The organism is Phenylobacterium ferrooxidans (assembly GCF_042714595.1).
GTDB lineage: Bacteria > Pseudomonadota > Alphaproteobacteria > Caulobacterales > Caulobacteraceae > Phenylobacterium > Phenylobacterium ferrooxidans.
The window spans coordinates 1-53,939 of sequence record NZ_JAOTJD010000029.1 but is presented as its reverse complement, the minus strand read 5'-3'; the positions used below and the strand labels follow the sequence as shown (position 1 = coordinate 53,939).

56 protein-coding genes and 1 pseudogene (1 of these 57 running past the window's edge) are annotated in these 53,939 nt (G+C 69.0%); 23 read left to right on the top strand and 34 right to left on the bottom strand.

What is annotated here, in order from left to right; translation table 11 throughout:
* The 3 genes in view from OCL97_RS15020 to OCL97_RS15010 are tightly spaced (at most 12 nt apart) and all read left to right on the top strand, a layout consistent with a single transcriptional unit that may run on beyond the window.
* Window positions 1–900 carry the 3' portion of a divergent polysaccharide deacetylase family protein gene (locus tag OCL97_RS15020; protein WP_377370716.1) on the top strand. The gene continues 264 nt to the left of window position 1, outside the view, so 900 of the gene's 1,164 nt are visible here — the last part of the coding sequence; its start codon lies off the left edge, out of view; it ends in the stop codon at window positions 898–900.
* Window positions 901–912: 12 nt separating this feature from the next.
* A complete protein-coding gene (locus OCL97_RS15015; RefSeq protein WP_305338673.1) occupies window positions 913–1,404 on the top strand; it encodes an RNA pyrophosphohydrolase in 492 nt (163 codons plus the stop codon).
* A complete protein-coding gene (locus OCL97_RS15010; protein ID WP_304776097.1) occupies window positions 1,404–2,177 on the top strand; it encodes an alpha/beta fold hydrolase in 774 nt (257 codons plus the stop codon). Before OCL97_RS15015 ends, OCL97_RS15010 begins: the two co-directional genes overlap by 1 nt.
* 52 nt (window positions 2,178–2,229) lie before the next feature.
* Here OCL97_RS15010 and sugE read toward each other — a convergent pair whose 3' ends face one another.
* From sugE to OCL97_RS14960, 10 genes are all read right to left on the bottom strand, one after another.
* Window positions 2,230–2,556 (bottom strand): quaternary ammonium compound efflux SMR transporter SugE, encoded by a 327-nt coding sequence (gene sugE / locus OCL97_RS15005; protein WP_377370715.1) that lies wholly within the window; start codon window positions 2,554–2,556, stop codon window positions 2,230–2,232.
* Between the two features lie 94 nt (window positions 2,557–2,650).
* Window positions 2,651–3,307, bottom strand: coding sequence for a hypothetical protein (locus OCL97_RS15000; RefSeq protein ID WP_377370714.1), 657 nt, complete (start codon window positions 3,305–3,307; stop codon window positions 2,651–2,653).
* Window positions 3,308–3,400: 93 nt separating this feature from the next.
* Window positions 3,401–3,667 carry an ATP synthase F1 subunit epsilon gene (locus tag OCL97_RS14995; RefSeq protein ID WP_304776103.1) on the bottom strand — a complete coding sequence of 89 codons (267 nt, stop codon included), beginning with the start codon at window positions 3,665–3,667 and terminating at the stop codon, window positions 3,401–3,403.
* A 5-nt stretch (window positions 3,668–3,672) separates the two neighbouring features.
* On the bottom strand, window positions 3,673–5,232 hold the full coding sequence (gene atpD / locus OCL97_RS14990) for a F0F1 ATP synthase subunit beta (RefSeq protein ID WP_304776106.1): 1,560 nt from the start codon (window positions 5,230–5,232) through the stop codon (window positions 3,673–3,675).
* Between the two features lie 19 nt (window positions 5,233–5,251).
* Window positions 5,252–6,121 carry a F0F1 ATP synthase subunit gamma gene (locus tag OCL97_RS14985; RefSeq protein WP_304776108.1) on the bottom strand — a complete coding sequence of 290 codons (870 nt, stop codon included), beginning with the start codon at window positions 6,119–6,121 and terminating at the stop codon, window positions 5,252–5,254.
* Window positions 6,122–6,129: 8 nt separating this feature from the next.
* Complete coding sequence (locus OCL97_RS14980) at window positions 6,130–6,759, bottom strand: pseudaminic acid biosynthesis-associated methylase (protein WP_304776110.1); 630 nt, start codon at window positions 6,757–6,759, stop codon at window positions 6,130–6,132.
* Window positions 6,760–6,770: 11 nt separating this feature from the next.
* The gene (gene atpA, locus OCL97_RS14975) at window positions 6,771–8,306 is read right to left on the bottom strand and encodes a F0F1 ATP synthase subunit alpha (RefSeq protein ID WP_304776112.1); all 1,536 of its coding nucleotides are present in this window, start codon (window positions 8,304–8,306) and stop codon (window positions 6,771–6,773) included.
* 6 nt (window positions 8,307–8,312) lie between these two features.
* On the bottom strand, window positions 8,313–8,867 hold the full coding sequence (locus OCL97_RS14970) for a F0F1 ATP synthase subunit delta (protein ID WP_305761058.1): 555 nt from the start codon (window positions 8,865–8,867) through the stop codon (window positions 8,313–8,315).
* A gap of 194 nt (window positions 8,868–9,061) precedes the next feature.
* The gene (locus tag OCL97_RS14965) at window positions 9,062–9,358 is read right to left on the bottom strand and encodes a PaaI family thioesterase (protein ID WP_304776116.1); all 297 of its coding nucleotides are present in this window, start codon (window positions 9,356–9,358) and stop codon (window positions 9,062–9,064) included.
* A gap of 164 nt (window positions 9,359–9,522) precedes the next feature.
* On the bottom strand, window positions 9,523–9,861 hold the full coding sequence (locus OCL97_RS14960; protein WP_377370713.1) for a CC_3452 family protein: 339 nt from the start codon (window positions 9,859–9,861) through the stop codon (window positions 9,523–9,525).
* A 298-nt stretch (window positions 9,862–10,159) separates the two neighbouring features.
* Between OCL97_RS14960 and OCL97_RS14955 the strand changes: the two genes are divergently transcribed.
* Entirely contained in the window at window positions 10,160–12,109 is a 1,950-nt protein-coding gene (locus tag OCL97_RS14955) for a transglycosylase domain-containing protein (protein ID WP_377370711.1), read from the top strand.
* Between the two features lie 383 nt (window positions 12,110–12,492).
* Here the strand turns inward: OCL97_RS14955 and OCL97_RS14950 are convergent, their stop codons facing one another.
* The 3 genes from OCL97_RS14950 to OCL97_RS14940 all read right to left on the bottom strand — a co-directional run bounded on the left by OCL97_RS14950 (window position 12,493) and on the right by OCL97_RS14940 (window position 15,282).
* A complete protein-coding gene (locus OCL97_RS14950; protein WP_377370710.1) occupies window positions 12,493–13,230 on the bottom strand; it encodes a M48 family metallopeptidase in 738 nt (245 codons plus the stop codon).
* Between the two features lie 57 nt (window positions 13,231–13,287).
* Window positions 13,288–14,568 (bottom strand): polyhydroxyalkanoate depolymerase, encoded by a 1,281-nt coding sequence (locus tag OCL97_RS14945; protein WP_377370709.1) that lies wholly within the window; start codon window positions 14,566–14,568, stop codon window positions 13,288–13,290.
* Window positions 14,569–14,694: 126 nt separating this feature from the next.
* Window positions 14,695–15,282, bottom strand: coding sequence for an SCO family protein (locus OCL97_RS14940; RefSeq protein ID WP_377370708.1), 588 nt, complete (start codon window positions 15,280–15,282; stop codon window positions 14,695–14,697).
* Window positions 15,283–15,336: 54 nt separating this feature from the next.
* Here OCL97_RS14940 and OCL97_RS14935 point away from each other — a divergent pair, with 54 nt between their 5' ends.
* Complete coding sequence (locus tag OCL97_RS14935; RefSeq protein WP_377370707.1) at window positions 15,337–16,719, top strand: ActS/PrrB/RegB family redox-sensitive histidine kinase; 1,383 nt, start codon at window positions 15,337–15,339, stop codon at window positions 16,717–16,719.
* Between the two features lie 92 nt (window positions 16,720–16,811).
* Window positions 16,812–17,369, top strand: a complete 558-nt coding sequence (locus OCL97_RS14930; RefSeq protein WP_304776132.1) for an ActR/PrrA/RegA family redox response regulator transcription factor — start codon at window positions 16,812–16,814, stop codon at window positions 17,367–17,369.
* A 30-nt stretch (window positions 17,370–17,399) separates the two neighbouring features.
* Here OCL97_RS14930 and OCL97_RS14925 read toward each other — a convergent pair whose 3' ends face one another.
* The 4 genes from OCL97_RS14925 to OCL97_RS14910 all read right to left on the bottom strand — a co-directional run bounded on the left by OCL97_RS14925 (window position 17,400) and on the right by OCL97_RS14910 (window position 20,864).
* The gene (locus tag OCL97_RS14925) at window positions 17,400–17,693 is read right to left on the bottom strand and encodes a GIY-YIG nuclease family protein (RefSeq protein ID WP_305761064.1); all 294 of its coding nucleotides are present in this window, start codon (window positions 17,691–17,693) and stop codon (window positions 17,400–17,402) included.
* Window positions 17,694–17,819: 126 nt separating this feature from the next.
* Window positions 17,820–18,272 (bottom strand): DNA repair putative endonuclease MmcB, encoded by a 453-nt coding sequence (gene mmcB, locus OCL97_RS14920; protein WP_304776150.1) that lies wholly within the window; start codon window positions 18,270–18,272, stop codon window positions 17,820–17,822.
* Between the two features lie 46 nt (window positions 18,273–18,318).
* Window positions 18,319–18,843 carry a lipocalin family protein gene (locus tag OCL97_RS14915; RefSeq protein ID WP_377370706.1) on the bottom strand — a complete coding sequence of 175 codons (525 nt, stop codon included), beginning with the start codon at window positions 18,841–18,843 and terminating at the stop codon, window positions 18,319–18,321.
* A 200-nt stretch (window positions 18,844–19,043) separates the two neighbouring features.
* Complete coding sequence (locus OCL97_RS14910; RefSeq protein ID WP_377370705.1) at window positions 19,044–20,864, bottom strand: DUF885 domain-containing protein; 1,821 nt, start codon at window positions 20,862–20,864, stop codon at window positions 19,044–19,046.
* Between the two features lie 295 nt (window positions 20,865–21,159).
* On the opposite strand from OCL97_RS14910, the gene rnk reads away from it, so the two are divergent.
* Window positions 21,160–21,540, top strand: a complete 381-nt coding sequence (gene rnk / locus OCL97_RS14905; RefSeq protein ID WP_377370704.1) for a nucleoside diphosphate kinase regulator — start codon at window positions 21,160–21,162, stop codon at window positions 21,538–21,540.
* A gap of 292 nt (window positions 21,541–21,832) precedes the next feature.
* On the opposite strand, the gene OCL97_RS14900 is transcribed toward rnk, so the two are convergent.
* A complete protein-coding gene (locus OCL97_RS14900; protein ID WP_305338220.1) occupies window positions 21,833–22,045 on the bottom strand; it encodes a DUF4287 domain-containing protein in 213 nt (70 codons plus the stop codon).
* A 129-nt stretch (window positions 22,046–22,174) separates the two neighbouring features.
* Between OCL97_RS14900 and OCL97_RS14895 the strand changes: the two genes are divergently transcribed.
* Both OCL97_RS14895 and OCL97_RS14890 read left to right on the top strand, forming a co-directional pair.
* The gene (locus OCL97_RS14895; protein WP_377370703.1) at window positions 22,175–22,486 is read left to right on the top strand and encodes a BrnT family toxin; all 312 of its coding nucleotides are present in this window, start codon (window positions 22,175–22,177) and stop codon (window positions 22,484–22,486) included.
* Window positions 22,467–22,784, top strand: a complete 318-nt coding sequence (locus tag OCL97_RS14890) for a BrnA antitoxin family protein (protein WP_377370702.1) — start codon at window positions 22,467–22,469, stop codon at window positions 22,782–22,784. Before OCL97_RS14895 ends, OCL97_RS14890 begins: the two co-directional genes overlap by 20 nt.
* Before the next feature lie 62 nt (window positions 22,785–22,846).
* Here OCL97_RS14890 and OCL97_RS14885 read toward each other — a convergent pair whose 3' ends face one another.
* From OCL97_RS14885 to OCL97_RS14870, 4 genes are all read right to left on the bottom strand, one after another.
* The gene (locus tag OCL97_RS14885) at window positions 22,847–23,326 is read right to left on the bottom strand and encodes a VOC family protein (protein WP_377370701.1); all 480 of its coding nucleotides are present in this window, start codon (window positions 23,324–23,326) and stop codon (window positions 22,847–22,849) included.
* 362 nt (window positions 23,327–23,688) lie between these two features.
* Window positions 23,689–24,819, bottom strand: a complete 1,131-nt coding sequence (locus OCL97_RS14880; protein WP_304775568.1) for a ferritin-like domain-containing protein — start codon at window positions 24,817–24,819, stop codon at window positions 23,689–23,691.
* A 221-nt stretch (window positions 24,820–25,040) separates the two neighbouring features.
* Complete coding sequence (locus OCL97_RS14875; protein ID WP_377370700.1) at window positions 25,041–25,448, bottom strand: metallopeptidase family protein; 408 nt, start codon at window positions 25,446–25,448, stop codon at window positions 25,041–25,043.
* The gene (locus OCL97_RS14870; protein WP_377370699.1) at window positions 25,441–26,010 is read right to left on the bottom strand and encodes a hypothetical protein; all 570 of its coding nucleotides are present in this window, start codon (window positions 26,008–26,010) and stop codon (window positions 25,441–25,443) included. Before OCL97_RS14870 ends, OCL97_RS14875 begins: the two co-directional genes overlap by 8 nt.
* An 87-nt stretch (window positions 26,011–26,097) precedes the next feature.
* Here OCL97_RS14870 and divL point away from each other — a divergent pair, with 87 nt between their 5' ends.
* Window positions 26,098–28,416 (top strand): cell cycle protein kinase DivL, encoded by a 2,319-nt coding sequence (gene divL / locus OCL97_RS14865; RefSeq protein ID WP_377370698.1) that lies wholly within the window; start codon window positions 26,098–26,100, stop codon window positions 28,414–28,416.
* Between the two features lie 25 nt (window positions 28,417–28,441).
* Here the strand turns inward: divL and OCL97_RS14860 are convergent.
* Window positions 28,442–28,534 (bottom strand): annotated as a pseudogene (locus OCL97_RS14860) (hypothetical protein); the annotation flags it as partial.
* 143 nt (window positions 28,535–28,677) lie between these two features.
* On the opposite strand from OCL97_RS14860, the gene OCL97_RS14855 reads away from it, so the two are divergent.
* The 3 genes from OCL97_RS14855 (at window position 28,678) to OCL97_RS14845 (ending at window position 32,007) form a co-directional block, all read left to right on the top strand.
* The gene (locus OCL97_RS14855) at window positions 28,678–29,664 is read left to right on the top strand and encodes an NAD(P)H-dependent flavin oxidoreductase (RefSeq protein WP_305762730.1); all 987 of its coding nucleotides are present in this window, start codon (window positions 28,678–28,680) and stop codon (window positions 29,662–29,664) included.
* 277 nt (window positions 29,665–29,941) lie between these two features.
* Window positions 29,942–30,667: a carbon-nitrogen hydrolase family protein gene (locus OCL97_RS14850; protein ID WP_377370697.1), complete on the top strand. Its 726-nt coding sequence runs from the start codon at window positions 29,942–29,944 to the stop codon at window positions 30,665–30,667.
* A gap of 494 nt (window positions 30,668–31,161) precedes the next feature.
* Complete coding sequence (locus tag OCL97_RS14845) at window positions 31,162–32,007, top strand: class I SAM-dependent methyltransferase (protein WP_377370696.1); 846 nt, start codon at window positions 31,162–31,164, stop codon at window positions 32,005–32,007.
* Between the two features lie 10 nt (window positions 32,008–32,017).
* Here OCL97_RS14845 and OCL97_RS14840 read toward each other — a convergent pair whose 3' ends face one another.
* Both OCL97_RS14840 and OCL97_RS14835 read right to left on the bottom strand, forming a co-directional pair.
* Window positions 32,018–32,221 carry a hypothetical protein gene (locus OCL97_RS14840; RefSeq protein ID WP_377370695.1) on the bottom strand — a complete coding sequence of 68 codons (204 nt, stop codon included), beginning with the start codon at window positions 32,219–32,221 and terminating at the stop codon, window positions 32,018–32,020.
* A gap of 17 nt (window positions 32,222–32,238) precedes the next feature.
* A complete protein-coding gene (locus OCL97_RS14835) occupies window positions 32,239–33,093 on the bottom strand; it encodes a terminase small subunit-like protein (protein WP_377370694.1) in 855 nt (284 codons plus the stop codon).
* Between the two features lie 430 nt (window positions 33,094–33,523).
* Here OCL97_RS14835 and OCL97_RS14830 point away from each other — a divergent pair, with 430 nt between their 5' ends.
* Window positions 33,524–34,117, top strand: a complete 594-nt coding sequence (locus OCL97_RS14830) for a sigma-70 family RNA polymerase sigma factor (protein WP_304776338.1) — start codon at window positions 33,524–33,526, stop codon at window positions 34,115–34,117.
* A gap of 177 nt (window positions 34,118–34,294) precedes the next feature.
* Entirely contained in the window at window positions 34,295–34,714 is a 420-nt protein-coding gene (locus OCL97_RS14825) for a VOC family protein (RefSeq protein WP_377370693.1), read from the top strand.
* 176 nt (window positions 34,715–34,890) lie between these two features.
* Here OCL97_RS14825 and OCL97_RS14820 read toward each other — a convergent pair whose 3' ends face one another.
* Genes OCL97_RS14820 through sdhC form a run of 6 tightly spaced genes read right to left on the bottom strand, consistent with a single transcriptional unit; the run spans window position 34,891 to window position 39,937 of the window.
* Complete coding sequence (locus OCL97_RS14820; protein ID WP_304776342.1) at window positions 34,891–35,211, bottom strand: 2Fe-2S iron-sulfur cluster-binding protein; 321 nt, start codon at window positions 35,209–35,211, stop codon at window positions 34,891–34,893.
* Between the two features lie 19 nt (window positions 35,212–35,230).
* Complete coding sequence (locus tag OCL97_RS14815; protein ID WP_377370692.1) at window positions 35,231–36,460, bottom strand: NAD(P)/FAD-dependent oxidoreductase; 1,230 nt, start codon at window positions 36,458–36,460, stop codon at window positions 35,231–35,233.
* Between the two features lie 58 nt (window positions 36,461–36,518).
* Complete coding sequence (locus tag OCL97_RS14810; RefSeq protein ID WP_377370691.1) at window positions 36,519–37,301, bottom strand: succinate dehydrogenase iron-sulfur subunit; 783 nt, start codon at window positions 37,299–37,301, stop codon at window positions 36,519–36,521.
* A gap of 46 nt (window positions 37,302–37,347) precedes the next feature.
* Entirely contained in the window at window positions 37,348–39,135 is a 1,788-nt protein-coding gene (sdhA, locus tag OCL97_RS14805; RefSeq protein ID WP_377370690.1) for a succinate dehydrogenase flavoprotein subunit, read from the bottom strand.
* 8 nt (window positions 39,136–39,143) lie between these two features.
* A complete protein-coding gene (gene sdhD, locus OCL97_RS14800; RefSeq protein ID WP_377370689.1) occupies window positions 39,144–39,530 on the bottom strand; it encodes a succinate dehydrogenase, hydrophobic membrane anchor protein in 387 nt (128 codons plus the stop codon).
* A complete protein-coding gene (gene sdhC / locus OCL97_RS14795) occupies window positions 39,530–39,937 on the bottom strand; it encodes a succinate dehydrogenase, cytochrome b556 subunit (RefSeq protein ID WP_377370688.1) in 408 nt (135 codons plus the stop codon). The genes sdhD and sdhC overlap by 1 nt, the downstream gene beginning before the upstream one ends.
* A gap of 204 nt (window positions 39,938–40,141) precedes the next feature.
* On the opposite strand from sdhC, the gene OCL97_RS14790 reads away from it, so the two are divergent.
* Window positions 40,142–41,023, top strand: coding sequence for a LysR substrate-binding domain-containing protein (locus tag OCL97_RS14790; RefSeq protein ID WP_377370687.1), 882 nt, complete (start codon window positions 40,142–40,144; stop codon window positions 41,021–41,023).
* On the opposite strand, the gene zapE is transcribed toward OCL97_RS14790, so the two are convergent.
* Window positions 41,020–42,141 (bottom strand): cell division protein ZapE, encoded by a 1,122-nt coding sequence (zapE, locus tag OCL97_RS14785; protein ID WP_377370686.1) that lies wholly within the window; start codon window positions 42,139–42,141, stop codon window positions 41,020–41,022. The two genes, OCL97_RS14790 and zapE, sit on opposite strands and share 4 nt — an antisense overlap.
* 95 nt (window positions 42,142–42,236) lie before the next feature.
* Here zapE and OCL97_RS14780 point away from each other — a divergent pair, with 95 nt between their 5' ends.
* Window positions 42,237–42,440: a hypothetical protein gene (locus OCL97_RS14780; protein WP_377370685.1), complete on the top strand. Its 204-nt coding sequence runs from the start codon at window positions 42,237–42,239 to the stop codon at window positions 42,438–42,440.
* Here the strand turns inward: OCL97_RS14780 and OCL97_RS14775 are convergent.
* Together OCL97_RS14775 and OCL97_RS14770 are read right to left on the bottom strand one after the other, a co-directional pair.
* A complete protein-coding gene (locus OCL97_RS14775; RefSeq protein WP_377370684.1) occupies window positions 42,424–43,128 on the bottom strand; it encodes a hypothetical protein in 705 nt (234 codons plus the stop codon). The two genes, OCL97_RS14780 and OCL97_RS14775, sit on opposite strands and share 17 nt — an antisense overlap.
* Before the next feature lie 49 nt (window positions 43,129–43,177).
* Entirely contained in the window at window positions 43,178–44,689 is a 1,512-nt protein-coding gene (locus OCL97_RS14770; RefSeq protein WP_377370683.1) for a CoA-acylating methylmalonate-semialdehyde dehydrogenase, read from the bottom strand.
* Between the two features lie 153 nt (window positions 44,690–44,842).
* Between OCL97_RS14770 and OCL97_RS14765 the strand changes: the two genes are divergently transcribed.
* From OCL97_RS14765 to addA, 6 genes are all read left to right on the top strand, one after another.
* Complete coding sequence (locus OCL97_RS14765) at window positions 44,843–45,715, top strand: 1-acyl-sn-glycerol-3-phosphate acyltransferase (RefSeq protein WP_304776370.1); 873 nt, start codon at window positions 44,843–44,845, stop codon at window positions 45,713–45,715.
* Window positions 45,712–46,179, top strand: coding sequence for a tRNA (adenosine(37)-N6)-threonylcarbamoyltransferase complex ATPase subunit type 1 TsaE (tsaE, locus tag OCL97_RS14760; RefSeq protein WP_377370682.1), 468 nt, complete (start codon window positions 45,712–45,714; stop codon window positions 46,177–46,179). The genes OCL97_RS14765 and tsaE overlap by 4 nt, the downstream gene beginning before the upstream one ends.
* Window positions 46,157–47,254: an N-acetylmuramate/N-acetylglucosamine kinase AmgK gene (gene amgK, locus OCL97_RS14755; RefSeq protein ID WP_377370681.1), complete on the top strand. Its 1,098-nt coding sequence runs from the start codon at window positions 46,157–46,159 to the stop codon at window positions 47,252–47,254. Before tsaE ends, amgK begins: the two co-directional genes overlap by 23 nt.
* The gene (locus OCL97_RS14750) at window positions 47,251–47,967 is read left to right on the top strand and encodes a nucleotidyltransferase family protein (protein WP_377370680.1); all 717 of its coding nucleotides are present in this window, start codon (window positions 47,251–47,253) and stop codon (window positions 47,965–47,967) included. Before amgK ends, OCL97_RS14750 begins: the two co-directional genes overlap by 4 nt.
* Window positions 47,964–50,999: a double-strand break repair protein AddB gene (gene addB / locus OCL97_RS14745; protein ID WP_377370678.1), complete on the top strand. Its 3,036-nt coding sequence runs from the start codon at window positions 47,964–47,966 to the stop codon at window positions 50,997–50,999. Before OCL97_RS14750 ends, addB begins: the two co-directional genes overlap by 4 nt.
* Window positions 50,996–53,939, top strand: a 2,944-nt coding sequence (gene addA / locus OCL97_RS14740; RefSeq protein WP_377370677.1) for a double-strand break repair helicase AddA, incomplete at its 3' end; no start/stop codon positions are given. The genes addB and addA, both read left to right, overlap by 4 nt.

Below are 53,939 nucleotides of genomic sequence, written 5' to 3'. Positions count from 1 at the left end.
AACCCCGGTGGAACCACTCTCTCAACGGACACTTTCCGGCTCTCGGAGAACCCGCTTGGACCCGGCGCCGCCTTCGGCCAGGCGGTGATCACCGTTCCCGGCGCCCAGGCCTTCCACGCCGCCGACCCCCTGCCGCCGGCCCCCATCGCGGGCCTCACCGCCCAGGGCTCCGGCGGCCTGCTGCCCATCATCGGCCCGGGGGGCAAGACGCCCGCCCAGGCCTATGCCCGGCCCTTCGCCAGCAATGGTCGGCCCAAGGTCGCCCTGGTGATCGGCGGCCTCGGCCTGAACGCGACGGCGACCCGCCAGGCCATCGAGAACCTGCCCCCCGAGATCACCCTGTCCTTCGTGCCCTATTCCGACGGCCTGCAGGGCTGGATCGACCTGGCCCGCCAGAACGGCCACGAGGTGCTGCTGGAGGCCCCCATGGAGCCGGTGGACTATCCCGACAACGATCCTGGCCCTTACACCCTGATGGCCCAGGCCCAGGGCCAGGAGACGGTCAAGAAGCTGGAATGGCTGCTCAGCCGCGCCACCGGCTATTTCGGGGTGACCAACTATCTCGGCTCGCGCTTCGTCGGCTCCGACAGCGCCATGACCGCCTTCACCGGCGCCCTGCGCGGCCGCGGCCTGGCCTTCATCGACGACGGTTCGGCGGCGCGGCGCGGCGGCGGCCTGCCACGGGCCTCAGCCGACCGCATCGTCGACGACCAGCTCTCCGTGGAGGCCATCGATCAGCAGTTGCTGTCCCTCGAAGCCGGCGCCCTGCAGCATGGCCAGGCTCTGGGATCGGGTTTCGCATACCCTGTGACGCTGACTCAGGTGGCGCAGTGGGCACAATCAGTGGAGTCTAGGGGTTACCAACTTGCGCCCGCTTCGGCGCTGACCACTCGCAGATAAGACCTCGCGCCCATGGACGACCTCGCCGCCTATCGCCCCAACGTGGGGGTGGTGCTTTTTCACCCCGACGGCCGCGTCTGGCTGGGGCGCCGGGTCAACACGCCCGAGCCCTACAACTGGCAATTCCCGCAAGGCGGCGTCGACGCCGGCGAGGATCTCTATGTCGCCGCCCGGCGCGAGCTGGCCGAGGAAACCGGGGTCGTCTCCACCACCCTGCTGGGCCGCACCGACGGCTGGATGGCCTATGATTTTCCCCCCGGCCACAGCGGCAGCAAGATCGCCAAGGGCTGGAAGGGGCAGCGCCAGGTCTGGTTCGCCCTGCGGTTCGACGGCGAGGAGACCGAGATCGACCTCGGGGGCCAGGGACATCCGGAGTTTGACGCCTGGCGTTGGGGCCGGCTCGCCGAGGCGCCGGGCCTGGTGGCGCCCTTCAAGAAGGCCACCTATGAAGCGGTGATCACCGCCTTCCACGATTTCGCGGGCCTGCCGGGTCGCGCCGCCTGATGGCCGCGCCCATCGTCATGGTCCACGGCGCCTTCTGTGGCGGCTGGGCCTTCGAGGCCTTCCGCGGGCCCTTCGAGGCCGCCGGCCACACCGTCCTGACGCCGGACCTGCGCGGCCATGGCGACGATGACCGTCCAGGCGCCGTCGCCGGCGTCTCGATGACCGACTACGCCAGGGACATCGCCGAGCTGTGCGCCGGCCTGCCCGAGCCCCCGATCCTCATCGGTCACTCGCTCGGAGGCCTGGTGGCCCAGCTCGCGGCCAAGCGGACGCCGCCCAAGGCCCTGATCCTCCTGGCTCCCTCGCCGCCCTGGGGCGTCGCCGGATCCTCCATGGAAGAAGCGGTCACCGCCTTTGGCCTGATGATGGGAGCGGCCTTCACCCACAGCATCAGCCCCGACCGCACCCTGATGCGCACCTACAGCCTTGACCGCATGCCGTCGGCCGCGCGCGAGGCCACGGTCCAGCGCCTGCGCCCCGAGAGCGGCCGGGCGCTGTGGGAGGCCCTGAACTGGTGGCTCGACCCCTTCATGACCACCAGCGTCGGAACCGGCGGCATCGGGATCCCCTGCCTGGTGATGGTGGGGCAGCGCGACGTGGTCCACCCGCCGATGACCGGCCGCCAGACGGCCCAGCGCCTGGACGCCGACTACGTCGAGATGGCCGGCATGAGCCACTGGCTGCTGGGGGAGACCGGATGGCAGGACGTGGCCACCCAGGCCTGGGACTGGCTGGAACAGGTCGACGGCCGGGCCACTTCAGGCGCCGCGTGAAGTGGTTCTCAGCCCCCTGGGGCTCAAGCTCTACCCTATTGTTTTAATTAAGTTATGCCTGCGGCGAGCTGAAGAGTTTCAGCCCCAGGATACCCGCCACGATCAGGCCGACGCAGACCAGGCGCGCCACCGTCGCCGGCTCCTTGAACAGCACGATCCCGAGGATCACCGTCCCCACCGCGCCGATGCCGGTCCAGACGGCGTAGGCGGTCCCCAAGGGCAGGGACTTCATCGCCATGCCCAACAGGGCCATGGACACCAGCAGGCTCGCCCCGGTGAACACCGTGGGCCAGAGCCGCGTGAAGCCGTCGGTGTATTTCAAGCCGACGGCCCAGCCGATTTCACAGAGACCGGCGACGAACAGGATGAGCCAGGCCATGGCTGTCCTCCCAAGACCGGGCCGTCCCGGAAAGAGAAAGGCGCTGGAGTCGTCTCCAGCGCCTGAACTCATATAGGTGCGGGAGGCTGAAAGCCTAGAACTTGCGTTCCGAATACAGCACTTCGCCCATGTCCCACTTGTCGCTGACCGAGGAGCCGTCGGGCTTCTTCAGCTGCAGGAACACCAGGCCGATCGACTCGCGGTCGGTGAAGTATTCCCAGGAGTTGGTGATGCGCTTGTAGTCGGTGGCCGGCACGAAGTCGTTGCGCTGCTGAAGCAGTTCCGGCTGGTGCAGCAGCGAGAAGATGTTGAGGCCCACGATGATCGGCTTCTCGCCGTTCAGCGTGTAGTTGAGGGCGATCCGGCAGACGTCCTTGTTGGACCCCGGCGAGAAGACCGTCAGGGTGTAGGGCTTGGTCTGCAGGGTCTGGGTATAGGTCGCTTCGCGACGGTTGAACTTGAAGCCCAGGCTCTTGGTGGCCAGCTTGGAGATGTCGCCGCCACGCACCAGGGGCACGCAGATGCGGTTGATCACGTCGATGATCTGGCCGATCTCACCGGTGGTGGGGACGGCGTAGACCTTCTCGGGTTCCGGGGCGGGCGCGGTGGCCGGAGACGCCGGGGCCATCGGAGCGGCGGCGTTCGGGTCGGCCGCGGGCGGCGTCGGGAGCGGCGCGGCCGGCGGCGCGGTTTGCGCGGTCGCCGAGGTGGCGATGCCGGCGGCGAGCAGACTGATGATGGCGGTACGCATAGACGGGTCCCCTGACTGGCGCTCTATCACACTCAAACTATCCATCCCTCGCAAGTCCCGTAATGCGACAATGCGGCGACGGCGAGGCGTTGCTTAAAGTGCGACCTCGACCGCCTGCTCGGCCAGGATGGTCAGACCATCCGGCGTCACGTCGGCGAACCCGCCCTGGACATCAAAGCCCAGGGTGCGGCCGTTGTCATACACCTTCACCCGACCTGACTTGAGGGTGGTCATGAAGGGCGCGTGGCCGGCCAGCACCCCGAAGTCGCCTTCGGAGCCCGGCGCGTCGACCTGGTCGACCTCGCCCGAGAACAGTTCACGCTCGGGCGAGACCAGGGAAAAGTGCAGCTTGCCGGCCATCAGGCTTAGGCTTCCGACGCGAGTTGTTCGGCCTTGGCCACCGCGTCTTCGATGGTGCCGACATTGTAGAACGCGGCTTCCGGCAGGTGGTCATACTCACCCTCAACCACCGCCTTGAAGGAGCGGATGGTGTCTTCCAGGCTGACGAAGATGCCCGGCATGTTGGTGAACTGCTCGGCCACGTGGAAGGGCTGGGAGAGGAACTTGGAGATCTTGCGGGCGCGCGAGACCACCAGCTTGTCGTCTTCCGACAGTTCATCCATGCCCAGGATGGCGATGATGTCCTTCAGGGCCTTGTAGGCCTGCAGGGTCTCCTGGACGCGGCGGGCGACGTTGTAGTGTTCCTCGCCGATCACCAGCGGGTCCATGATCCGGCTGGTGGAGTCCAGCGGGTCCACGGCCGGGAAGATGGCCTGGGCGGCGATGTCGCGCGAGAGCACGGTGGTGGCGTCCAGGTGGGCGAAGGAGGCGGCGGGCGCGGGGTCGGTCAGGTCGTCGGCGGGCACGTAGATGGCCTGGACCGAGGTGATCGAACCCTTGGAGGTCGAGGTGATGCGTTCCTGCAGGTTGCCCATCTCGGTGGCCAGGGTGGGCTGATAGCCCACGGCCGAGGGGATGCGGCCCAGCAGGGCGGACACTTCGGAGCCGGCCTGGGTGAAGCGGAAGATGTTGTCGATGAAGAGCAGCACATCCTTGCCCTCTTCGTCGCGGAAGTACTCGGCCTGGGCCAGGCCGGTGAGGGCCACGCGGGCCCGCGCGCCGGGGGGCTCGTTCATCTGGCCGTAGACCAGGGTGCACTTGGAGCCTTCGCCGCCGCCGGGCTTGTTGACGTTGCTCTCGATCATCTCGTGATAGAGGTCGTTGCCTTCGCGGGTGCGCTCACCCACCCCGGCCAGCACCGAATAGCCGCCGTAGGCCTTGGCGATGTTGTTGATCAGTTCCTGCATGGTCACGGTCTTGCCCACGCCGGCGCCGCCGAACAGGCCGATCTTGCCGCCCTTGGTGTAGGGGCAGAGCAGGTCGATGACCTTGATCCCGGTCACCAGGATTTCCGCCGAGGTCGCCTGCTCGGCGAAGGACGGGGCTTCACGGTGGATCGGGGCGTAGAACTGGGAGTTGATCGGACCGGCTTCGTCGATGGGATCGCCAATGACGTTCATGATCCGACCCAGGGTGGCCGGGCCGACCGGGACGGTGATCGCGCGGCCGGTGTCAGTCACCGGCTGTCCGCGGGTCAGGCCCTCGGAGGTGTCCATGGCGATGGTGCGGACGGTGTTCTCGCCCAGGTGCTGCGCCACTTCCAGCACCAGGCGGAAGGGCTGGCCCGTCCGCTGGTCGGTGTTGGTGGTTTCCAGGGCGCCGAGGATCGGCGGCAGGTGGCCTTCGAACTCGACGTCGACGACGGCGCCGATGATCTGGACGATGCGGCCGGTGGCCACGCCGGCGGCCGGGGCCACCGACTTGGGCGTCACGGCCTTGGCGGCCTTGGCCGGCGCCTTGGCGGCGGCGGCTTTCGGGGCGGGGGCGGCCTTGGTGGCGGCCGGCTTCTTCGGGGTCGTAGCCATGGGTTGAACTCTTTTCAGTCTAGAGCGCTTCGGCGCCGGAGATGATCTCGATCAGCTCCTTGGTGATCTGCGCCTGGCGAGTACGGTTTTTCTTCAGGTTGAGGGCGGCGATCATGTCGCCCGCATTGCGAGTGGCGTTGTCCATCGCCGCCATCTGGGCGGCGTAGAACCCGGCCTGGTTCTCGAGCATGGCCGAGAGCAGCTGGACCGTGAGGTTCCGGGGCAGCAGGGTTTCGAGGATGGTCTCCTCGTCGGGCTCGTATTCGTAGGCCGCGCCCTTGAGGTCGATCGTGGCGGCGGCGCCGGCGATCTGGGCGGGGATGAGCTGGGTCAGGGTCGGGGTCTGCACGACCACCGACTTGTAGCGGCTGAAGGCGAGGGTCACGACATCCACCTGGCCGGTCTCGAACAGCTCGGTGATCTTGTCGGCCACGGGCTGGGCCGAGGCCAGGCCCGGCACGCCGGCTTCGAAGGTGGCCACGAAGCGGTCGCCAAACACGCGGCGGAACTGGTCGCGCGCCTTCTTGCCCACCGTGATGATCTTCACGTCCTTGCCTTCGGCCAGCAGGGCGTTGATCCGTTCGCGGGCGGCGCGGATGATCGAGGAGTTGAAGCCGCCGGCCAGGCCGCGGTCGGAGGAGGCCACCACCACCAGGTGACGGTCCTGACGCCCCGTGCCCACCAGCAGCTTGGGCGCCCCGTCGCCGGAGACCCCCGCGGCCAGGTTGGCGATCACCGTGGCGATCCGCTCGGCATAGGGCCGGGCGTTCTGGGCGGCGTCGGTCGCGCGACGAAGCTTCGCCGCGGCCACCATCTGCATCGCGCGCGTGATCTTCTGCGTGGATTCCACGCTTTTGATCTGGTCGCGCATTTCCTTGAGGCTAGCCATTTCTCGCCTCAGACCTTTCTAAACAACCACCAGGTGCAGTTATCCATCACGGTCGTCCGTTTCCAGAAGAAGCCGTAATCGACCAGCACCAGGTCGGAAAACATATCCAGGTAGAGCCCGCCGAAGTCGTTCTTGAAGAGCAGGTCGGTTTCCCCGCGATAGGGAATGGCCTCCGGCTTCGGCGAAAAATACTCAGAACAAAAAACGTACTTGGCGGCGACCCGGTGAACTTCCCGCATCGTCGCCTCGAGCAGGCTGGGATCCACATGGATCAGCACGCCCGACGTGAAGGCCAGGTCGACCGCCTTGTCGGCCATCGGGATCGCGTGGCCGAAGCCCTCGATCACGTGGTCGGCCGGCAGGACGCCGTCGGCGACAAGCCGCTCCCGGGCCGAAGCGTTGGGCTCGATGCCCCACAGCTCCATGTCCGACAGCGCCGCGATGCCCATCAGGTTGAGGCCCAGGTTCGGGCCGACCTCGATGGCGCTTCCCGGCATGTCGCCCTCCATCTTCGACAGCACCTCGGCCCATACCCGCGCGCGGCCGCGAACGGCGTCGGCCGAAGCGCCACTGCGCTCCGTATACCGATCGCCGAACGCGCCGGACCAGGCGCTCAGGGCTTTGGGCTCGGGGGCCATCGACTCAGGCCTTAGGCGAAGGTCGCGACGAAGGCGGCCAGGGCGTCCTTCAGAGCCTGCTCGGTGTCACCCTTGAGCTCCTTGGTCGTCCGGATGGTGTCCAGCAGACCCTGGTGCTTGGCGTGCAGGTGGCTCAGCAGCTCGGCCTCGAACCGGCCGACCTGAGCGGTCGGGATGGTGTCGAGGTAGCCGCGGGTGCCGGCATAGATCACCGCGACCTGCTCTTCGACCGTCAGCGGCGAGTATTGCGGCTGCTTCAGGAGCTCGGTCAGGCGCTCGCCGCGGGCCAGCTGGCGCTGGGTGGTGACGTCGAGGTCGGAGCCGAACTTGGCGAAGGCGGCCAGCTCGCGGTACTGGGCCAGCTCGCTCTTGATGGGGCCGGCGGCGGTCTTCATGGCCTTGATCTGGGCCGAGGAGCCCACGCGGCTCACGCTGGCGCCGACGTTCACGGCGGGGCGGATGCCCTGGAAGAACAGGTCGGTTTCCAGGAAGATCTGGCCGTCGGTGATGGAGATCACGTTGGTCGGGATGTAGGCCGAGATGTCGTTGGCCTGGGTCTCGATCAGCGGCAGGGCGGTCAGCGAGCCCGAACCGTTATCCTCGTTCAGCTTCGCAGCGCGCTCCAGCAGGCGGGAGTGCAGGTAGAAGACGTCGCCCGGATAGGCTTCGCGGCCCGGCGGGCGGCGCAGCAGCAGGGACATCTGGCGATAGGCCACGGCCTGCTTGGAGAGGTCGTCATAGATGATGACGGCGTGCATGCCGTTGTCGCGGAACCACTCGCCCATGGCGCAACCCGAGAACGGCGCCAGGAACTGCAGCGGGGCCGGCTCGGAGGCGGTGGCGGCGACCACGATGGTGTAGTCGAGCGCGCCGCGCTCCTCGAGGGTCTTGACGATCTGGGCGACGGTGGAGCGCTTCTGGCCGATGGCGACGTAGATGCAGTAGAGCTTGGCGCTCTCGTCATCGCCGGCGTTGATCGACTTCTGGTTCAGGATGGCGTCGATGGCGACGGCGGTCTTGCCGGTCTGACGGTCACCGATGATCAGTTCGCGCTGGCCGCGGCCGACCGGGATCAGGCTGTCGATGGCCTTCAGGCCGGTCTGCACGGGCTCGTGCACCGACTTGCGCGGGATGATGCCCGGGGCCTTCACGTCCACCCGGCGGCGCTCGGCCACGTTGGTGATCGGACCCTTGCCGTCGATCGGCTCGCCCAGCGGGTTGACGACGCGGCCCAGCAGGCCACGGCCCACCGGCACGTCCACGATCTCCGAGAGGCGGCGGACTTCGTCGCCTTCCGAGATGGCGCGGTCGTCGCCGAAGATGACGACCCCGACGTTGTCGCGTTCGAGGTTCAGGGCCATGCCCTTCACCCCGGCTTTCGGGAACTCGACCATTTCACCGGCCTGGACATTGTCCAGACCGAAGACGCGGGCGATGCCGTCACCGACGGACAACACCTGACCGACGTCGGAAACGTCAGCCTCTTCGCCGAAATTGGCGATCTGCGACTTGAGGATGGCCGAAATTTCGGCGGCGCGGATATCCATGTCTTCTTACGCTCTCTTCAGGGCGAACTTGAGGGAATCGAGCTTCGAACGAAGTGAAGCATCGAACAGTCGCGAGCCGACCCGCACCTTGATACCGCCCAGGATGGACGGATCGACACGGGTCTCGATTTCAGGGTCCTTGCCCAGGGCGGTGCGCAGCGAGGCCGCGACGCCCTTGGCTTGGGCCGCGGTCAGGGCGACCGCGGTGGTGACGGTGGCCGCGACGACGCCGCGGCTCTTGGCCGAGAGGGCCTCGAAGGCCGTGATCGCCGCCGGCAGCGCCGCGAGGCGGCCGTTGGCGGCCATCAGGCCGAGGAACTTCCGGGTGGTGTTGTTGAACTGGGCCTTGGCCGAAAGGGCCGCGATCGCGCGGCTCTTGTCCTCGGAGCTGAAGGCCGGGGAAGCCAGCAAGGTGCGGAAATCCTTGGACTCTGCGCGCATGGCCTTGAGCGCCTTCAGGTCGGCCTCAACGGCCGCCAGGTTCTTGTCTTCGGTCGCGAGGTCGAAGAGGGCCTGAGCATATCTGCCGCCCACATTCGAAGTCTTGGAATCGTCCGCCACTTAATTTGTCCGCCCGTGCGTGTCGAAAGCCGCGAATAAGGTGTCCCTCACCGCGGCCTAAAGGCTTGAAAGCGCTTGGAAAAGCACATTGGCCGGCTGGACCTGGGAAACCCTGGCCCGAAGCCGCGCGCCTGATAGCACGCGACTTTACAGGCCGCAACCAAACCGGACCGTATAGAGCCGTCCCAATTCATTTAAACAGCGACCAGGGCGGGCGCTTGCCGCCGAAACACCGCCGAACCGCTCGCCACGAGATCGCCGTTCGCCGTGGTCAGGCGCGCGTGGGCGAAGACCAGGGTGCGGGTGGCCCGGTCGATCCAGGCCTCCGCCGTCACCGGATCGCCCGCTGACGGAACGCGTCCATAGTCCAGGGTGATAGAGACAGGCTCCGCGCCCACGCCCGCGGCGCCGGCCAGCAGGGGCTCCAGCAGCGAGGCGGCGGCGGCTGGGCCGCCCGGGAAGGCGGCGTCTTGTCGAAGCGTGTCGGTCATGTGGCCGCTCTCTTAAGCGGACCCGCGCAAAAGAAAAAGGGCGCCGGGAATATCCGGCGCCCTGAAGTTGGGCTCGACGAAAAGTTTGGAGCGGCTGGGAGGCTGCGCCGCGAGCCGGGTCGGCGGGAAAGGACGGGAGAGCCGCCCATCCCCGCCAATAGAGACTACTGGGCGGCCATCTGGGTGGCCGGGGCGGCCGCGGCGTTGCAGGCGCCCAGCTTGTCGGCGTCCAGGGTCTTGCCGCCGACGCCGAAGGAGGCGATCGCGCCGACGTTCTTGGCCACGGCCTTGCAGGTCGAGGCGGCGAAGGTCTGCGAGGACGGGGCCGAGGCGACGCAGGCGTCGGCTTGGCAGAGGAAGACGGCGCCGCCGGCGATGAACTTGGTCTTTTCGGCGATCGGGTTGGCCAGCTTGGCGGTGACCGGCTCGGCGGCGAGGGCGCCGCTGGCGAAGGAAAGGGTGAAGGCGGCCGCGCAGGCGGCCGAAAGGGTTTGGAGCTTCATGGAGCCCTCCAGGCGTTTCGGGGAGAAAACAGATCCCCGGGGGAACCTGGCCGTGCGGACCGTGGGCCGCCTCGGGTATCCCCACCCTTGGCGCGCTCCGAACTAAGCAACGCTAAGATAACACTGTTAAGATCGGCCGCAATCGCTTTTTTCGCAACGCCGTTATGCGTTATTGCACAGGTCGGGCGGTCGGTCCCGAAAGCGCCCCATTCACACCCCGTCAATCTTGTCGCGTGTTTGGTGCGGCTGGGCTATCAGTCGCCCCGAGCGGGACGACCCTTTCAGGACCAAAGACCCTATGGCCAATGCGCAGTCGCCCCGTAGGGCCCCTCGCACACCCGCCCAAGCCGTTCTCTACTGGAGCGCGGTGATCGGGGTCTGGGGCCTCATCTTCCTGGTGGCCTTCTTCGCGGTGTTCGCGGTGGACCTGCCCGACACCTCCAAGCTCTATGACGTCAAGCGCCAGCCCTCGATCTCCTATCTGGACCGATCGGGCGCCCTGGTGGCGGTGCGCGGCAGCCAGTACGCGCCCCCCGTCGACCTCGACAAGCTGCCGCCCTACGTGCCCAAGGCCTTCATCGCCATCGAGGACCGCTGGTTCTACTGGCACTGGGGCTTCAACCCCTGGGGCATCCTGCGCTCCACCATCTATAATGTGACCCATACTGGCGGCCCCCTGCGCGGCGGCTCCACCATCACCCAGCAGCTGGCGCGCAACCTCTTCCTGACCGCCAACCAGACCTACCGCCGCAAGGCCCAGGAGCTGATCCTGGCCGTCTGGCTGGAGGCCAAGTTCTCCAAGAAGGAGATCCTCTCCCTCTATCTGAACCGGGTCTATTTCGGCGCCGGGGCCTATGGCATCGAGGCCGCCGCCCAGCGCTACTTCAACAAGCCCGCCTCCCAGCTGACCATCGGCGAGAGCGCCCTGCTGGCCGGGATGATGAAGGGCCCCTCGCGCTATTCGCCGGTCTCGGCCACCGACCGCGCCGCCCGGCGCGCCACCATCGTGCTGGACGAGATGGTCCGCACCCGCGCCATCACGCCGGAGCAGCGCGCCGAGGCCTTCAAGACCCCCGTCCGCGTCAACCCGGTGCTGGCCAACCAGCGCGCCCAGTACTTCACCGACTGGGTGGACGATCAGGTCCGCTCCCTGGTGGGCGAACCCACCGAGGACCTGGTGGTGGAAACGACCCTGGACCTGCCGATCCAGACCGCCGCCGAACAGGCCCTGCGCCGCGGGGTCGCCGGCTCCAAGGCCCAGGGCGTCGGCCAGGGCGCCCTGGTGGCCATCGATGGCGAAGGCCGCATCCGCGCCTATGTGGGCGGCTCATCCTATGCCGACAGCCAGTTCGACCGCGCCACCATGGCCCAGCGCCAGGCCGGCTCGTCCTTCAAGCCCTTCGTCTATCTCGCCGCCATGGAACAGGGCCGCACGCCGGCCACGCCGGTGGTGGACGAGCCGCTCAAGATCGGAACCTGGGAGCCGAAGAACTATACTGGCCGGTTCCTCGGCCCCATGAGCCTGCAGACCGCCCTGGCCCAGTCCATCAACACCGTCGCCGCGCGCCTGGCCAATGAGGTGGGCACCGGCAATGTGGCGGCCACCGCGCGGCGTCTGGGGATCACCTCTCACATCCAGCTCGACCCCTCCATGGCGCTGGGCGCCGTCGAGGTCAGCCCCATGGACATGGCCCAGGCCTACGCCCCCTTCTCCAACGGCGGCTACCTGGCCAAGGGCTACGGCATCGAGCGCATCCGCACCGCCAGCGGCAAGGTCCTCTACGACCACGGGATGGACAGGTCCGCGCGCCGCTCGGTGATCGGCTCTCCCGCCCTGCAGTACATGAACCAGATGATGCGCCAGGTGATCACCAGCGGCACCGGGACCAAGGCGCGCGTCGCCGGCTTCGACATCGCCGGCAAGACCGGCACCACCAGCGACTACCGCGACGCCTGGTTCGTCGGCTACACCGGCGGCTTCGTCACCGCCGTCTGGGTGGGCCGCGACGACAACACCCCCATGAAGGGGGTCACCGGCGGCGGCGCCCCGGCCGGCATCTGGCGCGACTTCATGACCGCCGCCCTGCCTCGCCTGAAGACCCAGGCGATCCCCGGCGGGACCATGGCTCCGCCCCCGGTCCAGGCCCCGGCCCCGGCCAGCGACCCCATCGGCGACCTGCTGTCCGGCGACGGCCCGGGCGCGGGGCCGCCCCCGGAACGGCAGCCGGCGGAAGATATTCCGTTCTAGGGGGCGGCCGGACGAGGGTCATCGGCGTGCCCGGTGACTCCACTCTTCCCGGCGAAAGCCGGGACGACGTCATGTGAGGACTTCGGTCTGACCCATGTTCGTGTGGTTCGTGGTTCCAATTCTCAGCGCCTCAACGCCGCGAGGCCGGACAAGCTTGTCCACGAACCACACGAACCACACGAACAAGGGAGAACTCGAGCGGAGCGCGCCTCCGTATCCGATCGGTCTCCGTCCCCCACCTTCTCCAAAAAAGAGAGAAGGATGATTCCCTAGACCATGTCAGGCGCAAGTGGGGGCCGGTTCGCCACCCGGACATGCTCTAACTTCAAGGAGATAGACCCTTTTGATCCGATCAGGTTGATTCAACCTGATCCGGAAAGGGTCTAGGCCCCGAAGGCGTGCAACCTCGCGCCCTCGGCCCGCAGCCAGGCGCGATGCGGGCGTTCATCCCCCACCAGGGCCTTCACATGGGCCCAGAAGGCCGCGCCGTGATTGAGCTCCAGGAGGTGGGCGCACTCGTGGGCCACCACATAGTCGGCCACCTCGAAGGGGGCCAAGGCCAGCCGCCAGCTATAGCGGATCGAGGCCGGCTTGCCGATCATGCCCGGGCGGCATGAGCCCCACCGGCCGCGGGCGTCCATCACCGTCACCGCCGGCATTCTGGCGCCGAGGGCCGCGCAATAGTGGGCGGTCCGCTCAGCGAACGTCGCCAGGGCCTGCTTCTTCAGAACGCGCGCGACGGCGCGAGCATAGGTCTCCCCCTCGCCGCGGGCCGCGATTCGGGCGGGCTCAGTCTCTGTGGCCGGGAAGAACCGCACCGGGTGGGCGGCGCTCTCCAGGCGGCAGGGCTGGCCAAACAGGCTGATGGTGACGCCCGGCGCGATGGACTGGCTCTGCGGCAGCTCGGCCAGGCGCGCGGCGATCCAGGAGGCGCGCTCCGTGGCGAAGGCGGCGGCCTCGCTGAGCCGCCGGACCGAGGGCGCGGTGGCCACCACCTCGCGCCGGGTGCGGTCCAGGCGCAGGGAGACGCGGCGGGCGCGGGTATGGACTTTCAGGCGGACGACGGCCCCGGCGACATCCAGCCGGTCGCCGTCAGCCAGGGGGCGGCCGAACAGGGACATGACCCCTATCTAAGCTGCTTTTCCCGCAGCGGGAGCCCCGTCGCGCGAGACAGGAGGTCAGGCCGCGTTGGCGGCGTCGCGGGTCTTTTCGAAACCGGCTTCCGACTTGCGGATGAAGGCCCGCACCCGGGGATAGATCTCCTCGCGGAACCGGCGGCCGTTGAAGACCCCGTAGTGGCCGACGTGCGGCTGGACGTAGTCTTCCTTGAACCCCTCGGGCAGGCCCGAGCACAGGGTGTGGGCCGCCTGGGTCTGGCCGATGCCGGAGATGTCGTCGTTCTCACCCTCGACGGTCAGCAGGCCGATGTCCTTGATCAGCGCGGGCTGCACCGCGCGGCCCCGGTGCGTCAGCTCGCCCTTGGGCAGCAGGTAGGACTGGAACACATAATCGACTGTCTGAAGGTAGAACTCCTCGGGCAGGTCCAGCACCGACAGGTACTCGTCGTAGAATTCCAGATGCTTGTCGGCGGCGTCGCCGTCGCCCTTCATCAGGTCTTCCAGATACTGCTTGTGGGCGTCCTGGTGCTTGTCGGCGTTCATCGACATGAAGCTGTAGAGCTGCACGAAGCCCGGATAGACCCGCCGCCCCAGGCCCGGATAGGGCGCCGGCACGGTGTCGATCATGTTGGACTTGAACCAGGCGAAGGGCTTTTCCTCCGCCAGCTTGTTGGTGACCGTGGGCGACAGCCGCGCATCGATGGGCGAGCCCATGAAGGTCATGGTGCCGGGGCGACTGTCCTCGTTGTCCTCGGCCATCAGGGCCGCGGCGGCCAGCACGGCGGGCCCGGGCTGGCAGACGGCGACAACATGCGGGCGCGGGCCCAGCAGGCGCAGCATCTCGCGCACATGGTCGAGGTAGTCGTGGAAGTCGAAGCGACCGGCATGCAGTGGCACGTCGCGGGCGTTGGACCAGTCGGTGATGAACACCTCGTGGTCCTGCAGGAAGGCCTCCACCGTGCCGCGCAGCAGGGTGGCGTAGTGGCCCGAAAGCGGGGCGACGATCAGCACCGCCGGCTCCAGCTCACGACGGCCGGCCTTGCGCATGTCGGCCATGTTGCGGCTGAAGTGGGTGAGCTTCACCCAGGGGCTGGACCAGACCTCGGTCTGGGTGACGCGGACCGCCTTGCCGTCGATCTGCACGGAATCGACGTTCCAGGCCGGGCGGCCGTAGCGGCGGGTCAGGTTGGCGAACAGGTCGGCGCCGGCGAACAGCCGTCGTCCCAGGTCGCTGTCCTTGGCCGGATTGAGCGGCGACGACCAGAAGCCGCGTGCGGCGCGAGCCGCGAACCGGAGCGGCGAGGCGGCGTAGTAGCCGGCTTCATACATCGTATAGAGCATACGCAATGGTCCCGTTGTGCATTGCAGCATGCACGCTGAGGCTTAAGAGAGTCTAGCCCTCTTGAGTTCCACCCTGCGGCGTGGCGACGCGGTGACGCTTCCCTCCTTCCCCGGAGGGAGAGCTTCCTATTCGCGCATGGCGGCGGAGATCTGGGTCACGATCTCGTCGGGCCCGATCCCGAAGGGCAGGACCCGGTCGAAGCGCCCCTGCGGGTTCATCAGGTAGCTCGGGGTCGAGTGATTGATCAGGTAGTCGGCCCCGGTCCCCTGCTTTTCGTAGAACACCCGATAGGCCTTGGCCGCCGCCGCCGCCTGGGCGGGGGCGCCGGTCAGGCCGATGGTCCCCTTGGGAAAGACATCGTTGTCCAGATAGGTCGCCATCTGGGCCGGGGTGTCGCGCTCCGGGTCCACCGAGATGAAGACGAACTGGACGTCCTTGGCCTTCGCCCCCAGCCGCTCCTGCGCCAGGCCCATCGCCTGCAGGGTGGAGGGGCAGACGTCCGGGCAGTAGGTGAAGCCGAAGAACACCACGCTCCACTTGCCCTTCAGGACCGCCTCGGTGACCGGCTTGCCGGTCTGGTCCACCAGCTGGAACGGTCCGCCCACCCGCGTGGCCGGCGCGGGCTTGAAGGCCCCGCTCTTCCAGGCCAGGGCGCCCCCCAGGATCAGCCCCAGGACACAGGCGGCGATCACGATCAGGTTGCGGCGGGTCATGGGTGAACCTTTTGTCTCGTCACGAGGTGCGACTTGCAGGATGCTCCTGCCCGAATGGCGTCCGTCAAAACTCCGACGCCGTCGGGGCCGGCTACCGGCCTCGATAGGCAAAGCCCGGTCCAGGCGCAAGACGAGCTGGCCTGGGACATGCGCGGCGCCGGCCACGGGCGGTTGCGCATGCGCACCCTCGTCACCCTGCGCTGGACCCTGATCCTCGGCGAGGTGGCCATCCTGCTGATCGGCGGGGTCTTCCTGGGGTTCAAGGCGCCTTACGCCATCTGTTTTGGCCTGATCGGGGTGGCCGCCTGGATCAACCTGCTCACCGGGGTGGCCTCTCCGGGCCAGAGGATGATGGCCGACTGGGAGGCCACGGCGCAGCTCGGCTTCGACATCGCCCAGATCAGCATCCTGCTGTTCCTCACCGGCGGCGCCGCCAATCCGTTCATCCTGATGCTCATCGCGCCCATCACCCTGGCGGCCGCGACCCTGCCGCTGAAGCCCCTGCTGATTCTCGGCGGCGCGGCGGTGGGGGCTTCGGTGGCCCTGGCCTTCTTCCACCTGCCGCTCCCGGCCGCGGGGGGCGCCACCATGAACTTCCCCCTGAGCTTCATGATCGGGGCGGCGGCGGCCAATGTCGCCGGCATCGGGGTGATCGCCGGCAGCGTGCGCCAGGCGGCGCAGGAATCCATCCGCATGGCCCTGGCCCTCGACGTCACCCAGACGGTGCTGTCGCGGGAGCAGCGGCTCTCGGCGCTCGGCGCCCTGGCCGCCGCCGCGGCTCATGAGCTGGGCACGCCCCTGGCCACCATCGCCATCGTCGCCAAGGAGCTGGCCCGCGAGGCGCCCACCCCGCAGGTCAAGGAGGACGCCGACCTGCTGATCGCCCAGGCCGCCCGCTGCCGCGAGATCCTGCGCCGCCTCACCGACGCCCCGGCCGAGGCCTCCGACGAGGTCCACGAGCGCATGAGCCTGCTGCAGCTGGTCCATGAGGTGATCGAGCCCCATGCCGGGGTGAAGGGGGTGCGGGTCGAGGCCATCGTCACCGGGGCGGCCGGCGTCCAGTCCCCCGACATCTGGCGCATGCCCGAGGTGCTGCACGCCCTCACCTCCTTCGTGGAGAACGCCGTCGATTTCGCCACCTCGGAGGTGCTGATCACCGCCCGCTTCGACGCCGTCAGCGTCTCCATGGAGGTGCGCGACGACGGCCCGGGCTTCGCGCCCGAGGTGCTGGCCAAGCTGGGGGAGCCCTATGTCACCACCCGTCCAGGCGCGGAGGGTTCGCGCACCGGCCACATCGGCATGGGGCTGGGCTTCTTCATCGCCAAGACCTTGCTGGAACGAACCGGGGCGGCGGTGACTTTCCAGAATGGACGCCCGCGCGGCGCGGTGGTTTCCGCGCGCTGGCCGCGGGCCAGGATCGAGGCGCCCCTGGTCTGAACAACGTCCGGTTTGCGCTTGCGCAGGCCCCCGAACGCGACATGATGCCGCAGAGGGCGACACTGACAAACACGACTATCCGGGGTTGCGTAATGACAGATCTCTCCGCCGATATCGCCGCCCTTCCCGACAAGAGCCTGCTTGTGCTCGACGACGATGCGCCGCTGCGAACCCGGCTTGGCCGCGCCCTCGAACAGCGGGGCTTCGAGCCGGTGCTGGTGGGCAGCGTCGCCGAGGCCCTGGCCGCGGTGCGCACCTTCGCCCCGGCCTATGCTGTCCTCGACATGCGGCTTGAGGACGGCACCGGCCTGAAGGTGGTGGAGGCCGTCCGCGACGCCCGCCCCGACGCCAAGGTCATCATGCTCACCGGCTACGGCAACATCGCCACCGCCGTGGCCGCGGTGAAGTCGGGCGCCATCGACTACCTCTCCAAGCCCGCCGACGCCGACGACGTGGCCCGCGCCCTGCTGGCCCGCAAGGACGAGAACCCGCCCCCGCCGGACAACCCCATGAGCGCCGACCGCGTTCGCTGGGAGCACATCCAGCGGGTCTACGAGCTCTGCGGCCACAACGTCTCGGAAACCGCGCGCCGCCTCAACATGCACCGCCGCACCCTGCAACGCATCCTCGCCAAACGGGCGCCGCGCTAGAGCATTTAGAGCCGCCTGGGGCGCTGTCACTTATCCGTTGAGCGTCTCGTAGAGATCCACCCATTGTGGGTTCATCTTCTCTATGAGCTCCAACTTCCAGCTCCGCCGCCAGCGCTTGATCTGCTTCTCGGCATGGATGGCGTCGTGGATGCTCGAAAAGGTCCCGTACCAGACGAGGCGCTTGACCCCGTAGGTCCGCGTGAAGCCAGGCGTGCGCCCCTCGCGATGCTCGTAGACCCGGCGGGCCAAGTCGCTGGTGACGCCGGTGTAGAGCGTGCCGTTCCGTCCACTGGCGAGAATATAGACATAGGAGCTCTGCTCCACCGCGCTCCCCCTGTTTCGTCATCCCGGCCGCAGCGAAGCGGAGAGCCGGGACCCAGGGGCGGTGCGCTGGGCCCCTGGGTCCCGGATCGGCCTATCGGCCGTCCGGGATGACGTTGTTTTGAGTGCTCATGCCTCCAGCAGCGTCCCCTGCCCTCCGGCCGCTCTCAGGGCCGCGAGGCGTCCGAAGGCGATGGTGAGCGCCTTGCGCCTCGCGCCGGCCAGGGGAACGCTCGGCGCCTCGCGCAGCACCGCGCCGCCGAAGCCGTCGCAGACCACCAGGCCCGGCTCATCGGGCAGGATCTCCCGCGGAAACTCCGGGGCCACGGCGAAGGCGAAGGCGTCGCAATAGGGCATGTACTCATGCCACTTGCGGTCCACCCGGAAGTCCTCCAGCCCGGACTTCACCTCGAGGATCAGGATGTGGCCCTTGCGCGACAGGGCCATCAGGTCGGCGCGCCGGCCATTGGGCAGGGTCACCTCCGCCAGCGGCGCATAGCCCAGGTCGATCAGCAGCCGCGCCGCGCCACGGGTGACGGTGGTGGTGATCTGCGGCCGGGTGACGGTGACAATGACATCCATCGCCAAGTCTTGTTCCGGCTTCGTTCCGGAATCAAGGCCCGCGGCGTCAGTTCCGCGCCGGAGCCGGGTATTCCAGCCGGCTGACGTCGTAGCCCAGCTGCTTCACCCGGGCGACGGCCTGGGCCTTGGCCTGGGCGCTCAGCGTCGGGCGCTGGGACATCAGCCACATGTAGTTGCCGTTGGGGGTGCCCAGGATCAGCCAGTCGGACTTGTGGGCCAGCACCCAGTATTCCTGGCTCAGCATGCCGCCGAAGAAGCTCATCTTGATGCGGGCGTTGGTCTTGGGATCGATGACCTTGGCCTTGGCCTTCCACTCGGTGGCCGGCGCCGTGAGGGCGCCCTTGTGGCAGGCCTGGACCACCGAATAGCCCTCGCCGCTGCGCACCCAGTCCGACGTGCCGCCCTGGCAGTCCTTCTGGGTCTTGTTGGGCATGCGGGCCACCTCGTACCAGCGGCCGGTCATCTTGGTCAGCTCGATCTTCTCGGCCGGCGGTGAGGGCGCGGCCAGGGCGGGCGCGGTCCCCATCAGGACAGCGGCGGCGGCGGCGAGCAGGGTGGCCAAGGAACGCATGGTCGACATCGCTAACCGGTACCCGTCGATTGTGAAATTTAAAACGCCCCCGGCGCGAACCGGAAGCTTTAAGGGTTCAACAGCACGAATTGGACCATTGCACGGCAGCTAAACCGTAGAGAAGACTCGCATTTCCGCGACAGGGCGCCCGCTCGCGGCCGCGAGCCTCGAACACCTGTGCCGTTTCGGCCTCCCGCCACCTACCCCTTCTGCGCCGTCACCCAGCGCTGGACCCGCGTCTCCAGCACCGGCAGCGGCAGGGCGCCGGCCCCCAGCACCAGGTCGTGGAACCCCCGTTGGTCGAAGCGCGCGCCCAGGGCCTCGCGCGCCTGCGCCCGCAGCGCCAATATCCGCGCCTGCCCCACCATGTAGGAGGTCGCCTGGCCCGGCATGACGAAGTAGCGCCGGATCTCCGAGCTGATCTTGCCGGCCGGCTGCGGCGAGTTGGCGGTGTAGTAGGCCGTGGCCTGCGCCTCGCTCCAGCCCTTGGCGTGGACGCCGGTGTCCACCACCAGCCGGATCGCCCGCCAGATCTCGCGCCCCAGCCGCCCGAAGTCGCTGTAGGGGTCGGTGTAGAACCCCGCCTCCTTGGCCAGCCGTTCCACATAGAGACCCCAGCCCTCGACATAGGCGCCGTAGCTGTACTGGGTGCGGAACACCGGCAGGCCGGTCAGCTCGGCGGCCAGCGAGATCTGCAGGTGATGCCCCGGCCAGCCCTCGTGATAGGCCGTGCCCTCGATCTCGTAGATCGGGGTGGCCCGCACATCGGCCAGGTGGACGTAGAACACCCCGGGCCGCGAGCCGTCCGGCGCGCCCGACGAATAGTGCGCCGCCCCGCCCGGCTCCTCGCGGAACGCCTCCACCCGCTTGACCACCAGGTCCGACTTCGGCAGCCGCCCGAACATCTCCGGCAGCCGCGCCTTCATGGCCGCCAGATGCCCCTCGGCCAGGGCCAGGTACCGCGCCCGGCCGGCCTCGTCGTTGCTCACATAGAAGCGGTCGTCGCTGCGCAGGTGGACGAAGAAGTCTTCCAGGGACCCTGAGAACCCGATCCTGGCCTTCAGCGTCTCCATCTCGGCCCGGATGCGCGCCACTTCCGACAGGCCGAGCGCATGGATCTGATCGGCGGTCATGTCGGTGGTGGTCTGCTGGCGCAGCATGGCCTGGTAATAGGCCGCCCCGTCCGGCAGGGCGCCGGCCCCCTGCGGCAGGGCCGAGGCCTGCGCCCGGTCGCTGGCCAGCCAGGCGCCGATGCGGTCATAGGCGGGCTTCATCGCGCCGGTCATGGCCTCGGCGACGGCCTTCACCGCCGCGGCCTCGCCGGCCGCATCGATCTTGCCAGACGCCCGCAGCCTGCCGGCCTTGGCCTTGGCGTCGGCGAACAGGGCGGAGTCGGGCCCGCCATCGAAGGGCGCCCCGGTGGTCAGCCGTCGCACTTCGCCTGCCGCCTGGTCATAGGCGAAGCGCGGCGCCCGCACCCCCTTGGCCGCCGAAGCTTGAGCCTGGGCCAGCCGAACCTCCAGCGCCGGCCCGATGGCCGCCACCCGCGCGGCATAGGCGGCGAGGTCGGCTGCGCTATCGACCCGGTGCTGGTTGATGATGAAGTTGGGCAGGCTGGTGTGGGGCCCATTCCGGTCGAAGACATAGCCATGCCCCCGCCACCTGTAGGCCTCCTCCGCTCGCGCCAGGGCCAGGACCCACATGTCGTAGGAGGTGCGGCCGTCCTCCGAGAGCCCGGCCACGGGGAACCGCCGCTTCATCTCCGCGACACTGGCGCGGCGCCAATCCAGCCGCGCGGCAAGGGCCGCCTCGCTCTCGTCGGTGAGCTGGTCGTTGGCGGTCTTGCGGCCCAGGCGCGTCAGGCGCTCGGGCTCCTGCGCCAGCTCGGCCTCGAAGGCCGCGTCCAGATAGGCGGTCAGGGCGGCGTCGAGGTCGCTCGGCGCAGGGGCCGCCGCCAGGGCCGAGGAGGCCGCCGCCGCGCCCGCGATCCCCAGTCCAAAGTCACGCCGCGAAAGCCGCATCGAGAAACTCCCTACAAAGACCCGAGAGCCGACCCTAGTCGGCTTGCCGGCGGCGCGACAGGCGCCTCGCCCCACGCAGGCGTGGTTTGACAGGCCCGGCGCCAGGCGCCTGAATGGCCCGATGTTCTCCCGGCCAACCTTCCGGCGTTTTCGCCACCACGGCGGCAGCCTCCTCGCAGGCTCCTAGCCCCGGATTCCGACGCGCAGCCGCGCGAGTCCGGGGCCTTTCTGAAAACCTGACCTGACCCCCGACATCGTCGGCCCGCGCCGCCGCGCGCCCGCCCGGAGACTTCCCATGCCGTCCAAGACCCTTGCCCGTCCCCCCATCCAGGTCAGCGAAACCGACGCCGACCGCCTGTTCCTGCTGATCGACCGCGCGCCCGCCGACCGCAGCGGCCTGCGCGAGGAGCTGGAGCGCGCCCAGGTCCGCCCCCTGGTCCCCGCCAGCGTGGTGGCCATGAACTCGACGGTGGAATTCCTCGACGACGCCCACGGCGAGACCCGCACCGTCCAGCTGGTCTATCCGGGGGAAGCCGACATCGCGGCGAACAAGGTCTCGGTCCTCAGCCCGGTCGGCGCCGGCCTGCTGGGCCTGAAGGCCGGCCAATCCATCCAATGGCCCGACCGCGACGGCCGCCTGCGCGCGCTCCGCGTCCTGAAGGTCAGCCGGGGCTAGGGGGCTGCCTGAATTGAGCGAGAGGCTATGCGCGTCCTCCTCCCCCCGCCGGGTCGAGAAACCTCTCCAGCAAACCCACTTCGTCATCCCGGCCGCAGCGAAGCGGAGAGCCGGGACCCAGGGGCCGCAATCAATCCCCCTGGGTCCCGGGTCTCCCCTACGGGTCGCCCGGGATGACGCTTATTGTTCTGAGCGGGGAGAGTGACCCATCATCGGTCTACGACCGGCCACCGTCCGCAAGGGGCGCTGAGGCCGCCGCGAATTGCGTACGCCCCCCAATCCCGCCGCCCGCCTACGCCCCCTCCTCCGCCAGCGTGTGCGCCACGATGGCGTTCGCATGCCCATGCCCCATCCCATGGTCAGCCTTCAGCATGGCGACGAGCTCCATGTGCTTGGCCGGCATCCGCCCCCGCACCAAGGCCTTCCACTCGGCGATCGGCCGGCCGTAGGTCTTCTCGATGGACGGAAAATAGGACGCCGGTCCCTTGATCTTGTCGTCTGCCATTGGGTGGTGCTCCTGGTTGGTCCTCAAAGGACGAAAGGAGGGCGAGACATCCGACAAGGACGGCCCCTCGACTTTTGAGTTCAGGGCGGGCGACTTGTGTAATTACAAATCTATAATTATATGGGAGCCTTGACCAGCGTCCGATTTGAATGGGACGAGGCTAAAAACCTCTCAAGTCAGCGCAAGCATGACGGTGTGAGCTTCGAGGAAGCCCGGCAGGTATTTCAGGATCCGCTGCACATCTCGGTGCAGGACCGCATCGAGGGCGGCGAACAACGGTGGCAAACCGTTGGGGCGGTCCAGGGCGTCGTGATCCTCCTGGTGGCGCACACGGTCAGGGGGGAAGACGCCGACGGCGGGTCGGTCGAGGTCATCCGTATCATTTCAGCGCGACGAGCCACGCCGCGAGAGAGGCGACGTTATGAAAACGAAACGGGTTAGCCCCACCCCAGAAACCCTGCCGGCGCTCACCGACGCGCAGCGCGAGCACCTGGCCGAGCTGGCGGCGTTGCCTGACGAGTCGATCGACACCAGCGACATTCCAGAGCTGTCAGACGAGGCGTGGAGCGCGGGCGTCCGTGGGCGCTTCTACCGGCCCATAAAGCAGCAGATCACCGCCCGCGTAGACGCCGATGTGCTAGATTGGCTCAAGTCGCAGGGCAGGGGGTATCAGGGCCGCCTGAACGCCATTCTGCGGCGGGAAATGCTGGCCTCGCTTAAGCCGGCGCGGCGGTCGTAAACAAAAGCGCAACACCGGCCGCCAGGACGGCGAGGGGTATTGTCCTCTATGAGACGCGCCCCCTACCCCCGCCGCGCCGCCTCGATCTTCGCCACGTCGATCTTGCCCATGGTCATCATGGCCTCGAACACCCGCTTGGCGACCGCCGGGTCGGGGTCGCTCATGGCCTGGTTCAGCTGGCGGGGCGTGATCTGCCAGGAGAAGCCCCAGCGGTCCTTGCACCAGCCGCACTCGCTCTCCTGGCCGCCATTGCCGACGATGGCGTCCCAGTACCTGTCGGTCTCGGCCTGGCCGTCGGTCTCCACCACGAAGGAGACGGACTCGTTGGCCTTGAAGAGGGGGCCGCCGTTGAGGCCCATGAAGGCTTGGCCCAGCACGGTGAAGGCCACGGTCAGCTCCTGGCCGGCCTTGCCGTCGGGAAAGTCGCTGGGCGCCGTCGCGGCGGGTCCGACATGGCTGTCGGGGAACAGGCCGGCGTAGAATTCCGCCGCCTTGCGGGCCTCGCCGTGGTCGAACCACAGGCAGGTGGTGAGCTTGGCCATCGTCGGTCTCCTTGGGTTGTCTGATCCAAGGACGAACGAGGCGCAGGGTTCCCGACACCCCAGGGTCCTGCCGCCCGCCCCGCCGCAGGCGGGCCCAAATCCACCTATGGCCTGCGTCCAGAGGTCCCGTTCGTGTGGTTCGTGTGGTTCGTGGTTCCAAGTCTTGCGGCCGCGACGCCGCCGAGGTCCATCAGATTGTCCACGAACCACACGAACCACACGAACAGGGATCAGACCTGACCGCCGAGCATGAAGGTGGGCCCGGCTGGCGCCGGGATGGGCGGAAGCTGAGGCCCTGGGCCCACGAAAAACGCCCGCCGGGGGGACCGGCGGGCGTTTCGCGTTCAGGGTGGAGAGAAACCCTACTCCGCGGCGATGGAGATCGACTGGGCGATGCGGTCCTTGAAGTTGATCTCCTGCAGGTAGGCGATGCCTTCCTCGGCGATGTCGTCGCCGACCATGCGGTCGCCCTCGGCCTTCAGTTCGTCGAGGTCCACATAGATGGCGTAGAAGGCGCGCGTCCGCTCGGTGATGATGCCGGCGTTCAGCAGGGTCTTCACCAGCACGCGGAAGATGTTGGACTGCTCCTTCATGCTCTCGCGGCGGGTCTCGTCGTTCATGTTGGCGGCCATCTCGGCGATGACGCGGTCGGGATCGAGGCCGAACTCCTCATAGAGGTCGCGCTGCTGGGTGGGGGCCACCAGGTTGAACAGCAGGGTCTGGAAGCAGTGGGCCGCCCAGGTCTCGATGATCTCGTGCTCGGCTTCCGACAGGTGCGGGATGGTGCGGTCGGCCCAGATCTTCCCGAACTTGTGGTGGAAGGCCTCGTCGGTCATCACCAGCTGCATCAGCTTCTTGCCGAGCGGGTCGTTGATATTGTTGAAGAAGGTGGCGAAGGCGCCCATGGCCAGGCCCTCCACCAGCATCTGCATGCCGATGATCTTCTTGTAGACCTCCGGGCTGCCGATGATGTCGATCAGCAGGGCCTTGAGGGTGGGGCCGGCTTCCACCGGGCGGCCCCAGCGGGCCTTGATGTACTTGGCGAAGGCCGTGACGTGGCGGGCCTCTTCGCGGGTCTGGTTGGCGGCGTATTCCTGGGCCCCCTGGTCCAGCAGCACGTGGCACAGGCTGGCCGACAGGTTCAGCGCGCCCTGCTCGCCGTGCAGGATCGAGGAGAACGACCGCAGGGCCGACTGGTTGGCGAACCGCACGCGGGTCTTCCAGTCGCTGAGGTGGTTGGAGACGTAGTCGGTGGACAGGGAAACGATCATGTCCTCCGGCAGGAGCATCTGGTTTTCCATGTCGAAGGGCTCGTCGAAGTCGATGTACTTCTTGTCGAGCGGATCCCAGAAGTGGTCGTGGGTGGCCGAGATGATCTTGTCGAAGGCGGTCGAGCGGGCGCCGTAGCGGTCGAGATCCAGCATGGCCTCGAAGTCGTCCGGGGACACGGCCTCGTAGATGATGTCCTTGGTGATGTTGCCGTCGGCGGCCATGGGCTCGTCTCCTGGGGTAGGCGCATTGGCGCCCGGTTTCCTCTTGCGGCGACGATCACTCGCAATCCTTACGGAGTCAATAAAGGTGACGGGGGCGTCATTTTTCAAAACTACGTCATCCCGGCCGCAGCGCAGCGGAGAGCCGGGACCCAGGGGCCGCAACCAATCCCCCTGGGTCCCGGGTCTCCCCCTGCGGGTCGCCCGGGATGACGGGCGCGGGTTCACTCCCTCTCGATCGCGTCGATGTCGTCGTCCGACAGCCCGAAATGGTGCCCGATCTCGTGGACCAGGACGTGGCTGACCAGTTCGGCCAGCGTCACGTCGCCGCGGTCGACCCACTCGTCCAGGATCGCCCGGCGGTAGAGGAAGATCATCGAGGGCTGCGGCGAGGGGTCGAACACCGTGCGCCGGCCGATGTCGACGCCCTGGTAGAGGCCGGTCAGTTCGAAGGCGTCCTCGATGCCCAGCTCGTCGAGCACGTCGCGGCCTGCGAACTCGTCGACCCGGAAGATCACGTCGCCGGTCATCTTGCGGAAGTCGTCGGGCAGGGCGGCGAAGGCGGCCTCGGCCAGGGCCGCGAGGTCGTCGAGAGAGGGGGCCAGGGCGCTGGCGTCGGGGGGGCTACTCATCAGGCATGATGATATGCGGCGCCTCGGGGGGCCGTGTCTCGAAGAGACCGATATCCAGCGGCTGCTGCGGCTTGACCGGCCGCATGGGGGTGCGGGCCAGAGCGCTGAGAGCCTGATAGTCCAGGGGTTCGCGGGCCTTGCGCCGGGCGGCCCGGGCCTGGGGCCCCTCCGCCGCCCGCGCCGCCGAGGCCAGCCGCCAGTAGCTCACCTGCAGCCGCCAGATCGTGCGGGGCGCTGCCTTCGGCTCAGGCCAGCGGCGGCCGTCCTTCAAGCTCGGCTGCACCGGGGGTGGCGGCCGCCCGTCGATCATCGCGGCCAGCCGGCAGAAGCGGTCCTCGGCGGCGGGGGCCACGACCCGGCCCGGCCGCTCGTCCTCCACCCGGCCGGCATGGGCGTCCAGCGCCGCCTCGCGGCTGGCATAGGGCGGGCCCACCGGCTCGGTGACGAAGACCACCTCCTGGCCCGCCGCGGCCACCGCCTCGCGTTCGCGCGCCGCCCGAGCAAGCGGCGCCTGCAGGGCGGCCTGCGCATCGGCGGCCACCGGATAGAGGATCGCGGTCATGGCTGGATTATCGCCGAAGACCGCCTTAGCGCCTATGTTCATCCTGATGATTCGGCAGGCAAAAGGACCGGCGCCCCGGGTGACGCGATGAGCGAGCTGGACCTGATCCTGGCCGCCGCCGCCGGCGCCGTGCTGCTGGCCATCTGCGCCACCCTCTGGGCCCTGGCCCAGCGCCGCCAATCCGACGCCAAGCTCGAGGCGATGCGGGCGAAGATCGCCACCCTGGAGGCCGGCGCCGAAGCCGCCCAGGCCTCGGCCGAGGCCTTCGATTCCGCCCTGCTCGCGGTCGAGGACGGCCACGCCCTGCTGGCTTCAGGTGAAGAAAGCCTGGCGGCCTGCATTTCGGCGCTCGGCCTCAGCGACAGCGATCCCCAGCACGTGGTGGCCGCCCTGATGCGCGCCGATCCCGACCACGCCCGGCGGCTGCGCGCCCTGTTCGAGCGCGGCGAGGCCTGCGCCTTCGAGGTCCAGGGCCCGGGCGGCATGGTGGCCGTCGAGGGCCGGGCCGCCGGCGCCCTGGCCTGGCTGCGCCTGTCGGCCGTGATGGGGGAGGACGCCGGCCTGCCAACCGCCCCGCGCTTCGCCGCCTTCCTGGACGCGCGCTCGACGCCGGCCTGGGTCGCCGCCGCCGACGGCAGCCCGGTCTGGGTCAACGCCGCCTGGCTGGCCGCCGTCGACGCCGCCAGCCTGGACGACGCCGCCGCCAAGGGGCTGAGCTTCGACAAGGCCGCCGACGCGCTCGCCGCCGAGGCCGCCAACCTGGGCCAGAAGCGCGAGGCCCTGCGCTGGTCGTCCTTCGCGGGCCGCCGTCGCGCCTTCCAGATCACCGCCCAGCCGCTAGAAGGCGGCGGCGTCGGGGTCTGGACCGAGGACGTCAGCGAGCTGGAGGAGCTGCGCGAGGCCCTCAAGCGCCACGTCGAGGCCCACGACGAGACCCTCAACCACATCGCCGACGCCGTCGCCATCTTCTCCAAGACCAAGCGGCTGATCTTCCACAACACCGCCTTCGCCGAGCTCTGGGGCCTGGAGCCCGCCTGGCTGGCCGAGCGCCCCACCCACTCCGAGGTGCTGGACCGCCTCCGCCAGCGCCGCCGCCTGCCCGAGACCGCCGACTACACCAAGTGGAAGGCCGCCGAGCTCGACCGCTACGAGGCCCTGGACGCCAGCCCCGACGACATGTGGTCCATCCCCGACGGCCGCACGCTCAAGGTCGGCCGCCAGGTCCACCCCCTGGGCGGCATCGTCCTGCTGTTCTCAGACATCACCGGCGAGCTGCGCCTGAAGGCCCAGTACAACGCCCTCATCCAGGTGCAGCAGGCCACCCTGGACAAGCTCAACGACGCCGTGGCGGTGTTCGGCGCCGACGGCCGCCTGCGCCTGCACAACGAGGCCTTCGAGCGCTTCTGGAACATCACCCCCCAGCAGCTGGACCAGGCCCACGACTTCGAGGGCGTGGTCGAGCTCTGCATCCCGCGCCTGCACGACATGGGCTTCTGGCGCGAGCTGAAGGGCCGCGTCGCCGACACCGATCCCGCCGCCCGCGCGCCGATCTCCGGCGAGGTGAAGACGTCCGACAGCCGCATCGTGGTCTACCAGTCGCGCCCCCTGCCCGACGGCGCGACCCTCATCGCGTTTGGCGACGTCACCGACGCCCGCAAGCTGGAGAGCGCTCTGGCCGACCGCTCCGCGGCGCTGGCGGAAACCGAGCGCCTGAAGCGCGACTTCGTGGGCAACGTCTCCTACGAGCTGCGCACCCCGCTCACCACCATCATCGGCTATTCCGAACTGCTGGAGCGCTCCGGCGAGAACCTGTCGGAACGCGGCCGCAGCCACGCGGCCGCCGTCCGCTCGGCCGCCACTCAGCTCGCCCGCTCCATCGACGACGTCCTGGACATGGCCCAGATCGACGCCGACGAGATGGCGCTGGACCTGGAGGACGTCCACGTCGCCGAGCTGCTGAACGACGCCGCAGCCCGCCGCGCCGACGAGGCCGCCGCCGCCCAGGTCACGGTCAAGGTGGAATATCCCGACGACATCGGCCTGATCCGCGGCGACATCAAGCGTCTGGCCCAGACCCTGGATCACCTCACCGAGAACGCCATCCGCCAGACCCCACCCGAGGGCACAGTCACCATCTCGGCCCGCCGGGCGCTGGGCGAGATCCAGCTGCAGGTCTCCGACACCGGCCGCGGCATCCCCTTCCACGTCCAGGCGCACATCTTCGACCGTTTCATCGGCCGCGAGCGCGGCGGCCCCGGCCTGGGCCTGGCCCTGGTGAAGTCCCTGGTGGAGCTGCACGGCGGCTGGGTGGCCCTGGAGAGCGAGCCCGGCGCCGGCGCCACCTTCACCTGCCACCTGCCCGAACAGGCCCAGGGCGCGGCGGGCCATCCCGAGTTGGGCTTTTAGGCGCGCGGCTCCAAGAACAATCACCGTCATCCCGGACGGCCGGCAGGCCGATCCGGGACCCAGGAGCCCAGTCCGCCGCCCCTGGGTCCCGGCTCTCCGCTGCGCTGCGGCCGGGATGACGTTATGGGTTTGCCGGTGAGGCCTTCCCTCATCGGGCCCTGATCAGAACCTTGATGGCGCTAGGTCTAAAGAACCAGGTGAAACCGCCGCGCCGCCCCTGCTAGTCTGGCGGCAACGAGACAAACCAACAGGGGACGAGACATGATCAAGACCAGGATTACCGAGATGTTCGGCGTCGAGACGCCGATCGTCATGGGCGGCATGACCGGCGTCGGGCACGCCCGGCTAGTGGCCGCCGTCGCAAACGCCGGGGCGCTCGGCTTCATCGTCGCCCACCATTCCAGCAACAAGCAGGAACTGCTCGAGGAGATCGAGCTGTGCCGCAGCCTGACGGACAAGCCGTTCGGGGTGAACCTCACCCTGCTGCCGTCGCTGAACAAGATCCCCTACGACGAGTACCGCGAAGCCATCATCGAGAGCGGCGTTAAGATCGTCGAGACCGCGGGCCGCAACCCCACGGAGCACCTGCCCGCCTTCAAGGCGGCCGGGGTGAAGGTGATCCACAAGTGCACCTCGGTCCGCCACGCCGTGACCGCCGCGCGCCATGGCGTCGATATCATCTCCATCGACGGCTTCGAGTGCGCCGGTCACCCGGGCGAGGACGATGTCGGCCTGATCGTGCTGCTGCCGGCCACGGTGGACGCGCTCGGCGACGTGCCGGTGATCGCCTCGGGCGGCATGGCCGACGGCCGCAGCCTGGCCGCGGCCCTGATGCTGGGCGCCGAGGGCGTCAACATGGGCACCCGCTTCATGGCCACCCAGGAATGCGCCATCCATGAGAACGTGAAGAAGAAGATCGTCGAGAACACCGAGCGCGACACCCTGCTCACCAACCGCACCCTGCGCAACACCAGCCGCGTGGCCCGCAACGCGGTGTCCGAAGAGGTCGTGGCGATCCAGCAGGATAGCACCAAGACCATCGAGGACGTGCGCCACCTGGTGGCCGGCGTTCGCGGCCGCACCAACGTCATGGGCGCCGGCGACACCGACGGCGGCATCTGGACCGTCGGCCAGAGCCAGGGCCTGATCCACGACATCCCCACCTGCCAGGACATGGTCGCCGCCATCATGCGCCAGGCCGAACAGGTCCTCACCAAGAACGCCCAGCGCGTGGTGGTGAGCGCGTAAGCGCTCACCGTCATCCCGGACGCCGAAGGCGATCCGGGACCCAGGGGCCTAGCGCACCGCCCCTGAGTCCCGGCTCTCCGCTGCGCTGCGGCGGGGATGACGATTAGCTCCTACCCCGGCGCAAGCCGGGCCTCGATTCACCCCAACCTCTAAGGCCGGCCCGCCTGTTCGTGTCGTTCGTGAGGTTCGTGGTTCCAAGTCTTGCCGCCGTGACGCCGCGAGGCGGATCAAGATCGAGCACGAACCACACGAACCACACGAACCACACGAACAGACAATGCCCCGCATCGCCGCCGCCCAGACCCCTGAGTTTCGCGAAGACGTTGAAGCGGCGCTCGCCTACGCCCTGACCGTCATCGCCGAGGCGACGGCCCAGGGCGCCGACCTGCTGGTCTTCCCGGAAGGCTACCTGCAGGGCTACCTCACGCAGGAAGCGCCCGCCCGCCGCCACGCCCTGAACCTCACAGGCGAGGCCTTTACCGACATCCTCGCCCGCCTCCCCAAGACCGGCCCCACCCTGGTCATGGGCCTCATCGAGGAAGAGGGTGGCGCCCTGCACAACACCGCCGCGGTGACCTGCGCGGGCAAGCTGCTGGGCCGCTACCGCAAGACCCACCTGCTGGCGGGTGAAGCCTTCTTCACCCCCGGAACCGACGGCCCGGCCTTCGAGGCAGGCGGCGTCCGGTTCGGAATCAACATCTGCTACGACACCAACTTCCCGCAGGCCGCCGCCAAGATCGCCGAGGCGGGCGCGACCCTGCTGGTCTGCCCCGCCAACAACATGATGAAGTACGCCACCGCCGAGCACTGGCGCGACCGCCACAACCCCGCGCGGGCCGAACGCTGCCGCGAGACCGGGCTGTGGCTGATCTCCTCCGACGTCACCGGCCAGCGCGGCGACCGCATCGCCTGGGGCCCCACCGCCGTGCTCAACCCCCAGGGCGAGGTCGTGGCCCAGCTGCCCCTGGACCAGCCGGGGCTGCTGGTCTTCGAGATGCCGTAGCCAAGTTCTCCTTGCAGGGTCGGAAGAGGGGTCGATAGGCCTCTCGGACAACCCCACAACGTCCCTCCGGAAATCACCCCGGCGCAGCCGGGACCCCCACGCACCCTTTGGACCGGCCCCCCGTTCGTGACGTTCGTGTGGTTCGTGGTTCCAAGTCTTGAAGCTGCGACGCCGCGTGGCGGAACAAGATTGTCCACGAACCACACGAACCACACGAACAAGGAAGCGGAGCCCTCATGCGACCGGTCTCCGACGGGCCGCCCGCAAGGGGAGAGGGGACGGTTGAGAACCTAGCCCTGGACCGCCTCCACCCGGAACCGCGACCGACCGCGACGCCCAACGACACGATCAGCCCCTTATGCTCGTAATAGCGCAGGGCCGAGGCCCGCACCCCGGAGCGCCGCGTCGGCTGGGCGATGTCACGCATCGCTTGACCTCAAGTCGCTTGCAGAGCGCCCTCACCCGACCGATGACCGCAAGCCCGAGGAGCCGACATGACCGCCCAACCCCCGCAGACCCCCGCCCAGCCGAGCTACTGGAACCAGGCCGGCGGCCAGGCCTGGGTCGATCTCCAGGACCTGATGGACCGCCTGAACCAGCCGATCTGCGACGCCGTGGTCGCCGCCGGCTTCCCGGGCGCGGGCGGCGCGGTGCTGGACATCGGCTGCGGCGCCGGCGCCACCACCCTGGAAATGGCCCGCCGCGTGGGGCCCCAGGGCCGCAGCGTCGGCGTCGACGTCTCCGCCCCGCTGCTGGAGGCGGCCCGCGCGGCGGCCGAGGCGCAAGGGATCGCCAATGCGGAATTCCTGGAGGGCGACGCCCAGACCTTCGACCTGGGAACCGCCGCCTACGACGCCGCCATCTCCCGCTTCGGCGTCATGTTCTTCGCCGACTTCGATGCGGCCTTCGCCAACCTGCGCCGCGCGTGCAAGCCCGACGCCAGGCTCGCCTTCGCCTGCTGGCGCAGCCCCGCCGACAACCCGCTGGCCGGCGCCCCCATCGAGGCCGCCGCCCCCTTCCTGCCGCCCATGCCGCAGTCGGACCCCGACGCGCCGGGCCGCTGGGCCTTCGCCAAGCCCGACCGTGTGCGGGGCATCCTGACGCGCAGTGGCTGGCGCGACATCGAGATCGTCCCCCTGGACGTCCCCACCCCCATCGCCCCGGGCGACCTGATGACGCTCAGCCTGCGCATGGGCCCGCTGGGCGGCATGCTGCAACAGGCCGACGCGGCGACCCAGGCCAAGGCCCGCACGGCCGTGGCCGAACGCCTGGCGACCTACGAAACGGGCGGCATGGTGGCGATGAGCTCCGCTTGCTGGCTCGTGACGGCGCGGGCGTAGGGCAGGCCCGTCAGGCCGATTCGAACGCCTGCATGAGCTGGCGTTTCCAGTCACCGTGCTCCGTCATGCGTTCGGCTGCGAGCACGGCGGTCGCGAACGCCTCAGCGTCGATCTTCGGCATGTCGACAATCCGCTGGGCGTCGTCAGGCCCGAGACAGAACCCCCACTCCACGCAAATTTTCCGAAGGAGCGCCTCGCGGGTTTCCGGTTGCATGGCGGCACAATCCGGCATCACGCCTTTGCGTTCAACGCCTGATAGGCCTTCGCCGCCAACGCATCAACCCGTTCCACCTCGTCCGCCGCGCGGGTCTCGCGGCCCATCTCCCGCGCCCAGGCCACCATCCTGGCGAACTGCGGATTGCGCGCCTGCCAGTACATGAGGGTGCTGTAGCAGGGCATACTCGGGTCCCGCGCCACATCGCGCAGGCAGGCGCCGCTCGCCAGCCGGTCCAGGATGTCGTCGAACAACACCCCGGTCAGGCGTCGTGGATTGTGCAGGCGATGATGGCGCCCGCTCAGCTTGGCCACCCGCAGGGCCTTGTCGAAGTCCGGCCGCATCCGCCGCCACCTCGCTAGGACCGGCCGGCTTGGAAGGGTCGGGTCCGCCTCCACATCCGCCACGAACTCACCGAACGCCACCCGCCGTATGATCTCGTCGGCGATGGTCTCGTCATAGAAGGCCCATTTGCGCAGCCTGATCTTTCGGGCCACTGCGGAGGCCGCCTGGAGGGCTTCGGCGAAGTCCGGCCGCTCCGACTTCCAGCGCTTCAGCCGCCGTCGGTTTGGAAACTCCGGGCGACGCAGAACCTCCCGTATCGCCGCGCCCCGCCGCACCGCCATCAGCAAGGCCTCGGCCCGCTCGGCGTCAAACACCGGCCCGGCCGTGGCGCTGACCTCCATCCCCCGCCGCCACTGCCGCGCGTACATCAGCCGGTTGGCGAAGGGCTCGTCGTCCTTGGCCCAGCGATAGATCGTCATCCGGCTCGGAAAGCCCGGACGCTTTTCCAGCTGATCGAGCCGCGCCCCCTTCTCCACCGCCTCGCAGACGCGGACCATCATCTCCTTGCGCGGATAGGTGAAGGACATCGGCTGAGGATATCAGCGACATGCCAAAAGAACAAAGGAAGAACAATATTTCTGGCCGCCCCCTTCGCCCGCTCACCCCGGCGCAGGCCGGGCCCCAGAATTCATCTCGGACTTCGGGTGTTGGCCCAACTGTTCGTGTGGTTCGTGTGGTTCGTGTGGTTCGTGGACAATCTGACGGGCCTCGGCGGCGTCGCGGCCCAAAGACTTGGAACCACGAACCACACGAACCACACGAACGGGCTTAGCCGGCGGGACGCACCCTGCTGCGAGACGGAGATCATGGGTCCCCGGGACAAGCCTGGGATGACGATTGGAAAATCCCACAGCCAAGATTCTTTTCCCAATGGCGGAGCTTTATCGCGACGGCCGCGTTTGATTTTCACGGGGGTTGGTGACGGCCCCCTCCGAGAAGATTTCGAGAGGGCCCTTCATGACCGCGACCACGATCCCCGCCGACAAGGATTTCATGGGCGAGCTGACCGCCCTCATCCCCCACATGCGGGCCTTTGCGCACTCCCTGTGCCGCAACGCCGTGGAAGCCGACGACCTGGCCCAGGACGCCCTGCTGCGCGCCTGGAACAACCGCACCAGCTACCAGCCGGGCACCAATATGAAGGCCTGGACCTTCATGATCCTGCGCAACCAGTTCTATTCCGACAAGCGCCGCTCGTGGCGCTCGACCCAGCTCGACCCGGAAACCGCCGAGCGCACCCTGGTGGCGGTGTCCAATCCCATGGCCACCCTGGAGCTCGACGAGGTCCGCCGGGCGCTGGCCATGCTGCCGGACGACCAGCGCGAGGCCCTGATCCTGATCGGCGCCGGCGGCCTGTCCTATGAAGAAGTCGCCGACATCTGCGGCAGCGCCATCGGCACCATCAAGAGCCGCGTCAGCCGCGCTCGCGACCGCCTGGCCCTGATCCTGGCCGAGGGCTCCTACGACCAGGACGAGGTCCTGCCGTCGTCGGCCATGTCCACCCTGATGAACACGCTGGACCGCCTCTGCGCCCCGCGCCTGGCCGCTTAGCTAAAGAACCCCCTCCTGGAGCCTTCCTAGCTTCGGGACCTGAAAGAGCCGCCCCTGTCCCCACAGCGGCGGCTTTTTCTTGCTCCCAGATCCTCCCCAGGAGGGGAGCATCTGGCCGCCGGAACCCGGCTTGCGTGGCTGGTCGCCTGACCCCAATCTGACTGGAAGGAGTTCCCCATGACCGCCGCCCCCAAGATGATCTTCGTGAACCTGCCGGTCCGCGACCTGGCGGCGTCCACCGCCTTCTACGAGGCCATCGGCTGCGTGAAGAACGAGGCCTTCAGCAACGAGAGCGCCGCGTCCATGGTCTGGTCGGAGACCATCTCCTTCCATCTGCTGACCCACGACTTCTATCGCACCTTCACCTCCCAGCCGATCGCCGACGCCCACAAGACCAGCGCCGCCCTGTTCTGCCTGTCGCGAAACAGCCGCGCGGAGGTGGACGCCATCGTCGAGGCTGCGGTGCGCGCCGGCGGCCAGGGCGACATCCGGGAGGTCCAGGACCTGCCCTTCATGTACGGCCGCACCTTCGTCGACCCGGACGGCGCCGTCTTCGAGCCGATGTGGATGGACGCCTCAGCCATGCCGGCCGGGTAAGGCGCACGGATTCCTCTACCCTGGCGGGGCCGGGGCGATAGCCCTATCCAACAAGTCTCAAACGTCATCCCGGCCGCAGCGAAGCGGAGAGCCGGGACCCAGGGGCGGAGCACTCGGCCCCTGGGTCCCGGATCGCCTGTCGGCGTCCGGGATGACGTGAGTGAAGGACGTCGTCGCTAGTGCTGGCTTTCCGGCAGCCGCACCACCAGGCCGTCCAGCTCGTCGCTGACCTTGATCTGGCAGGAGAGGCGGCTGTTGGGCTCCACGTTCTCGGCGAAGTCGAGCATGGATTCCTCCATGGCCGACTTGGTCCCGGTCTTGGCTTCCCAGGCGGCGTCGACATAGACGTGGCAGGTGGCGCAGGCGCAGGCCCCGCCGCAGTCGGCGTCGATGCCCGGGACGTTGTTCTTCACAGCGCCTTCCATCACGGTCAGGCCAGCCTTCACGTCGATGACGTGTTCGGTTCCGTTGTTCTCGATATAGGTGACCTTGGCCATTTACTCCCCTTCGCCCGCCTTAAGCGGCGACCTCTTTCATGGAAACCGATGGATCCGCAAGCCTGTCGAGATTGACGTGCTTGCGGTTCCCGATGAGCTGGCGGCCCATCATGTATTCCGGCGGGGCGTTGACCGCCTCCACCGATTGAACCTGATCGCCCTTCAGATGGAAGATGGCGAACTTGCCTGACGCAGGGTCCCCCCGCACCAGGATCTGGTCGGTGTCGAAGGGCAGGCCCGCGATCTGGAGCTTGAGGTCGTACTGGTCCGACCAGTTCCACGGCACTTCCGGCGTCGGCGCCGGGCGGCCGGTGATGGCGCAGGCCACCTGCTTGGCCTGTTCCAGGGCGCTGGGCACGCTCTCGGGGCCGAACATCCGGTCATAGTGCGGCAACGGCCGGTGGCTGCAGTCGCCGATGGCGAAGATGGCGGGATCGGAGGTTCGCGCCTCCAGGTCCACCACCACCCCGCGGGCGGTGTCGAGACCGGCGTCGGCGGCGATCTCGTCATTGGGCTTGCCGCCCACGCCGACCAGGACCGCGTCGGCGGGAATGATGCGGCCGTCGGCCATCTTCACGCCCGTGACCTTGCCGCCCTCGCCCACCAGGCTGTCGATCTTGGCGCCCAACTCGAAGGCCACGCCCCGGGCGCGGTGATAGTCGGTGAAGAAGGTCGACAGCACCTCGCAGGCGCTGCGCGACAGGATGCGGGCCTCGCGCTCGAACACGGTGGCCTGCGCGCCCAGGGTCCGGGCCGAGGCCGCGACCTCCAGGCCGATATAGCCGCCGCCGATGATGGCCACGTGATGTCCGGGCAGCAGATAGCCTTTCAGCTCCTCGGCGTCGGCGGCGCTGCGCAGGGACAGCACGCCCGAAAGCTCGGCGCCCGGCAGCGGCAGCTTGTTGGGGCGCATGCCGGTGGCGATCACCAGGATGTCGTAGGTCAGGCTCGAGCCGTCGGAGAGCTCGACGATCTTGTCGGCCCGCTTCAGGGTCACGGCCGAGACGCTGGGCCGGAAGTCGATCTGGTTCTCGGCGTAGAATTCCAGGGGCTTCAGGGCCAGGGAATCGGCGTCCGCCTCCCCCTTCAGCCAGGCCTTGGACAGGGGGGGCCGCTGGTAGGGAACCACCGGCTCATCGCCGACCATGGTGATGGGGCCATCGAAGCCATATTGGCGCAGCAGGGCGACCAGCGTGCCGCCGGCATGCCCTGCGCCAAGAACCACCACATGTGTGCTCACTGAACCCATGACAGCCCCATGCAGAAAAATGACGCCGGCGTCAACTTACCGAACAGAGTTCGGATGATCAGACGACCCGCTCGGCCAAAGTCTTCTTGATCTCGGCGATGGCCTTGGCGGGATTTAGACCCTTCGGGCACACCTGGGCGCAATTCATGATCGTATGGCAGCGATAGAGCTTGAAGGGGTCCTCCAGGGCGTCCAGGCGCTCGCCGGTGGCCTCGTCTCTGGAGTCGATCAGCCAGCGATAGGCGTGCAGCAGGGTGGCGGGGCCGAGGTACTTGTCGCCGTTCCACCAGTAGCTGGGGCACGAGGTCGTGCAGCAGGCGCAGAGGATGCACTCATAGAGGCCGTCCAGCTTCTCGCGGTCCTGCGGGCTCTGGATCCATTCCTTCTGCGGCTCCGGGGTGGAGGTGTGCAGCCAGGGCTCGATGGAGGCGTACTGGGCGTAGAACATGGTCAGGTCGGGGACCAGGTCCTTGACCACCGGCATGCTGGGCAGGGGGGCGATGGTGCAGTCGGCGCCCGGGACCTCGTCGTGGCCGTGGGTGCAGGCCAGGGTGTTGCGGCCGCCGATGTTCATGGCACACGAGCCGCAGACCCCCTCGCGGCACGAGCGGCGGAAGGCGAGCGTCGGGTCGATGGTGTTCTTGATGTGGATCAGGACGTCCAGGACCATGGGGCCGCAGTTGTCGACATCCACGTCATAGGTGTCCCACCGCGGGTTCTCGGTCCCCTCGGGATCGTAGCGGTAGACCTTGAAGGTCTTGGTCTTGCCGCTCCCGGCCGGCGCCGCGTGGTGGCGGCCCTTTTCGACGCGGGAGTTCTTCGGCAGGGTCAGCTGGACCATCAGACGCTTTCCTTGGAAATCTGGATCACCGTTGGACGTCGCAAGATCAGTACACCCGCGCCTTGGGCGGGATGTAAGCGATGTCATTGGTCATGGTGAAGTCGTGCACCGGCCGGTAGTCGATGGCCACCTTGCCCGTGGCGTCGTCGAACCAGGTCAGGGTGTGCTTCATCCACTGGCCGTCGTCACGGTCGGGGAAGTCCTCGTGGGCATGGGCCCCGCGGCTTTCGGTGCGGTTGTGCGCGCCGACGACGGTGGTCACCGCCTGGCCGATCAGGTTGTCCAGCTCCAGGGTTTCCATGAGGTCGGTGTTCCAGACCAGGCCCCTATCCGTCACCTTGAGGTCCCCGCGCTTGGCCTGGACGGCCTCCAGGCGCTTGACGCCCGAGGCGAGGCTGTCGCTGGTGCGGAACACCGCGGCGTCCTCCTGCATGGCCATCTGCATCTCGAGGCGCAGGGCCGCCGTCGTGGTGCCGCCCGAGGCGTTCCGGAACCGGTCGAACCGGGCCAGGTGAGCGTCGGTCTCGGTCTTCTTCAGCTCCGGCTGGGTCGCGCCGGCCTTGATGGTCGCCGCCGTCCGCAGCGCCGCCGAGCGTCCAAACACCACCAGGTCGATCAGGGAGTTGGACCCCAGCCGGTTGGCCCCGTGCACCGAAACGCACGCCGCCTCACCCACCGCCATCAGCCCCGGCACCACCTTGTCCGGATTGTCGCCGTCCCGAGTCACCACTTCCGAGAAGAAGTTCGTCGGAATACCACCCATGTTATAATGGACAGTCGGGAGCACAGGAATTGGCTGTTTCGTGACGTCAACACCTGCGAAGATCTTGGCGCTTTCTGAAATCCCCGGCAAACGCTGGTGCAGGATCTTGGGATCCAGGTGATCAAGGTGCAGGTGGATGTGGTCTTTCTTGGGACCAACCCCCCGGCCTTCGCGGATCTCGATGGTCATGGCCCGGCTGACCATGTCGCGGGGCGCCAGGTCCTTCACCGACGGCGCATAGCGCTCCATGAACCGCTCGCCCTCGGAATTGGTCAGGTAGCCGCCCTCGCCCCGCGCGCCCTCCGTGATCAGGCAGCCGGCGCCATAGATGCCGGTGGGGTGGAACTGCACGAACTCCATGTCCTGCAGGGGCAGGCCGGCCCGCAGCGCCATGCCGCCGCCGTCGCCGGTGCAGGTGTGGGCGCTGGTGGCCGAGAAATAGGCCCGGCCGTAGCCGCCGGTGGCCAGGATCACCTGCTGGGCCTGGAACCGGTGCAGGGTCCCGTCATCCAGCTTCCAGGCCGTCACGCCCCGGCAGACGCCCTCGTCCATGATCAGGTCGAGCGCGAAATATTCGATAAAGAATTCAGTACTATGCGCAAGCGACTGGCCATACATCGTGTGCAGCATGGCGTGGCCGGTACGGTCGGCCGCAGCGCAGGTGCGCTGGATCGGGGCCTCGCCATAGTTGCGGGTCATGCCGCCGAAGGCGCGCTGGTAGATCTTGCCATCAGGCGTGCGGCTGAAGGGCACGCCCCAGTGCTCCAGCTCATAAACAGCAGCCGGCGCGTTGCGGCAGAGGTACTCGATGGCGTCCTGGTCGCCCAGCCAGTCCGACCCCTTGACGGTGTCGTACATGTGCCAGCGCCAGTCGTCCTCGCCCATATTGCCGAGGCTGGCGGAGATGCCGCCCTGGGCCGCCACGGTGTGCGAGCGGGTCGGGAAGACCTTGGTGATGCAGGCCGTCTTCAGGCCGGCCTGGGCGCAGCCCAGGGCCGCGCGCAGGCCAGACCCACCGGCCCCCACGACGACGACGTCGAACTTGTGATCGATGAACTCATAAGTCGCCATGGGACCGATCAAGCGCCTCCCAGCGCGACCTTGAGGATGGAGAACACCGCCAGCGAACCCGCCAGGCCGCAGACGAAGAGGTTGAGAAGCAGCAGGGCCGACTTGGTGAGGGTCTTGTGAATGTAGTCCTCCACGATGACCCGCATGCCCGAATGCATGTGCAGGAAGGAGATCGCCACAAGCAGCACCATCAGCACCGCGTTGACCGGCTGGCTGATCCAGGCGACCGCGCCGTAGTAGTCGGTGGCCGCGAGGGTGATGACACCAAAGACCGCCCAGAGCACCAGGGGAACAAGGGCGATGGCGCTGACCCGCTCGGAGATCCAGTGGCCGACGCCGTGCTTGGCCGAGCCAAGGCCGCGGGCGCGGCGCAGGGGGGTGCGGTAGTTTTCCATCAAAGCGCTCCCGTCATCCAGGCGATCGCCCAGACCGCCAGGCTGGCGGCGATGGCGAAGGCGTAGCAGGCGATGGCGCCCATGTTGGCGATCGGCAGCTGGAAGCCCGTGCCAGCGTCCCAGAGCAGGTGCTGCACGCCCTTGGCCAGGTGGTAGAAGACCGACAGCGTCAGGCCGAACATCACCAGCTTCCCCAGGGGTGAGCCCAGCAGCTCCATGAAGGCCTGGTAGGCGTCAGGTCCGGCGGCGAGCGACACCGCCCAGCCGGCCAGGATCAGGGCGCCGAAATAGAGCCCCACCCCGGTGATGCGGTGCAGGATCGAGCCCACCATGGTGGCGTGGAACCGCCAGATCTCCAGGTGAGGCGACAGCGGCCGCGCGCGGGGGCCTGGGGTGGTCTCTGTCATGGCTGTTTCCGAGAGGATGAAGCGGCTCCGCTTTTAAGCGCCGGGCGCCCGGTGTCAACGAAACCAGGCGCCGCGTGGGGACCAGGGATCAGGATGCTGACCATCGGCCACGCCTTAGGGAGCTTCGCTGAACGCGAAGGATGAACGGCTTCCACAATGCCCACAATGCGTCTTATCTAGACCCATCCTTCGTAGGAGACGAAGATGCGGTTTGATCTGGTGGACCTTAGGCTATTCGCCGACATCGTCGAGGCCGGCTCCATCACCCATGGCGCCGTCCGCAGTCACATCGCCCTGGCCGCCGCCTCCACCCGCGTGCGGGCGATGGAGGAGGAGATTGGCGCGGCCTTGCTGACCCGCAGCCGCCAGGGGGTGGCGCCGACCCCGGCCGGCCAGACCCTGCTCAAGCACGCCCGCCTGATACTGGAGCAGTCGGCCCGCCTCCGGGAAGACCTGGGCGCCTATGCCGGCGGCCTGTCGGGCGAGGTCCGCCTGTTGGCCAACACCAATGCGTCGACCGAATTCCTGCCCGAGGCGCTTGGACGCTTTCTGGCCGACAATCCCAAGGTCCGGGTCGACCTGGAGGAGCGGCTCTCCGACGAGATCGTCGGCCTCATCGCCGAGGGGGTGGGGGACATCGGCATCGTGGCGGGCACGGTGGATGTGGGCGGGCTCGAAACCTTCCCGTTCCGCTCCGACCGCTTCGTGGTGGTGGCGCGAAAGAACCACCCGCTGGCGTCCCGCGCCCGCGTGGCCTTCGCCGAGGTGCTGGCCTTCGACCTGGTGGGACTGGAACGCACCAGCGCCCTGCAGCGCTTCCTGGCCGACAAGGCGGCGCGCCTTGGCTCGGGCCTGAACCTGCGTGTCCAGCTCCGCAGTTTCGACGCCGTCTGCCGGCTGGTGGAGGCCGGTGTGGGCGTGGGCGTCGTGCCCCAGTCCACCGCCGCGCGCGTCGCAAAGACCACGCCGCTCTCGGTGATCGAGCTGGAGGACGACTGGGCCGTCCGCGACCTCACCCTGTGCGTCCGCCGCTTCGCTGACCTGCGGCCCTATGCACAGGACCTCGTGCGGAGCCTGCGGGCCTAGCTCTCCACGCTGTCCGCCAGCCAGTCGGCCGAGCGCATCTCCTGCAGGCGCGAGGCCGTGCGTTCGAACTCGAAGGCGCCGTCGCCCTGCGGATAGAGGGCGACGGGGTCGGCTTCGGCCAGCACGATCAGGCGGGTGTGGGCCTCGTAGAGGGCGTCGATGAGGATCACCAGCCGCCTGGCCTCCTCCCGCCGGTTGGGCCCCAGCCTCGGCACGTCCTCCAGGAACACCGTGTGGAAGCGCTCGGCGATGGCGACATAGTCATTGGGACCAAGGGCCACCGCGCAGAGGCTGGCGAAGGAGGCCCGCACCATGCCGCCGGCGGCGTGGGGGAGGTGAACCTTGCGGCCCAGCACCTCCAGGGTCTCGCCGATTTCGGCCTCGTTGCCCAGCATGTCGCGCCACAGGGCCGCGAAGCTGCGCTGGTTGTCCGGGTCGTTGGGGGAGAACCAGACGCCCGCCGCCCGCAGGCGGTCCAGACGGTAGTCGTGGCTCCCCGTCACGCTCACCACGTCCAGGCGGCCCTTGATCATCTCGATGAAGGGCAGGAACAGCTGGCGGTTGATGCCGTCCTTGTAGAGGGCGTCCGGGACCCGGTTGGAGGTGGCCACCAGGGTCACGCCGCGGGCGAACAGGGCCTCGAACAGCCGCCCGAGGATCATGGCGTCGGCGATGTCGGTGACCTGGAACTCGTCGAAACACAGCAGCCGCGCGCCCTCGGCCACCACGTCGGCCACAGCGGGGATCGGGTCGTCGCCCCTGTGCTGGCCGAAGCGGGCCTTGCGGGCCGCCGTATCGCCCGAGCGCCATTGCCCGATCAGTCGGTGGATCTCGCCCATGAAGACGTGGAAGTGCGTGCGGCGCTTCTTCGCCACCGGCGCGACCTCGTAGAACAGGTCCATCAGCATGGACTTGCCACGCCCCACCGGCCCCCAGAGATAGACCCCGCGCTGGGCCTCCGGCTTGCGGAAGAACGCGGTGAGGCCCGAGGGCTCGGAGCCTTCCAGGTCCCCCTCCAGCCGAACGAGCGCGGCCAGGCCCGACATCTGCGCCGGGTCGGGACGAAGGGCGCCCGAGGCGAGACGGGCGTCGTAGGCGGCTTGCAGGAGGGAGGCCATCGCCTCCGCCTAGCCCGCGCCGCTCGGGATCACAACAGCGGGAACAGGGTCACGCCCCCAGGGGTTGAACTTGGGCGACGCACAAGGAGACCTCCATGCCGCAAGACCCCCGCAGCTTCTCGCCCGACACCCCTCAGTCCGGCCCGGGCCAAGAGATCGACGCCGAGGCGATCGCCGAGGATCTGGAAGCCGAAGGCAGTCATCAGGGGATCGGCCGCCGCGGCGGCGCGCCCGCCGACCGCGAGCACGGGGTCAAGACCCGCGCCCACAACAAGGACATCATCAGCGGCCGGACGTAGCCGCCGACGCACCGGCCTTCTTCGCCACCTGCGCCAGCTCCTTGCGGACAAAGCGGTAGGTTTCCCGCTTCTCGCAGGCGCAGGCCCGCATCTCGCCCTTGGCGTTCCACCACACCAGGGTGGGATAGCGGATGCCGTTCGGCTCACTGACCGCGACACCGTTGTCCTTCAGCAGGGGGCGCAGGTCGTCGGTCATTTTCCGGCCGGCTTCGATCACCGCGCTGCGGGCGATGTCGCTGTCGGCGGGGACGATGCCGGGCGCGGTCCAGGCGGCCGGAACGACGGCCTCCCAGGCCTCCATCAGCTCCCAGGCGCTGGGCGTGCCATGGCGGATCCAGAGCTCGGCCACCGTGCTCCGCTCCACCGGAGTCGACTTGGCCAGGCCGTTCATGTCGCGCCGCGCGATCTCGATGACCCGGGTGTCGATCCCCTGCTCGTGTAGCGCCGGGAACTCTTCCTTCTTGAACCGCAGGCAGTCGGGGCAGGTCCGGAACGAGACCATGTAGAGCTTGCCCTGGGTGAGGCCGGGCGAGGCCCAGCCCGCGCTCTCCAGGATCTTGGTGATCTCAGCCTGGTGCTTGGTGATGGTCTGGGGCCGCCAGCGCAGCTCGTAGTTCCAGTAGGCCCAGGCTCCACCGCCGGCCAGAACCACCACCAGCAACAGGATCGCCCAGGTCCGGAAACTCATCATCAAACTCCTAGTCTACGAATAGGATAACCGCGGCGATCCCACTGTGTCACCGCATGGTGGGAATGACGAAGGCCGAATCCTCGCTGGCGCCCTCGGGCCACCGGGCCGTCACCGTCTTGACCTTGGTGTAGAACTTCACGCCCTCCATGCCGTGCTGGTTGGCGTCGCCGAACGCGCTGCGCTTCCAGCCGCCGAAGGTGTGGTAGGCCACCGGCACCGGGATGGGCACATTGATGCCCACCATGCCCACATTGACCGAGGCCGCGAACTCGCGCGCCGCCCGGCCGTTGCGGGTGAAGATGGCTACGCCGTTTCCGTACTGGTGCCTGGACGGCAGCTCGACCGCCTCCTCGAAGGTCTCGGCCCGCACGATCTGCAGGACCGGCCCGAAGATTTCTTCCTGATAGGTGCGCATGGTGGGCTTCACCTGATCAAACAGGGTCGGGCCGATGAAGAACCCCTGCTCGTAGCCCTGCAGGGAGAAGCCGCGGCCGTCGGCCACCAGCTCGGCGCCCTCGTCGACCCCCATCTGGATATAGTCGGCCACCCGCTGGCGGTGGGCGGCGGTGACCACCGGGCCGTACTGTGCCGAGGTGTCCGACGAGATCCCCACCTTCAGGGTCTCCATCTCGGCCAGCACCTTCTCGCGCACCGCCTGCGCGGTCTTCGCCCCCACCGGCACCACCACCGGCAGGGCCATGCAGCGCTCACCGGCCGAGCCATAGGCCGCCCCGATGATGTCCTTCACCGCCTGGTCCAGGTCGGCGTCGGGCAGGATGATCCCGTGGTTCTTGGCCCCGCCCATGGCCTGGACCCGCTTCCCGTGCGCGGTCCCGGTCGAATAGACGTAAGAGGCGATGTCCGAGGATCCGACGAAGCTGACGGCGGCGATGTCGGGATGGGTCAGGATGGCGTCGACGCTGACCTTGTCGCCGTGCACCACGTTCAGCACGCCCTTCAGGTCCATGCCCAGGGCCGCGCCGGCCTCCATGAACAGTTCGGCCAGCCGCACCGGCAGGGTCGGGTCCTTTTCCGAGGGCTTCAGGATGAAGGTGTTGCCCACCGCGATGGCGATGCCGAACATCCACATCGGGATCATGCCGGGGAAGTTGAACGGGGTGATGCCCGCCGCCACCCCCAGGGGCTGGCGCATGGAATAGACGTCGATGCCGGGTCCCGCGCCCTCGGTATATTCGCCCTTCAGGGCGTGGGGGATGCCGCAGGCGAACTCGATGACCTCAAGGCCACGCTGGATGTCGCCCTTGCTATCGGCCACCACCTTGCCGTGCTCGGACGAGAGCAGCTCGGCCAGCTCCTGCATGCGGGCTTCCACCAGGCGCTTGAACTCGAACATCACCCTCGCCCGGCGCTGCGGATTGACCGCGGCCCAGGCCGGCTGGGCCCGCAACGCGGCCTGCACGGCGGCGTCCAGCTCGGCGGGGGTGGCGAGCGCCACCCGGGCCTGCACCTCGCCGGTGTTTGGATTGAAGACCTCGCCATGCCGGCCGGAGGTCCCCGCGACGGGCACGCCGTCGATGAAGTGTGTGATCTCGCGCATGGGCGAAGTTCTAGAGCCTTTCCGCTTGAAACAAAAAGGCTCTGAAACAGATCCTCCCCTCAGTCAGCTTCGCTGACAGCTCCCCCAGGAGGGGAGCTTCTTGGAAGACCAGCCCCTTGCACCGGGTGCTCAGGCGAGGGCATCCTGCGCCCCATGAGCAGTGTCGCCACCGAAGCCCTGCCGGCGCGGCGGGCCTACCACGACCACATCGTCGACACCCTGATCGCCGAGCGCGCGCCCAAGCTCTCGGGCGGGGTCGCGTGGCCGCTGCTTCGCCCCCTGCTCTATCGCCTGCTGGACTATCGCAAGGCGCGGTCCATGGCCGACGCCATCGCTCCCATGGGCGGCCGCGAGGCCCTCGACTACGTGTCACGCCTGCTCGATGTGAAGGTGAGCGCGCGCGGCCTGGACCGCGTACCGCGCACCGGGCGCCTGGTGCTGATCTGCAACCATCCCACCGGCATCGCCGACGGTGTCGCGGTCTATGACGCCCTGCGGGCCCTGCGCCCGGATGTCTGTTTCTATGCCAATTCCGACGCTCACCGGGTGTCCGAGGCCTTTGGGGAGGTGCTGATCCCGGTGGAATGGCGCGAGGAGAAACGCACCCGCGAACGGACACGCAACACCCTCAACCTGACCCGCGAGGTGCTGGAGGCCGAACGCCCCCTGGTGATCTTCCCGGCCGGACGCCTGGCCAGACGAGGCCTGGACGGAGCCTTGGCCGAGTCGCCCTGGATGAGCAGCGCGCTGTCCATCGCCCGCAAGTACGAGGCCCCTATCGTACCCCTGCACCTGAGCGGCCCCTGGTCGACCCTGTTCCATTTCTTCCACCGCTTCTCTCCGGAGCTGAGGGACATCACCCTGTTCCATGAGCTGCTGAACAAGCGCGGCCAGCAGTTCCACCTGACCGTCGGCCCCATCGTGGGGCCCGAGCGGCTGGATACGGACGTCACCACCGCCACCGACCAGCTCAAGGCCTATGTCGAGCACGTCCTGCCCCAGCATCCCGACCGGGCCTTCGCATGATCGTGGAGGCGGCCGGCGACTTCCGCCTGGATGACGAGGACGCCACCTCCGCCCTTGGCGCGGCCCTGGCCGGGGCGCTGCGGGTCGGCGAGGCCCTCTGCCTGACCGGCCCTCTGGGGGCGGGGAAATCCACCCTGGCCCGAGCCCTCATCCGCGCGCTCACCACGCCCACGGAGGATGTGCCCAGCCCCACCTTCACCCTGGTTCAGTTCTATGAGGGCGAGGGCCTTTCGGTGGCCCATTTCGACCTCTACCGGCTGACCAGCGCCGACGAGGCCTATGAGATCGGCCTGGATGAGGCCCTGGAGGACGGGGCGGCCTTGATCGAATGGCCCGAACGGCTCGAAGGTCGCCTACCGCCCGACCGGCTGGATATAGAGATCACCATCGAGGGGGAGGGCCGCCGGGCCCGCCTGACCCCCAACGGCGCCTGGGAAGGACGTGGGTTTGAGTTCCGATCGTGAGGCCATCAAAGCCGCCTTCCTGGACCGGCACGGCTGGGGTGACGCCGCCCGCGTGCCGCTGAGCGGCGACGCCTCGACCCGGGCCTATGAGCGGCTGCATCCCGCCACCGGGCCCAGCCTGATCTTCATGGACCAGCCGCCGAACGCCGAGACCGCCCCCTGCCATCCTGAGGCCACGCCGGACGATCGCGCCAAGGCCGGATACAATGCCCTGGCGCGTCTCGCCGCCGGCCGGGTGGACGCCTTTGTCGCCGTGGCCGAATGGCTCAAGGCCCAGGGCCTGTCGGCGCCGGCCATCCTGGCCCACGACGCCGCCCAGGGGTTGGCGGTGCTGGAAGACCTCGGCGACGACCTGTTCGCCGTGCTGATCGAGGGCGGCCTGGACGAGGCGCCGCTCTACGACGCCGCCATCGAGGGCCTGGTGCGCCTGCACGAGGCCCCGGCGCCCGAGGCGCTCACCGCGCCCGGCATCGAATGGCCGCTGCTGGATTATGACGAGGTGGCCCTGAAGACCGCCGGCGACATCCTTCCAGAGTGGCTGCCGAGGCTGAAGCCCGAACTCAATTTCAGCGACGCCGCCATCGCCGAATGGGACGCGATCTGGGCCCCGATCCGGGCGCGTGGCGCGGCGGGCGCGTCCGTCTTCTGCCATCGCGACTACCACGCCGAGAACCTGATCTGGCTGCCCGACCGCCAGGGCGCCGCCCGCGTCGGCCTGCTGGACTTCCAGGACGCGGTTCGCGCCCACCCGGCCTGGGACATGTCCATGCTGCTGCACGACGCCCGGCGCGATGTCTCGCCGCAGCGGGAGAAGGCGGCGCTGGATTACTACTTCAAGCTCCGCCCCGAGCTGGACCAGGCGCGGTTCCTGGCCGACTATCACGCCCTGGGCGCCCTCAACATCGTCCGAATCCTGGGGATCTTCGCCCGGCTGGTGACCCGGGACGGCAAGCCCCGCTACGCCGCCTTCATGCCCCGGCTCTGGCGCTACCTGGACACCTGCCTGGCCGATCCGGCCCTGGCCGACCTCAAGGTCTGGTTCGACGCCAACGTGCCCGCGAGCTCGCGCACATGAGCACGCCCGGCCCGAAGGTGGCGATGGTCCTGGCCGCCGGGATCGGCAGCCGCATGCGTCCCCTGACCAATGACCGGCCCAAGGCCCTGGTGACGGTGAAGGGCAAGGCCCTGATCGACCATGTCCTGGACCGCCTGCACGAGGCCGGGATCGAGACGGCCGTGGTCAATGTCCACCACTTCGCCGACCAGATGGAGGCCCACCTGGCGGGCCGCACCAACCCCCGCGTGGTCATCGCCGACGAGCGCGCCGCCCTGCTGGACTCCGGCGGCGGCATCAAGAACGCCCGCCATCTGCTCGGCGACGACCCCATCCTGGTGGCCAATATCGACTCCCTGTGGGTCGGCGGCGAGGTTCCGCCCCTGGAGGCTATGAAGCGGGCCTGGAACCCGGCGAAGATGGACCTCCTTCTGCTGCTGGTCCCCCGCGACCAGGGCATCGGCCTGGAGGGGCCCCGCGGCTTCCGCCAGGAAACCGACGGGCGCATCATCCACATGGCCGAAGACGCCAACCCCGCGCCGCTGGCCAATGTCGGGTTCCAGATCATGAAGCCGCAGCTGCTGGACGATCAGCCGGAGGGGGCCTTCTCCATCCTGCCCATCTGGTGGCGGCTGCAGGACGAGGGCCGCATCCACGGCGTGGCCATGGACGCCTTCTGGCTGCACGTCGGCGATCCCGCCGCCCGGGACGAGGCCGAAGCGAGGCTGACGTGATCGCCCTGCTCGCAGGCGAAGGCCCCCGCTGGTTCAACATCCCGGCCCACCGCCCCTTCGTCCACGACCTGGCGCGGGGCCTGTTTGACGCCCTGTCGCCGCTTGGCCCCGAGGCCCTGTCCCAGGCCGTGGTTCTCACCCCCACCCGCCGCGGCGCCCGGGCGCTCGCCGACGCCTTCATCGCCGCCGCCGGAGGCCGCGCCGTCCTGCCGCCGCAGATCAGGCCCCTGGGCGATCTGGACGAGGGCGAGCCGCCCTTCGAGCCCGGCGACCTGGCCATCGACCTGCCCGCCGCCATCGAGCCCCTGCGCCGCCGCTTCGAGCTGATCGCCCTGGTGAAGGGCCACGAAAAGGAACTGAAGCGCGAGCTGGACGCCTCGGCCGCCCTGGAACTGGCCGACGCGCTCGGTTCCTTCCTCGACAGCCTGCAGATCGAGGAGGTCAGCGCCAGGGATGGCCTGGCCGACCTGGTGAGCGCCGACCTCGCCGAGCACTGGCGGGTCAGCCGGGAGTTCCTGGAGACCGCGCTGACCGCCTGGCCCGCCCGGTTGCACGAGCTCGGCGTCGTCGATGTCAGCCAGCGCCGGGTGGCCCTGCTGCGCGCGCTCGCGGAATCCTGGGACCGCAGGCCGCCCGAGGGAATTCTCATCGCCGCGGGCTCCACCGGCACGGCGCCGGCCACCGCCGACCTGCTGACCGTCATCGCCCGCGCCCCCCAGGGCGCGGTGATCCTGCCCGGCCTCGACGAGAGCCTGGCCGACAAGGCCTGGGCCCAGGTGGGCGAACAACACCCTCAAGGCGCCATGAAGCGTCTGCTGACCCGCGCCGGGATCGCCCGCCGCGGCGTCCTACTGTGGCCGGCCTCAGACACCCTGGACACCGCGGGCCGCTGGCGGCGCCGGGTGATCAACGAGGCCCTGCGGCCCGCCGAGGCCACCGCCGACTGGCTGACCGTCATCGAGACCCTGCGCGCCGAGGGCCAGGCCGAGGAAATCGACCCCATCGCCGAGGGCCTGAAGGGTCTGTCGGTGGTCACCGCCCGGGGAGAGGAAGAGGCCGCCACAGTGGCCGCCCTGCTGCTGCGTGAGGCGCTGGAGGTTCCCGGCCGGACCGCCGCCCTGGTGGCGCCCGACCAGACCCTGGCCCGCCGCGTCGCCGCCAAGCTGGCCCGCTGGGGGGTGGGCGCGGACTCCTCGGCGGGCTCGGCCCTGGCCGGCTGCCGCTGCGGGGTGCTAGCCGCCCTGGTCGCCAAGGCGGCCGACGATCCCCTGGACCCGGTCACCCTGCTGGCCATCGCCAAGCATCCCTTGGTCCGTCTCGGCGCCGACCTCGAGACCCTCGACCGGCGGCGCGCCGCCCTGGAGCTGCACGGCCTGCGCGGGCCCCGCAAGACCACCTGGGCCGCCCTGGAGGCCCACCTACGCCGCAAGACGTCGGACGCTCGTATCGAACCCGGCGTCGTCGAGGACGCCCTGGCCTTCGCCGGTCAGCTGCGCGACGCCCTGACCCGCCTGCAGGCGCCCTACACCGACGACGAGGCCCGTCCCGCCGAGGCCGCCCGGACCCTGGCCGAAACCATGGAGGCCCTGGCCGCCGACGAGACCGGCGACACCGGCGACCTCTGGGCCGGCCATGGCGGCGAGGCCCTGGGCCGCCTGCTCTCGGGCCTGATGAGCGAGTCCGACGGCTCGCCGGCCGTCAGCCGCCGCGGCTTTGCGGATCTTCTATCCCGGCTGATGTCGGGGGAAAGCATCCGCTCGGGCGGCGCCACCCATCCCCGCCTGCGCATCCTGGGCGCCATCGAGGCCCGCCTGACCCGCGCCGACCGCCTGATCGTCGCCGGCCTGGAGGAAGGCGTCTGGCCCCAGGGCGCGGCCCTGGACCCCTTCCTGTCACGCCCAATGCGCGAGGCCCTGGGCCTGCCGCCTCCCGAACGCCGCGTGGGCCTGGCCGCCCATGACTTCGCCCAGGCCGCCTGCGCGCCCGAGGTGATCCTGCTGCATTCCGAGCGACGCGAGGGCGCGCCCGCCGTGAAGTCCCGCTGGCTCTGGCGGCTTGAGACCCTGGCGCGCGGCGCCGGCATCGACCTGCCGACCCGTCCCGAGATCCTGGACTGGGCGAGGTCCCTCGACGCGGCCACCGACTACACCCCGGCCAAGCGCCCCGCCCCGCGCCCGCCGGTCGCCGACCGCCCCCGCGATATGGCCGTCACCCGTGTCGAGGCCCTGACCCGGGACCCCTATGCCGTCTGGGCCCGTGACATCCTGCGGCTCTACCCCCTCGAGCGACCCGACGAGGCCGTGGAGGCCCGCGCCCGCGGCACCGCCATCCACAAGGCCTTCGAGCGCTTCGCCGAAGCTCACCCCGTTGAGGTGCCGTCCGACGCCGCCGCGATCTTCGAAGCCATGTACGTCACCGCGCTCGAGGAGGCCGGCATGCCCCACGAGGCCCTGGCCCGCGAAAGCGCCCTCGCCCGCGAGGCTGCGCAATGGGTCGCCGACCTGGAGCGGCGGCGCCGCGCCGACGGCCGCACCATCCATGTGGAGCTGAAGGGGGAGCTGGAGATCAATGCGCCGGGCGGCCTCTTCAAGGTCAACGCCCGGGCCGACCGCATCGAGATTTCCCCCGAGGGCTACGGCCACATCCTCGACTACAAGACCGGCAAGGCGCCCTCGCAGAAGGTCGTGGACACCGGTTTCTCGCCGCAGCTCACCCTGACCGCCGCCATCCTGGCCTATGGCGGTTTCCCCACCCTGGGCCGCCCCATGCCCGGCGACCTGACCTATCTCGAGGTCACTGGCCGCAAGCCCGCTGGCCGCGAGGAGACCCGCGCCGCCGCCGGGGAGGAGAGCGAGGCCGCCGCCCGCACCGCCCTGGACGGCCTGGGCAAGCTGGTCGCCCGCTTCGACGACCCGGCCCAGCCCTACCTGTCGCGATCGGCCCCACAGTTCGTGAAGACCCACATCAGCGACTATGATCACCTGGCCCGGGTGTTCGAATGGTCCACCAGCGGCGACGAGGAGGGCGAATGACCATCATTCCCTTCCCCAGCCGCGAGATCGATCCGCAGCGTGTCGCCGCCGACCCGGAGCTGTCGGCATTCGTCACCGCCAACGCCGGCTCGGGCAAGACCAAGACCCTGATCGACCGGGTCGCCCGCCTGCTGCTGGCCGGCGCCGAGCCCGCCACCATCCTCTGCGTCACCTACACCAAGGCCGCCGCCGCCGAGATGCAGCGCCGGCTGTTTGGCCTGCTGGGCGACTGGTCGGTCTGCGACGACACCCGCCTGCGCCAGGCCCTGTCGGACCTCGAGGGCCGGCCGATCGGCGACTATGACCCCCTGCGCCTGTCAGCGGCCCGCGCCCTCTTCGCCCGCGCCCTGGAGACCCCTGGCGGCCTGAAGATCCAGACCATCCACGCCTTCTGCGAGAAGCTGCTGCGCCGCTTCCCGCTGGAGGCCGGCGTCTCCCCCGGCTTCCGGGTGATGGACGACGCCGCCTCGGCCGCCATCGCCGACGCCGCTCGCAAGGCCGTGGCCCGCCTGGCGCTCAAGGGCGAGGGGCTGGTCGCTGAGGCCTATGCCCGCTTCTCCGTGGCCCTGGATTTCCAGAGCTTCCAGTCGATGTTCGGCGCCTTCGAGAGCGCCCGGGGCCGCCTCGCCGCCTATCTGGAAAAGCATGGCGGCCTGCCGGGCGCCGTGGCCGATATTTGGGGGGTCTGCGGCTTCCCCGAGCCGGTCGATCCCGAGGCCGTCGAGCTGCGCGCCATCGCCGCGCTCAACCTGCGCACCTGGCGCGAGGCCGCCGAGGTCCTGGCCCAGGGCGGCAAGGCCGACGCCAAGAACGGCGCGGCCCTCGCGGCCCTCGCCAGCGAGCCGACCTTCCACGGCGCCCTTGCCTGCCTCTTCACCGACAAGGGCGAGGGGACGCCGGCCACCTGGGTCGCCAAGACCAGCGGCCTCAAAAGCCACGAACCCCTGCGCGCTGGCCTGCTTGCCGACCAGGAAGCCCTGGAGGAGGCCCGCGCCTGGCGCCGCGCCGCCCAGGTGGCCGTGGATACCCAGGGGGCCCTGATCCTCGCCAACGCCTACCTCACCGCCTACGCCATGGAGAAGGCGTCCTACGGCGCGCTGGATTTCTCCGACCTCATCGAAAAGACGCGGGACCTGGTGGCCGAGAGCCCGGCGGCGGCCTGGGTGCTCTACAAGCTGGACGGCGGCATCGACCACATCCTGGTGGACGAGGCCCAGGACACCGCGCCGGACCAGTGGGCCATCGTCCGCTCCCTGGCCGGCGAATTCTTCTCCGGCGCCGGCGTCCCCACCGCCACCCGGCTGGAGCGCAACATGTTCGTGGTGGGCGACGAGAAGCAGTCGATCTACTCCTTCCAGGGCGCCCGGCCCGAGTTGCTGATGGAGCAGTTCGAGTTCCACAGGGACCGCGCCACCGGCGCCGGCTTCCGCTTCGAGAAGGTGGATCTGCTGGATTCCTGGCGCTCGACCCCCCAGGTGCTCACCTTCGTCGACGCGACCTTCTCCTCGCCGGAGCTGGCCACCGCCATCCTGCCGCGCGCCCTGGCCGAGCCCATCACCCACAAGGCGCGCCGGGTCGATCACGCCGGCTGCGTCGACATCTGGCCCCTGGAGCGGGAGGAGAAGGGCGACGTCCGCGAGGCCTGGGACGCCCCCCTCGACCAGGAGACCGAGGCCAGCGCCAACAAGCGCCTGGCCGCCCGCATCGCCTGCGAGATCGGAGACCTGCTGGCCCGCGGCGACGGGGTGTTCGACAAGGGCCTGGGCGAGAGGGGCGAGTGGCGCCCCGCCCGCCCCGGCGACGTCCTGATCCTGGTGCGCCGCCGCAAGGCTCTGTTCGAGGAGATCCTGCGGGCCCTCAAGCACGCCAAGATTCCGGTCGCCGGCGCCGATCGCCTGGCGCTCTCCGAACACATCGTCTTTGACGACCTGGTGGCGGTCGCCCGCTTCGCCCTCTTCCCCGCCGACGACCTGACCCTGGCGGCCCTGCTGCGCAGCCCGTTCTGCGACCTCACCGACGACAGCCTCTACGCCCTGGCCCGCAACCGCGCGCCGCTGAGCCTGTGGCAGGCGCTCACCGCCCGCGCCGAGGAGCGCCCCGAGTGGCGAGAGGCTCACGACCTGCTGACGCGCCTGCTGGAGGAGGCCCGCGAGCGGCGGCCCTTCGAGTTCTATTCCCGCCTGCTGGGCGCCCGCGACGCCGCCGGCCGCTCCATGCGCCAGCGCCTGCTGCGCCGCCTCGGCGGCGAGGCCGAAGACGCCCTGGACGAATTCCTGGCCCAGGTCCTGGCCGCCGAGAGTCGGGGGACCCAGGACCTGGAGAGCCTGACCGCCGCCTTCGCCAGCCTGGACATCACGGTCAAGCGCGAGATGGAGGCCGGCCGCGACGACGTCCGGGTCATGACCGCCCATGGCGCCAAGGGTCTGGAGGCGCCCATCGTCTTCCTGCCCGAAACCACGCTGAGCCGCGGCGCGCGCGGTACGCCCCTGCTGGAGACCGCGGACGGCGGCTTCCTTTGGTGCGCTTCGGCCAAGGGCGACTGCGAGGCCTCGGCCACCGCCCGCGAACGCCGCGCCGCCCGCGAGGAGGATGAGGCCTACCGCCTGCTCTACGTCGCCCTCACCCGGGCCCGCGACCGCCTGGTGCTCTGTGGCCGGGTCGCCGCCAACGCCAAGGAAGAGAACCTCAAGGGCTGGTGGGGGGCGCTCACGGCGGCCTTCGACCATGCCGAGGTGAGCCCGCACAAGCGCGCCACCACCTGCCGCGAGCTGCAGATCCTGCGCTTCGGCCCCGATCCCGTGGCCCTGGGCAGGGCCGCCGACGCCGCCGTTGCCGCGACCGCCGCCCCGTCCTGGACCCGGGCAGAGGCGGCGGCCGAACCCCACGCCCGCTACGCCTCGCCGTCACAGCTGGGGGAGGACGCCGCCACTCCGGCCGCCT

What these genes read in the sequence shown, in the direction of transcription:
- OCL97_RS15015 (WP_305338673.1), top strand. Translation starts at nt 913, where the DNA reads ATGGACGACCTCGCCGCCTATCGCCCCAACGTGGGGGTGGTGCTTTTT.
- OCL97_RS15010 (WP_304776097.1), top strand. Translation starts at nt 1,404, where the DNA reads ATGGCCGCGCCCATCGTCATGGTCCACGGCGCCTTCTGTGGCGGCTGG.
- sugE (WP_377370715.1), bottom strand. Translation starts at nt 2,556, where the DNA reads ATGGCCTGGCTCATCCTGTTCGTCGCCGGTCTCTGTGAAATCGGCTGG.
- OCL97_RS15000 (WP_377370714.1), bottom strand. Translation starts at nt 3,307, where the DNA reads ATGCGTACCGCCATCATCAGTCTGCTCGCCGCCGGCATCGCCACCTCG.
- OCL97_RS14995 (WP_304776103.1), bottom strand. Translation starts at nt 3,667, where the DNA reads ATGGCCGGCAAGCTGCACTTTTCCCTGGTCTCGCCCGAGCGTGAACTG.
- atpD (WP_304776106.1), bottom strand. Translation starts at nt 5,232, where the DNA reads ATGGCTACGACCCCGAAGAAGCCGGCCGCCACCAAGGCCGCCCCCGCC.
- OCL97_RS14985 (WP_304776108.1), bottom strand. Translation starts at nt 6,121, where the DNA reads ATGGCTAGCCTCAAGGAAATGCGCGACCAGATCAAAAGCGTGGAATCC.
- OCL97_RS14980 (WP_304776110.1), bottom strand. Translation starts at nt 6,759, where the DNA reads ATGGCCCCCGAGCCCAAAGCCCTGAGCGCCTGGTCCGGCGCGTTCGGC.
- atpA (WP_304776112.1), bottom strand. Translation starts at nt 8,306, where the DNA reads ATGGATATCCGCGCCGCCGAAATTTCGGCCATCCTCAAGTCGCAGATC.
- OCL97_RS14965 (WP_304776116.1), bottom strand. Translation starts at nt 9,358, where the DNA reads ATGACCGACACGCTTCGACAAGACGCCGCCTTCCCGGGCGGCCCAGCC.
- OCL97_RS14960 (WP_377370713.1), bottom strand. Translation starts at nt 9,861, where the DNA reads ATGAAGCTCCAAACCCTTTCGGCCGCCTGCGCGGCCGCCTTCACCCTT.
- OCL97_RS14955 (WP_377370711.1), top strand. Translation starts at nt 10,160, where the DNA reads ATGGCCAATGCGCAGTCGCCCCGTAGGGCCCCTCGCACACCCGCCCAA.
- OCL97_RS14950 (WP_377370710.1), bottom strand. Translation starts at nt 13,230, where the DNA reads ATGTCCCTGTTCGGCCGCCCCCTGGCTGACGGCGACCGGCTGGATGTC.
- OCL97_RS14945 (WP_377370709.1), bottom strand. Translation starts at nt 14,568, where the DNA reads ATGCTCTATACGATGTATGAAGCCGGCTACTACGCCGCCTCGCCGCTC.
- OCL97_RS14940 (WP_377370708.1), bottom strand. Translation starts at nt 15,282, where the DNA reads ATGACCCGCCGCAACCTGATCGTGATCGCCGCCTGTGTCCTGGGGCTG.
- OCL97_RS14935 (WP_377370707.1), top strand. Translation starts at nt 15,337, where the DNA reads ATGGCGTCCGTCAAAACTCCGACGCCGTCGGGGCCGGCTACCGGCCTC.
- OCL97_RS14930 (WP_304776132.1), top strand. Translation starts at nt 16,812, where the DNA reads ATGACAGATCTCTCCGCCGATATCGCCGCCCTTCCCGACAAGAGCCTG.
- mmcB (WP_304776150.1), bottom strand. Translation starts at nt 18,272, where the DNA reads ATGGATGTCATTGTCACCGTCACCCGGCCGCAGATCACCACCACCGTC.
- OCL97_RS14915 (WP_377370706.1), bottom strand. Translation starts at nt 18,843, where the DNA reads ATGCGTTCCTTGGCCACCCTGCTCGCCGCCGCCGCCGCTGTCCTGATG.
- OCL97_RS14910 (WP_377370705.1), bottom strand. Translation starts at nt 20,864, where the DNA reads ATGCGGCTTTCGCGGCGTGACTTTGGACTGGGGATCGCGGGCGCGGCG.
- rnk (WP_377370704.1), top strand. Translation starts at nt 21,160, where the DNA reads ATGCCGTCCAAGACCCTTGCCCGTCCCCCCATCCAGGTCAGCGAAACC.
- OCL97_RS14900 (WP_305338220.1), bottom strand. Translation starts at nt 22,045, where the DNA reads ATGGCAGACGACAAGATCAAGGGACCGGCGTCCTATTTTCCGTCCATC.
- OCL97_RS14890 (WP_377370702.1), top strand. Translation starts at nt 22,467, where the DNA reads ATGAAAACGAAACGGGTTAGCCCCACCCCAGAAACCCTGCCGGCGCTC.
- OCL97_RS14885 (WP_377370701.1), bottom strand. Translation starts at nt 23,326, where the DNA reads ATGGCCAAGCTCACCACCTGCCTGTGGTTCGACCACGGCGAGGCCCGC.
- OCL97_RS14880 (WP_304775568.1), bottom strand. Translation starts at nt 24,819, where the DNA reads ATGGCCGCCGACGGCAACATCACCAAGGACATCATCTACGAGGCCGTG.
- OCL97_RS14875 (WP_377370700.1), bottom strand. Translation starts at nt 25,448, where the DNA reads ATGAGTAGCCCCCCCGACGCCAGCGCCCTGGCCCCCTCTCTCGACGAC.
- OCL97_RS14870 (WP_377370699.1), bottom strand. Translation starts at nt 26,010, where the DNA reads ATGACCGCGATCCTCTATCCGGTGGCCGCCGATGCGCAGGCCGCCCTG.
- divL (WP_377370698.1), top strand. Translation starts at nt 26,098, where the DNA reads ATGAGCGAGCTGGACCTGATCCTGGCCGCCGCCGCCGGCGCCGTGCTG.
- OCL97_RS14855 (WP_305762730.1), top strand. Translation starts at nt 28,678, where the DNA reads ATGATCAAGACCAGGATTACCGAGATGTTCGGCGTCGAGACGCCGATC.
- OCL97_RS14850 (WP_377370697.1), top strand. Translation starts at nt 29,942, where the DNA reads ATGCCCCGCATCGCCGCCGCCCAGACCCCTGAGTTTCGCGAAGACGTT.
- OCL97_RS14845 (WP_377370696.1), top strand. Translation starts at nt 31,162, where the DNA reads ATGACCGCCCAACCCCCGCAGACCCCCGCCCAGCCGAGCTACTGGAAC.
- OCL97_RS14840 (WP_377370695.1), bottom strand. Translation starts at nt 32,221, where the DNA reads ATGCAACCGGAAACCCGCGAGGCGCTCCTTCGGAAAATTTGCGTGGAG.
- OCL97_RS14835 (WP_377370694.1), bottom strand. Translation starts at nt 33,093, where the DNA reads ATGTCCTTCACCTATCCGCGCAAGGAGATGATGGTCCGCGTCTGCGAG.
- OCL97_RS14830 (WP_304776338.1), top strand. Translation starts at nt 33,524, where the DNA reads ATGACCGCGACCACGATCCCCGCCGACAAGGATTTCATGGGCGAGCTG.
- OCL97_RS14825 (WP_377370693.1), top strand. Translation starts at nt 34,295, where the DNA reads ATGACCGCCGCCCCCAAGATGATCTTCGTGAACCTGCCGGTCCGCGAC.
- OCL97_RS14820 (WP_304776342.1), bottom strand. Translation starts at nt 35,211, where the DNA reads ATGGCCAAGGTCACCTATATCGAGAACAACGGAACCGAACACGTCATC.
- OCL97_RS14815 (WP_377370692.1), bottom strand. Translation starts at nt 36,460, where the DNA reads ATGGGTTCAGTGAGCACACATGTGGTGGTTCTTGGCGCAGGGCATGCC.
- OCL97_RS14810 (WP_377370691.1), bottom strand. Translation starts at nt 37,301, where the DNA reads ATGGTCCAGCTGACCCTGCCGAAGAACTCCCGCGTCGAAAAGGGCCGC.
- sdhA (WP_377370690.1), bottom strand. Translation starts at nt 39,135, where the DNA reads ATGGCGACTTATGAGTTCATCGATCACAAGTTCGACGTCGTCGTCGTG.
- sdhD (WP_377370689.1), bottom strand. Translation starts at nt 39,530, where the DNA reads ATGGAAAACTACCGCACCCCCCTGCGCCGCGCCCGCGGCCTTGGCTCG.
- sdhC (WP_377370688.1), bottom strand. Translation starts at nt 39,937, where the DNA reads ATGACAGAGACCACCCCAGGCCCCCGCGCGCGGCCGCTGTCGCCTCAC.
- OCL97_RS14790 (WP_377370687.1), top strand. Translation starts at nt 40,142, where the DNA reads ATGCGGTTTGATCTGGTGGACCTTAGGCTATTCGCCGACATCGTCGAG.
- zapE (WP_377370686.1), bottom strand. Translation starts at nt 42,141, where the DNA reads ATGGCCTCCCTCCTGCAAGCCGCCTACGACGCCCGTCTCGCCTCGGGC.
- OCL97_RS14780 (WP_377370685.1), top strand. Translation starts at nt 42,237, where the DNA reads ATGCCGCAAGACCCCCGCAGCTTCTCGCCCGACACCCCTCAGTCCGGC.
- OCL97_RS14775 (WP_377370684.1), bottom strand. Translation starts at nt 43,128, where the DNA reads ATGAGTTTCCGGACCTGGGCGATCCTGTTGCTGGTGGTGGTTCTGGCC.
- OCL97_RS14770 (WP_377370683.1), bottom strand. Translation starts at nt 44,689, where the DNA reads ATGCGCGAGATCACACACTTCATCGACGGCGTGCCCGTCGCGGGGACC.
- OCL97_RS14765 (WP_304776370.1), top strand. Translation starts at nt 44,843, where the DNA reads ATGAGCAGTGTCGCCACCGAAGCCCTGCCGGCGCGGCGGGCCTACCAC.
- tsaE (WP_377370682.1), top strand. Translation starts at nt 45,712, where the DNA reads ATGATCGTGGAGGCGGCCGGCGACTTCCGCCTGGATGACGAGGACGCC.
- OCL97_RS14750 (WP_377370680.1), top strand. Translation starts at nt 47,251, where the DNA reads ATGAGCACGCCCGGCCCGAAGGTGGCGATGGTCCTGGCCGCCGGGATC.